Raw genomic sequence first — 56,225 nt, forward strand, 5'->3', positions numbered from 1 at the left:
TGACCGAGCCGGACGCGGGCACCGACCTTCAGGGCATCCGCACCACGGCCCGCCGCGTGGGCGACAAATACGTCGTCAACGGCGCCAAGACCTGGATCACCAACGTCGTCAACGGCCACTGTCTGGCCCTGCTGGTGAAGACCGATCCCGACGCCAACCCCCGCTACAAGGGGATGAGCATGTTGATCACGCCCAAGATCGACCCGGAAACCCGCGCACATCTGCCGGGCGTGCAGGCGGGCCGCAAACTGCCCAAGCTGGGCTACAAGGGCGTCGATACCGGCGAGATCGCCTTTGACGGCTATGAGTGCGACGCCGAACTGTGCCTGATCGGCGGCGAGGAGGGGCAGGGCTTCTTCATGGCCACCGGCGGACTGGAGATCGGCCGCATCAACGTCGCCGCGCGCGGCGTCGGCGTAGCGCGTCGGGGCCTGAAGGAAGCCGTGCGCTACTCCCAGGAACGCAGGACGATGGGCAAGCCCATCTGCGAGCATCAGGCCATCCAGACCAAGCTGGGCGAGATGGCGACCAAGGTCCGCGCGTCCGAGCTTCTGGTCGAGGATGCGGCGCGTCTCTACGACCGTGGCGAGCGTGTGGACATGGAGGCCGGCATGGCCAAATTCTTCGCCTCCGAGACGGCGCTGGAAGTCGCCACCGAGGCCATGCGCATCCACGGCGCCTACGGCTATTCCAAGGAGTTCATGGTCGAGCGCCTGTATCGCGACGCCCCCCTGATGTGCATCGGCGAAGGCTCGAACGAGATCCAGCGCATCATCATCGCCAAGCAACTGATCGCCAGGAACAAGGTCTGATGAATCGTCCTCTGGAAGGCGTCCGCGTCGTCGCCGTCGAACAATATGGCGCAGGCCCCTACGGCACCCAACTGCTCAGCGAACTGGGCGCCGAGGTCATCAAGATCGAGGCGGTGTCGATGGGCGGCGACGTCAGTCGCGCCACGGGTCCCTTCTTCCTGGGCGAGAACGACAGCCACTTCTTCCAGACCTTCTCGCGCGGCAAGAAGTCGGTGACGATCGAGCTGAAGACGCCCGAGGGCCGGGCCGCCTTCGAGCGCCTAGTCGGCGCCGCCGACGCCGTAGTCAACAACCTGCGCGGCGATCAGCCCGCCAAGCTGAAGATCACCCATGACGACCTGAAGGCGATCAAGCCGTCGATCGTCTGCGGCCACCTGTCGGCCTACGGTCGCGACAACTCGCGCAAGACCTGGCCCGGCTACGACTATCTGATGCAGGCCGAGGCGGGGTTCATGAGCTTGACGGGCGAGCCAGACGGTCCTCCCATCCGGTTTGGCCTGTCGATGGTCGATTTCATGACCGGGTCGGTTTTTGCGCTGGGGGTCGTCTCGGCGATCCTGGGCGCGCGCCGGACGGGCGTGGGCTGCGACGTAGACGTGTCCCTGTTCGACGTGGCCCTGCACCAGACCTCCTATCCGGCGACCTGGGCCATGAACGAGGGTTATGAGATCGAGCGGATGCCGCGCGCGGCTCATCCTTCCATCGCTCCGTCGCAACTGGTTCGGACGGCCGACGGTTGGGCCATGCTGATGTGCCAGACGCCCAAATTCTGGGACGCCTTCTGCACCGTGGTCGAGCGTCCGGACCTGAAAGCCGACCAGCGCTTTATCGACATTCCGACGCGCCGACAGAACATCGAGGCCCTGACCGAGGCGCTGGACGCGGTGATGCAGACGAAGCCGACCGACGACTGGCTGACCCTTCTGGGCGGCCAGGTCCCCTTCGCACCCGTGCGCGGGCTGAAGGAGGCGCTGGACAACCCTTACGTCGCCGAGGTCGGTATGCGCGATGTGGTCGACCATCCGGAACGGCCGGAGGGGCTGCACCTGCTGGCCTGTCCGATCAAGATCGACGGTAGGCGAGCGTCGGGCGTGCGCGCCCCGTTGATGGGCGAGCACAACGCCGAACTGCTGGATGAAGGCGCGGCCTGATGAAGCTGGAAGGCGTCAAGGTTCTGGACCTGTCCCTGTTCCTGCCGGGACCGATGCTGACGCTGATGATGGCGGACCACGGCGCCGACGTGATCAAGATAGAACCGCCGGGCGAGGGCGAGCCGACGCGTCACATCGGCTACGTCAAGAACGGCGCTTCGGTCTGGTTCCGCAACACCCACAGGGGCAAGCGTAGCGTCGGTCTGAACCTGAAGACGCCCGAGGGTTTGGCCGCCTTCCACGCCCTGGCGGCCGAGGCGGACGTGATCGTCGAAGCTTTCCGTCCCGGCGTGGCTGATCGGCTGGGCGTCGGCTACGACGCCGTGCGCGCCTATAATTCCGGCGTCGTCTATTGCGCCATCAGCGCCTTTGGTCAGGACGGCGCCTATCGCGATCTGCCTGCGCATGATGTCGCGGTGCAGGCCCTGGCCGGCGTCGTCTCGCTCAACGAAGGACAGGACGGCAAGCCCGCCATGCCGCATATGCCGGTGGCCGACGCCTTCTCTTCGCTGGCCGCCCTGTCGGGCGTGCTGATGGCCCTGCTGCGGCGGACCACGACGGGACAGGGGGACTATCTCGACGTCTCCATGTACGACAGCACCCTGGCCTGGACGCCCAACGTCACGGGCCGCATTTTCGCGACGGGTCAGGCGCACAATCCCAAGGACGAGCGGTCCTGGGGCGGCGCAGCCTTCTACAACCTCTATGAATGCGCCGATGGCCAGTGGATCGTTCTGGGCGGCTCAGAGCTGAAGTTCGCCACGAACCTGCTGACGGCGCTGGACCGGCCTGATCTGATCGCGGTCGCGGCCCTGCCGCCCGGCCCGGAACAGGAGCCCTTGCGGGCCTTTCTGCGCGAGACCTTCATCGCCCGGACGCGGACGGATTGGGAGAACTGGTTCAAGGGGCGCGACGTCTGCTTCGCGCCGGTTCGTACCCTGAAAGAAGCCTTCGTTGATCCCGCGACGGCCCAGCGCGGCATGTTCGGCGTGGATGCTGACGGCGATGAGGTGGTGGGTACGCCGCTGCGATTCCGGAACGAGCCGGCACGCATCGACGCGCGCCTGCCTGGCGAGCCTGCGAAGCCTGATGCGGTTTTCTGGCGATGAAGGGCGGTGTCGGCCTTAGTGGATCAGGCGTCGCGTCTGTAGCTCATGGCGTAGACGAAGCGGGCGCCGGGGTGGGTCGTATCCGACGCCAGCATCAGGGCGTCGTCGCGGTCATAGTAGCGACGAAGGGTCTGCAGGGCGGCCCCGCCGCGCTCGGCCTTCAGGATGCGTCCCTGTTCGGCGTCCAGCGGCAGGGCCACGATCTCCTGTTCGATCCGATGGACTGTGACGCCGAAATCCTGTGCGATCAGTTCGTGCAGGGCGCCGTCCCAATCACGCAGTCGGGTGGCGATGTCTGCATAGGCGGGGGCGACGTAGATCTGGGACAGGGCGACCGGCTTGCCTTCGTTGCGCCGCAGCCCGGAAACGATGAGCCAGGCGTCGTCGGACTTCACGTCCAGCCGCTTCTGTTCGTCGGCGTCCAGACGGCGCAGTCCCGCGCTGCGGATTTCCAGGCGGGCTTCGCGTGCGTACTGCATAAGCTCCGTCACGCCTCCCAGAGGCTGGACAAAGGCTGGGGAGCCGCGCGTACGAAGAACGGTGGTGCCGACGCCCCGGCGGCGCTCGACCAGTCCTTCTTCCAGCAACAGGCGCAAGGCGTCGCGGGCGGTATGGCGGGATACGTCGTGCAGCTCGCACAGCTCATATTCGGGCGGCAGCTGGCTGCCGACGGGATAACGGCCCGCAACAATGTCCGCTTTCAAGGAATCGGCCAGTTGGCGGTAGCGAGGTTGGCTCATGTCTGACCTTCGTGCGACGGAATCATCTTTTGGCATTATGTCCGGGCAAAGGGAAAGCTTATCCCTGCGTCTGGCCGAACGTCTGGCGCACCCGCCAATGGCCGCCGATCGCGCCAGAGCCAGGCTGCATCTGCTGGACTGGCTGGCCTGCGCCATCGCAGGCTCGGCTGAGCCCGGCGCGGCTGAGCCGCGTCGTCTGGCCATGCTGGAAGGCGAGGGGCCGTGCCATGTGATCCGGGGGCGGCGCTGCGGTCCTCAGGCGGCGGCCCTGGCCAATGGTCCGGCGGGCGCTCTGCTGGAAATGGACGACGTGGACAAGCGTGGTCTGCTGCATCCGGGGCCAGTGATCTTTCCCGCCATTCTGGCGGCCGCGGACGCGGCGGGCGTGGACGATGGGGCGGCGGTTCTGGACGCCGCAGTGCGCGGCTATGAAGCCATGATCCGCGTCGGTCGCTCCGTCGGACCGCACCACGCCAGCCGGTTCCATGTCACGGCCAGTTGCGGAGGCTTCGGCGCGGCGGCCGGGGTGGCGTCTGTGCTGGGACTTGATCCGTTGCGGACGGCCTGGGCTCTCGGCAATGCGGGACAGCAGGCCTTCGGTCTGTGGCAGGTGCGGCATGAGCCGGTCTTCACCAAGGCCCTGCACGATGGACGCGCGGCCGCCAACGGACTGGCGTCGGCCTTTCTGGCGCGTGACGGCTATGCCGGACCGCTAGAGATTTTCGAGGGGCCGCACGGCTTTTTTCAAGGGCTGTGCCCGGATGGCTCGCCCGACGACATTACGGACGGCGCTGAGACGTGGGCGATCCATGAGGTCAGCTTCAAGCCCCATGCCGCCTGTCGTCACGCACATGCGGCCATAGATGCGGTTCTGGCCCTGCGCGAGCAGGCCGCAGGGCGATCCCTGCGAGTCTTGCGGATCGGCGCCTATGGCGACGCCCTGACCTTTTGCGATCGACTGACCCCGCGCACCTCAGGCGAGGCCAAGTTCTCGTTGCAGCACGCGGCGGCCGTCGCCTGGCTGTATGGCGACGCCGCCCTGACGCGTTTCACCATGGACGTCATCTCCGATCCCGTTGTGGCGGCGCTCCGCGCCCAGATCGAACTGGGCCGGGACGCAGGGTGCGACTCCCGCTATCCGGCCCGCTTCGGGGCCGTCGCGCAGGCTGTTCTGGCCGACGACGGCGTCGTCAGCGCCGAGGCGCCCGATGCGCTGGGCGATCCCGAGAAGCCGCTGGATGAACCGGCCCTGATCGCCAAGGCGCACGCCTTGTTCGCCTGGGGCGGCCTGGCTGAAGCGGAAGCCGATGAGTTGATCGCGGCGGCCCTAGCCCTGGGCGACGGCGCGACCCTGACAGACCTTTGGGCGATTGCAGCGATGGGCGGGGGCGCGCGATGACCAATCCCGGAGAGCGTTTGATCGACCACGCCCTGTCCCTGCGGTGGACCGATGTCGATGTTGCGGCTCAGGCCGCCGCCAAGACATTCCTGCACGACAGCCTGTGCGTCGGGGTCGCGGGGCGCAACGCTCCGTTCGCTGACGCCGTGCTGTCCGCCGCCCGAGCCTGGGGCGAAGGAGGCCGGTGTTCCGTTCTCGGGCGGGCAGACCAGCGGTTGCCGGCGCCCCAGGCCGCTTTCGTCAACGCCTTTCAGATTCACAGTCAGGAGTTCGACTGCGTCCACGAACCGGCGGTCGTGCATCCGTTGGCGACCATTGTCGCGACCTTGTTCGCCGAGGTCGAGCGATCCGGTCCCTATACCGGCGAGGCTGTGCTGACGGCCCTGGTCGCGGGGGTGGATGTTTCAGCGGCGTTAGGCGTCGCCGCGTCTGATCCGTTGCGCTTTTTCCGCCCGGCGACGGCGGGAATTTTCGGCTGCGTCGCGGCCTTGATCAGCTTGACCCAGCCTCCGCGCCATGTCGCGCTGGACGCGTTCGGCTACGCCCTTTCGTTCGCTTCTGGTTCGATGCAGGCCCATGTGGAGGGCAAGGCGACCCTGCCCGTGCAGATGGGACAGGCGGCGCGCAACGCCGTTTCAGCGATGGACTTGGCGCGCGCGGGGTTGCCGGGACCGGCGCAGTCAATCGACGGCAAGTTCGGCTATCTGCCCCTTTTCGAGGGACGTTTCGATCTCGACGCCGGGTTGGCTGATCTGGGGCGCCGCTTCCGCATCGCTGAGGTGAGTTGGAAGCCCTATCCCACTGGCCGCGCGGCTCAGGGCTGTATCGTCGCGACCGAGATATTGATGCGCGATCACGGTCTGACGCCTGCGACGCTGGAACGTCTGACCTACAGCGCGCCGCCGATTATCCACTATCTGGTCGGCCGCCCGGCGATGGAAGGCATGAGCGTCGCCTATGCCCGCCTGTGCGCCGCCTGGTTGTCGGCCGTGACCCTGATGCGCGGGCGGCCGGTCGGGTTGGATGATTTCACAGAGGATTCCTTGGCCGATCCGGCCGTGCTGGATCTGGCGCGCAGGATCGAAGTGGCCGTGAACGACAATCCCGACCCGGCCGCCTTTGCGCCTGCCGAGGCTGTCGCCCGCTTCACTGACGGGCGGGAGGCGCGCCTGCTGCTTCAGGCCCAGTTCGGGGCGCCCGACTGGCCGTTGAGCCGTGATCAGCACATGGCCAAGGCGGCCGCCTGCCTGAGGTTCGGCGGCCTGCCGCATGTTCACGCCCCGTTGGCGGCGCTGATCGACGATTTCGAGTTGTTAGAGGACGCCGCCAGAGCTTTCCGCCTGGCTGCGGGGAGAGAAGACGCATGACCGACCTGCATCGCCACTACTGGCAGGACATGACCCCCGAGGGCCTGACCGCCGACCACCCCATCGGCGACGCCTTCACCCGCTATGCGACGACGGTCAGTCGTGACGAATTGACGGCCCATCAGAACCGGCTTTTCATGCGCTGCGTCGACCGGGCCTGGCAGACGAACTTCTATCGCCGCCTGTGGGGCGACAAGGGCATCGAGCGGGGCGATATCCGCTCGCTGGAAGACCTGCCGCGCCTGCCGATCTTCGACAAGTCGGATATCATGGCCAGCTTGGACCGGGAGCCGCCGTTCGGCGATTTTGCAGGGTTCGAGGGTTATGAGCAGCGACCGCCGGTTATCCTGCACACCACGTCAGGCACGACGGGCAAGCCGCAGGTCCTGCTGTTCGGGCCCAAGAGCCGGGAGGTGCAGAACATCCTCCTGGCGCGCCTCTATCGCTTTCAGGGCCTGCGCCCCGATGACATCGTGCACTCGGTCTACGGCCACGGCATGATCAATGGCGGCCACTATGTGCGCGAGGCCGTGACCCACTGGACCAGCGCCGTCTTCCTGTCGGCGGGCACGGGCGTCGAGACCCGCTCGGTGCAGCAGGTCGAGATCATGAAGAACTTCGGCGTCACGGTGATCGTGGGCTTCGCCGACTACATCAAGAAGCTGGCGACTGTGGCCCGCGAGATGGGGCTGGAACCCGGACGCGACATTCCGGTGCGGATGATCTCGGGCCACATGGGCCGTGAAGACAAGGCGGCCATCGGCGAGGCCTGGGGCGGCGCCCAGTGCTTCGACTGGTACGGCGTCGGCGACACTGGCCTGATCGCCGCCGAGGGACCGGACCGCGACGGCCTCTATGTCCAGGAAGACGCCCAGTATTTGGAGGTCTGCGACATCGACACCGGCAGGGTGATCGAGGACGGCGGGGTCGGCGACATGGTCACTACCTGCCTGTTCAAGGACGACCTCTATCCGATCATCCGCTTCAACACCCACGACGTGACGCAGTGGAAGCCGGGCAAATCCTCCATCGGCGTTGAATACCGCCGGGTCGAGGGCTTCATGGGCCGGTCGGACAACATGGTGAAGATCCGCGGCATCAACATCTTCCCGCAAGGGGTGGGGCCGATGCTGGATGAACACCCCGCCTTCGCCAAGGAGTTCATCTGCCGCGCGACTCGTGACTCTCAGGATCGCGACAGTTTCATCGTCGTGGCCGAGGCGACCGACCTGTCGCCCGCGACGGCCAAGGCGTTCGCCGATATCCTGAAGCGCAAGATCGGCATCGAGCCGGAGATCGAACTGGTCGCGCCCGGCGCCACCGCCGCCCTGACCCAGATCGACGTGCGACAGAAGCCGATCCGCCTGATCGACGAACGGTTCAAGAAGTAAGGGAGCGCCGGCCGTGGCCTTTTCCAATCCGGTGGTCGAGGCGGGCGTCGCCGGCGTGACGGCGCTGTTCCGAGAGCGCGCCGTCACGCCGTCGGAAGCGGTCGAGGTCTATCTGAGCCGGATCGAACGGCTGAACCCGCGTCTCAACGCCTTTCTGGCTGTGGATGAAGCAGGCGCGCGGGCGGCGGCCCTGGCCAGCGGCGCGCGCTGGGCGTCCGGGCGGCCCCTGTCGCCCCTCGACGGCGTCCCGATCGCGATCAAGGCCAATATCGCGGCTGTCGGCCTGCCGCTGCACGCCGGCATAGGGGCCTATCGCGATCAGATTGCAGATCATGACGCCGCCTGCGTGGCGCGGCTGAAGGCGGCGGGCGCTGTGATCCTGGGCGTGTTGAACATGCATGAGGGGGCGCTGGGCGCCACGACCGACAATCCGGCTTTCGGCCGTTGTCATAATCCGCATCGGTTCGATTTCACGCCCGGGGGCTCGTCAGGCGGTTCGGGCGCGGCGGCGGCGGCGGGTCTGTGTGCGGCGGCGCTGGGCACAGACACTATGGGCAGCGTCCGCATTCCCTCTGGCTACTGCGGAATTTTCGGATTGAAGCCGGGACGGGGGCGGGTCTCGACCGAGGGGCTCATGGCGCTGTCGTGGACGCTGGACAATGTCGGTCCCCATGCTCGCTCTGCGCTGGACTGCCGCCTTGTTTTCGAGGCGATGATGCAGGGGCAGGCTGGGGCGGCGCCGAGCGACGCGTCCTGGGCCGTTCTGGATTTCGCGGGCCAGGTCGAGGTGGAGCCGCAGGTGATTTCCGCCTTTGCGGATCGTGTCCAGCTGGCCCGCGACCTGGGACTGGCGATCGAGACGATCCGTCTGGATGACTATGACTTCGGCGCCGTGCGTCGGCTGGGGCTGTTGATCTCCGAAGTCGAGGGCCACGTCGTCCACGAGCAGGCTCTGGTTGAACGTCCTGAAGGGTTTTCAAAGGAGTTCGCGGGCGGTCTGGCCTGGGGCGCGCGTCAGTCGGCGCCGCGCCTGGCCAAGGCCTATCGTGAGCTGGAGGCGACGGCTCATCGCCTGAGGGGGCGGCTGTCCGACTATGCGGGCCTGCTGTCGCCCACAGCGCCTCAGTCGGCGTTTCCCTTTGATGCGGCGGTTCCGGTCAGCCAGGCGGACTTCACTGCCCTGGCCAATGTCGCGGGCCTGCCAGCGGCGGCGTTTCCGGCGGGGATGGCGGATGGCCTGCCGCTGTCCGTTCAGGTCATGGCCTGGAGCGAGGCTGACGCGATCGACCTGGCGGACATACTGGCGGCGCCGGTCGTGACGCCGCCGGATTTCGCTGGTTGACGCTTTACCGATAGGGGAAGGTCGGCGTCCGCTTCTGCAGGAAGGCGTCGCGGCCCTCGAGGAAGTCTTCGCCCTCCAGCGAGTCCAGAAACCAGGCGCGGGTCGTATCGTCGTCCTGAGTCTGACCATCGAGAATCCGCCGAACAACGGCCTTGGTGCGTCGCGCGGACCATTGCGACGCCGAGGCGATGGCTTGCGCCTTGGCGGCGACGGCGCCGTCAAGATCCTCCGGCGAGCAGACGGCGTCGATCAGTCGAAGGCTAAGGGCCTCCTGAGCGGACAGTATACGGCCGGTGTAAAGGATGTCCTTCGCGGTCGATGGTCCAACGGCCTCAACCAGTCGGCGGGTGTCGCCCAGGCTGTACATCAGACCCAGCTTGCCGGGCGTGATTCCCAGCTTCGCCTTTTCCGACGCCATGCGGATGTCGCAGCACAGGGCCAGGCCCAGACCTCCGCCGACGCAGGGCCCGGAAATGGCGGCGATCGTCGGCTTGGACAGATCAGCCAGCGCCTCCATCGCCTCGGCGATTTCGGCGGCGTATGCGGCGGCGCTGTCGCGCGTGGCGTAGACGGTCTCGAACTCGCCGATGTCGGCGCCTGCAGCAAAGGCGCCGCCCGCGCCTGTGACGGCCAGCACCTTGGCCGCAGGATCATTCGCGACCGTCTCGATCGCGCGGGGCAGGGCGCGCCACATCGCCTGGGTCAGCGCGTTGCGCTTGTCCGGCCGGTTGAGCGTCAGCAGCGCCACGTCATCGGCGATGCTCAGCAGCAGGGCGCCGTCGGCAAAAGAATGGGACAAGGGATCACCTTCCTGGCTTGTCGTAAAAGTCTTATTGGGTATATCTTTATATCATTCGCTGAGCGTTCGACAGCGTCAATGAGATACCGAGGGAAACACCATGGCCGACCTCCGCAAGGAAATGCCCCTTCTGGCGCGCCACGAAGGCGTCTGGGAAGGCGTCTATATTCACGTTGATACCGATAATAACGTGATCGATCGTCACAAATCGCGCCTTCAGTGCCAGTTTCCGAGCGCCACCGAATATTATCAGATCAACACCTACACCTGGGATGACGGACGAACGGAGGAAATCCATTTCCCGTCGACTTATCGCGACGGCAAGATCTGGTGGGACAACGAACGGATCATCGGCAACTGCTGGGAAGCCGACTCTCAGACCATCATGCTGCGCTGGGAGCGCAAGGATATGCCGAATGCGTATCTCTACGAGATGATCCAGCTTTCCGCCGACGGCAATGATCGCGCCCGCACCTGGCACTGGTTCGAGAACGACGAACTGATCAAGCGCACCTGCATCAAGGAAAAGCGCGTCGGCTGATTTCTCGGTCTGATGATGCTCAAAGCCCTCGAAGATCGCTCTTCGAGGGCTTTTTCATGATCAGTGACCGGCCTGGCGCGCAGGGGGCGGCGAGGCGCGGCGCTCTGCGTCGATGCCTTCGCGGGCCACGGTCCAGCTTGTGGCGTTGGGCCGGGCGTCATCCAGCGGCGGCGGAGCGGCATAGGCCGGATAGTCGGCGGCGATAGCGTTGCGAAGCACGGGCGGCAGGGCCTCAATGCCATCGACGGGCTGCGACATGGCGTTGAACACCATCAGGCCCGGACGGCTGCCCATCTTCATGAAGGGCATCCACGGGGCGATACGCACCCACGACAGGATGGCGTTCGCCGTGTCCGTGCGGCTGCTGATCAAGGTGCGGCGGTCTGCGGCGAAGTCGAAAATCTCCATCGCGTGATACTGATTGCCGACATAATCCTGATAGTCGCCCGCCAGGGGGTTGGGGTAGAAGAGCGGGATTTCCGCCGCCATGAAGACGCGCTCGCCCTGGATGCGGAACGGGGAGGCTAGGGGGCCGCCTTCAGCGTCGCGCTCGAAAAACGGCCTCTGGTTCACGGGGTCGTTGGCGACGTGGGCCACGGCGACCTCAGCCCCCGTCCACGGGTTCTTCCAGCGATCGATCTTTTCGCCGGTGACCGGGTCGAGGAACAGCATCAATTCGCGAGAGACGAGACGAAAGCCCTGACCTCGAACCGGATCCTGAACCGTGGCGCAATGGCGAACATTCATCCCCTCGACCTTGAAGATCAGCCGGTCAGGCTCGCCCTCGACCCGCGACCACACGTTCCCGCTCCAGTGATAGACAAGGGGCTTGGCGTCGATCGTCGAGCAGTTGATCTTGCGCATCGCCGCCAGGACATCGCGCGGTTGGCTCAGGTCAAGATCGGCCGCAGCAGCGGATTGAGCGCCAAAACACGTCGAGGCGGCGATCAGGGCGGCGGCGGTCGTCTTCAGATAGGATTTCAAGGTCGACTCCAACAACAGAGAGGTTCGCCGGCGGTGTCGGCGGCGCAGGGGCTTCAGCCCCGAGGCCTGTAGGCCTCGGGGCTGAAGCGTCTTAGAACTGATAACCCAGGCTGACGCCCATCATGCGTCGGTCGGCGCCGGTGACCAGGGGCGACGCCACCGAAAAATTGGTGGAATCATAGAAGCGTACGGCCGCCGTCGGCGTGTCGTCGTCCAGCAGGTTGTTGATGAAGAACTGATAGCTCAGAGCATCGGACCTGAGGGCCAGGCGCAGATCGACCGTCGTCTTGGCGCCGAAATACTGCATGTTGTCGGCGCGGACATAGGTCTTGCTTTGGTGCTGGACATCCAGCCGCCCTTCGAAGCGATAGTCGCCCCAGGCCGCCATTTCAAAACGCGGCGACAGGGTGATCTTGTGATCCGGCACATAGGGCAGGTGGCGCCCGTCGAAATCCCAGGCTGGAAGGCCCAGCGCCGCCAGGGTTCCGTCCAGCGAGGCGTCGGCGAACTTCTCATAGCGCGCGCGGGTCCAGGCATAGCTGCCCACGATCGAGAGATAGTCGTTCAGGTAGAAGGACCCGTCCATCTCCAGCCCCGTCACCTTCGCCTCGGCGACGTTGCAGGTGTAGGTCCGCTGCGTCGAGGTTGTGCCGTTAGGGAAGGCGGACGCCGGGTTCTGGCAGGCCGCCTGCTGGTCCGACCAGTCGGTGTGGAACACGGCGACATTGGTACGCAGACGACGGTCCATCCAGTCGAACTTGCCGCCCACCTCATAGTTCCAGCTGGTTTCAGGCTCGAAGGTGCGCTGGTCCGGGAAGATGTTGAGGTTCGGGTTGAACCCGCCCGTCTTCACGCCGCGCGCCACACTGGCGTAGATCATCTTGCCGGGCTGAATCTTGTAGTCGACGATCAGGCGCGGCGTGGTGAACTCGAAGTCTTTTTCCAGGTCCGTGCGGAACTGGGACGCAGCGTCGCTCCCGGCCCTGGTCGGCGCCTGATGATAGGTCTGTTCTTCCTTCTGATAGCGCGCCTCCAGCGTCGCCGTCAGCTTGTCGGTAAAGGCGTAGGAGGCCGAGCCGAACACCGACCAGCTCTTGGTGGTGTTGACGATGTTCGGGAAGCCGAAAGCGCCAGCCGTCGCCGCGGTCAGACTGCGCTGGATTACATTGCTGTCGCCGTCATAATAATAGGCTCCCACCAGCCAGCTCAGCGGGCCGTCGCCGTTGGATGACAGGCGCAACTCCTGGCTGAAGTCGGTATAGGTCTCTTCAGCTGAAGAGGTGGCGAAGCCGGACGTGCCCACCGGAATCAGGCTGCCCGGCGCGAAGGGATAGCCGAAGTTCGTACAACCGCCCGCGCGGTCGCAGATGGTGTTGTCGCCATCATAGGTGAACTCGGCGTTGCGCTTGGCGTAGGCGGTGATCGACTTCAGCGAGACGCCGTCGAAATCGTAGTTCAGATCCAGGCTGGCGCGGAAAGTGTCCTGGCGGGTGCCATAGTCGCCGACCTCGAAAGTGGTCCGCTTGGTATTGACGTTGATGCGCCGGCCCAGCGGCTGAATCTCGCCTTCATACAACTGGTTGCGGATGGTGCCGGCCGGACCCCCGGCCACCGCGCCGGGATAGGCGTTTGTGCGCTGGACTTCGGATGCAGGTTGACCGGAGTCCTCATCGCTGGCCGTCAGGCGCAGGATGGCTGAGAAACGATCCGTCGGCGCGTAATCCAGGGTCAGCATTCCGCCATAGGTCTGGCTGTAATCCACCTTGCCGCCATCGATGGCGCTGACGTACCAGCCGTCGAATTCACGGCCGTAGGCGCCGGCGCTGAACCGCAGGGTGTCGGTGATGGGGCCGCTGACGCCCGCGGTCAGCTTGCGCAGTCCGTTGTCGCCGACCGTGCCTTCGACATGACCCTTGAGCTCGGCCGACGGCCGGGCGCTGATGTAGTTGATGGCGCCGGCGAAGGTATTCTGGCCATAGAGGGCCGATTGGGGACCGCGCACGACCTCGATGCGTTCCAGGTCGGCCATCTCGATATCGACGCCGGCCTTGCCGCTCAGATAGACCCCGTCCAGGAACACGCCCACGTTCAACTGACCATAGGTCTGGGCAGCGCCGCGAATGATGGGAAGCTGGTTCTGGGCGCCGAACAGGGGAGTGAAGCTGAGACCAGGGGCGATCTTGGCCAGATCCGCCAGACGTTCGACCCGAGCCGATTTCAGTTCTTCCGACGTCACCGCCGCGATGGCCAGAGGGGTGTCTTGCAGAGATTCCTCTCGCCGCCGGGCCGTGACCAGGATGTCGCTCACTGCCGTGACGCCGCTTTGGGTCGGACGGGATGGTTCGGACTCCTGAGCCGCAGCAGGCATGCCGAACGTCAGGACGCCTGCGGCCGCCGAAAGCATCAGAAAGCACTTATTCCGGTAATGAAGCATCGATCTCCCCTTAATTTTCGGCCATTTTAATTGATATACCAATAGGCCTTATGCTGACACGTTCGATCATTTTTGACGCATAGCCAAGTGGAAACTTGCGTTGCGGCGATCCCAAAATTGAAATGAGGAAAATGACGAGGCTCGTTGGAGAAGGAGGCGGCGCAACCGGGGTGTCGCAAGTTGCGCCGCCATTTCTCAGAAACGCATGGATGTGCGGATGCCGAGTTCACGCCCTCTGGGGTGGGAGACCGTGATGCGCGGCGGGAAGACCACCGAAGCGCCATCGACGTAGTTATTCAGGAACACATCGCGGAAGGCGAAGGTAGGCCGCCGGTCATCAAAGAGGTTTTCAACGAAGGCCTCGAAGCGGAAGCGATCGTTTTCCATGCCGAACCGGCCGTTGACCAGAGAGCGGCTGGGAATGACTGTCAGATTGGTGGCGTCCATAAAGGACTCGGCCCGATAAGATGCGTCGATGTGGAAAAAGCCCGTGTAGTCATTCAGCACAGGCCTGCGGTAACCCAGCGACCCAGTGAGTTGCCACTTGGGAGCGGCCTGCAGTCGTTGACCGCTGACATCGCCGTCGGGCCCGAACGACGGGAAATTGGCGTAGCCGGCGTTCATGGCGTGGCTGTAGGTGGCGTCGGTATAGGAGACGCCCAGGCTGGCGCTGAGTTCTTGCGTCGGGCGCAGATTGATCTGGGCTTCAAAGCCCTTGGACTCTGCGTCGCCGAGGTTGCGGGTCACGGCGATCGGCGGCGCCTGGGTCTGATCCAGAACCGGAATCTGAATCTGCGTCCAGTCGATGAAGAAGGCGTTGAGGTCCAGAACAACGCGCGCGTTCAGCAGGCTGGCCTTGGCGCCGACCTCATAGGTCCAATTGTATTCAGGGTCATACTGCTCGGTTGGCGCGTTCAGGTCGAAGCCGCCGGGCTTCGCGCCACGTGCGGCCGAAGTGTAGAGAAGCAGGTCGCGGTTGGGCTTGTATTGAAGGCTGACGCGTGGCGTCCAGGTACGGAAACTCAGCGTTTTGTCTATGGCCGCGCTGGGCTGGCCGATGTTCGATGCGGGCCGGGTCGTGTGTTGCCGTTCGTATCCGTACCGCAGTTCGCCTCGCAGCGTCAGCTTGTCTGTGACATCGCCTTCCAGATAGCCGAAAGCCGACAGGTTTTTGACCTCACGCTCGACGGTCTTATCGAAGTGGACGCCGTCGAAGAAGGTGCCCCAGGGACCTGGAACCGGGAAGGTGGCGGCAAAGTCCGCAGGCAGGGGTTCGGTGATTACGCCATCAAAGTTCGGACGGACCTGCGTGCCGGAAAAATAGTAGGCGCCGATGCTGCCGCGCACGGCGGCGTGCTGGGGCGAGGTCAGACGAATTTCCTGGCTGAATTCGCGGAAGGTAGGCGTGCCTTCCTCGCGCAGTATGTCAGTCTCAAAGGTGCGGATCGCGCCTGTCGCGGTGCGATACATGTACACGGGCTGGATGCCGCGGCCCGCATCTGTCAGGGCGCTAAGCTCGACATCGTTGTATCCCGTAATCCAGCCAAGTTGCCAATCGCCCAGATCGACGCGCGCATCCAGGAATGCACGGAGAGTCTCGCGCGTTTGACCATAGGCGTCGGGATGCGAACTCAACTCGTTCTTGTCCAGGGTCGGCAGCACGCCGCACCAGGCCTGATTCACGCCCCTTGAGGGTTCGCAGTTCGGCTTAAGTCCGGACACTGCCGGGGGGCTGATTTTGTCATCGGAGTAGTAGAGGCCGGCGATGATCTCGGTTGCGGCGTTCGGCGTGAAGCGCGTGGTCCCCTGAAAAGTGCGATAGGTGTAACCGCCCAGCGTGGGGCCGCCGGTCACGTTGCGGTGGCTGCCTTCGTATTCGCTATGAGACGCGGTCAGTTTGACCGCCAGGACATCCTTGATCAGCGGCGCCGATACAGAACCGACGACCGCCAGGCGGCCGTGCGTGCCGTATGTCAGCTCGGCCCGGCCTGAATAGCTGTCCGACGGTCGTTTGGAGATGATGTTGATGGCGCCTGAGAAGGCGTTGCGACCATACAGGGCGCTTTGCGGTCCCTTGACCACTTCAATACGCTCGATGTCCGCCTGAGCGAAGTTCAGCGCCTCACGAGCGCCTGTATAGACGCCGTCAATGAATATGGCGACGTTCGGGTCGGAACCGAACAGGTCCGTCTGAGCCACGCCTCGCACGATGGGCGTAGGCACGAACTCGCCGATCACCGACGTGAAATTCAGGCCGGGCGTAAGACGAGCGACATCGTTGAGGTCTTGAATGCCTTCATTCTGAATCCGGTTCGCATCGAATGCGGCGATCGCCAGTGGAATGTCCGACAGTCGTTCAGCCTGCTTGCGCGCGGTGACGACAACCTCGTCGACTTCGAATTGAGTGTTGATGTCCTGCGACGCCGTCTGGCTCGTCTGAGCCGCGGCGGTCATAGGAAGAAGTGCGAATGCAGCGGCGGATATGCTCAGCGCGGCCTTGTACTTCATGGGTTCCTCCTCCTTTGTATTTTTGTTTTCTTTCGACAGCGCCAAGAGCCTCCCAACTCATTGGCGTTTACAGTTGGGCGAGTACTGTCTCTGCGGCGCGGGCGCCGGACTCCAGCGCCCCTTCCATGCCGGTGGCCGAACGGGCCATGTGCTCACCGGCGAAATGCAGACGCTGACCTTCAGCGACGACCGCACGCGCCAGCATGTCGGCCTGACCGGCGCCGATATGGTGATAGACGCCGCGCGCCAGGGGGTCTTTTCTCCAGCTGAAAAGACGTTCCAGCTTCAGCTTGCCTTGCGCCGAAGGGCGAACAGCTTCCAATCGGGCGATGATGGCCGCCCCGGCGTCCGCAGGCGCCATGCGGTCCACCGCAAGAGCGTCCGCGCCGCTTAGCCATACCTTGAGCATGGCGGGAGAATCGCCAAGGACGAATACGCGACCGATCATCGGATCGTCGCTCCAGATCATCCGGGGCAGACCGTCGTGGTTCCAGAACGGCTCGCTGGCCGACAGATAGGCGAAGCTGGCCTGGCTGTAGGGGAGGGTGGCGATGACGTCTCGCATCGCCGGAAACGAGGGGCCTTCCACGCTGATTTCGCGAAGCGCGGCGAAGGGGATGGTGCAGATGGCCTGCCTGGCGATGAGCGAGGCGCCTCCGTCGATGTGGATTTTGACGCCGCGTGCAGTCTCTTCGATGCCGGTCACGCGCTGGCCCAGTCGTGGTTCAGCAGTCATGGCGGCCGCCATGGCCTCAGGCAGGCGCTGAGAGCCGCCGCTGACCACGCTGAGCGAGACCTGGGGGCCTGCTGACGCATAGAAGGTCGCTGAGCGGGCTCCATTCAGAGCTGAGTAGGCGCCCATGCCGTGTCGATCGAGATTGGCTGCGATTAAGCGCACAGCTTCCTCGCTGGCGCCCGCCGCTCTCAAAGCTGCATCATAGGCGACATCGAGTTTTCTGCCTTCTTCACCTCGCCAGGAGTCCACACTGGACAGGCCGGGAAGGCGCCGGGCGTACAGGCCGCTGAGCGCGATCGGGGGAAGGTTGCGTTCAGCGCCTTCCAGAAGATTGGCTGGCGAATTCGGCCAATGCTCCGCCGTCACCGTTTCGCCCCGCACGTGATAGAGCGCAGCTCGATCGAACTCTCCGCCAGGGACCAGTTCCACGCCCAGTTCGCGGGCGAAACCGATCAGGCGATGATAGTTGCTGCCGATCTGGATGCCGCCGGCATCCGGCCGACCGGGCAAATCATCAAGGGTGAACAGGCGGCCGCCGACCCGGGAGGCGCCTTCCAGAACCACGACGCGGGCCCCTGCGGATTCCAAGGTTCTGGCGGCCGCCAAGCCGCTCAAACCCGCTCCGATAACGACAGCGTCCAGCACCGGCTCGCTTCGCGCCTTTGCTGGCCTTATCGAAGCTGCGCCGACGCTGGCGCTGCCTGCTGCAAGAAAGAGGCGACGCGACAGCGTCATTGCGCCGCCTCCGGGACGAACGAGCGCCCTCCAGGAAGGTCGTTCGCTTGGCGCCATCCGATGCCGCCATTTCGTTGGGCGCGATCAGCGAAAACCCACTCACGGCTGAAGACACTCATGAGGCGTTTTCCCCCAAATGACTCATTGATGTGTCATTTGGTCATCTCGAATAAACTTTGTCCAGACAAATTGCATAAAGGAAGTTGACAAAAATCAAAATCGAATATCAGTGTAGTCTACGTCCGATGGACGTAAGATAATTTTCTCGTTTGTCTGCAAAATACAACATTTATACTGTTATTAAGTATTGGTCATTGAAAATGCTCATGGAGCCTAAAATCTAAGCATCCTGAAAATAATAGTCTTGCAGGTTTTTCTCGTTTTCTGGCGGTGAATGGAGGGTGGTTTGTTCGGGGGTGTCTGTATGTTGACGCGAGTCGGGGTTTCGAGCGGCCTAGCGGCCTTGGCGATATTCTTGGCGACGAACAGTGTTCAAGCTGAGGTCGCGCCGCGCGCGCCGGAGGTGACGACGTCCAGCGGCGTTTTGCGAGGCGTCATGGCGGACGGCGTCACGATTTTTCGCGGAATTCCTTTCGCGGCCTCGACGGCAGGCGAGGGGCGCTGGCGTCCGCCTGCGCCGGCTTATCCCTGGGACGGCGTTCGCGATGCTTCGCGGCACGGCCCCGCGTGTCCGCAGTCGGTTGCGAGGGGAAATAGGGTCGCGGCGTTCGGCATGGACGAAGACTGCCTCAGTCTGGCGGTCTACAGCCCGCAACTGGATGCGCAGACCAAGGCGCCGGTGATGGTTTGGATCCACGGCGGTAATGCACGTTTCGGTTCAGGCGCTCTTTACGATGGCTCCGCGCTGGCGCGACGCGGCGTTGTGGTCGTGACCATCAACTACCGCCTGGATCGCCTGGGGCTCTTTGCTCATCCTTCGCTTACCGCGGCTCAATCCGATGAGCCTTTGGCTAACTATGGATTGATGGACATGATGGCGGCCCTGGATTGGGTTCAGGCCAACATCGCGACCTTCGGGGGTGATCCGGACAATGTCACCATATTCGGTCAGTCTTCCGGCTCGGTTGCAGTGACAGCCTTGATGGCGTCGCCGCTGTCTGCTGGAAAATTTCACAAGGCCATCGCTCAGAGCGGCAATGTCAGCATTGACTATCCCCGCTATCTCTCTCGCTCCGCACCGGCCGCTATGTCTCTCGAAGCGGATGGCGCAGCAATGGCGCTGGCCCTGGGCCTTCCGGCGGATAAAGAAGCGGATGGCCTGAGAGCGCTGCCCTGGCAGGATGTTCTCGCCTATACAGAGACTGAGATGGCGAACGCCATGATCCCGGTCATCGACGGTCGAGTTTTGCCGGATAATCCCGGCCGCATCTTTCGCGAAGGTCGCAATCAGCCGGCGGCCCTTATGATCGGCTCGACGAGCTGGGAGGAGGGCGTCGCGGCGCGCTTTCCGCTACCGCTCGATAGCGTCCTGCATGGGCAGGATCCGAGCGAGGCGCGTGCGGTCTATGGTTCGCTGGATGATCGGGAATTGGCGCAGAAGTGGTTCTCTGACACGGCTTTCCACGCGCCCGCTCAATTCCTGGCCGCCGAGACAGCCCGGCAGGGGCGGGCGGCCTATGTCTATCGCTACGCGTTTCTTTCCAGCGAACGTCGGGGTCGCCAGCCGGGCGCCAATCATGGCGATGAGGTTCCTCTTGTGTTCGGCAGCCAGTTCAGCGAGGGGCAGGGCGACGCTGACGATATCGCGATCTCCAACCTCCTTGGCGAGTACTGGACGAACTTTGCAAAGACTGGCGATCCAAACAGGAATGGTTCGACAGACTGGCCTGCTTACCAGCTAGACGATGAAAGCGTGTTGATCATTGATAAAACTCGATCCCTTCAATCTTATCGGTCCGATCCCCAGATTCGTTATCATCTGGAAAGATATGAGGCGATTGTCACGACGAACGATGATTAGCTTTGGCGCGGATTCAGCGTAAGCTTTGCCTGGACGAGGAGACGTGAGTCTTCTCGTTCCGGGCGCTTGAGAATGTAGCTGGCGGCCTAAAGCGAGGGCGGCTTCGGGCTTGTAGGCCTCATTCTTCGAAAGGCTGCACCGGCTCGGATGGCGGACAGGGTGGGATTCGAACCCACGGTAGGCTTCCACCTACGGCGGTTTTCAAGACCGCTGCCTTAAACCACTCGGCCACCTGTCCAGCGCGACTCGGCGCGCTCGCGTGCATAGCCGTAAAGCTGTCCGTGATCCAAGCAGAAAGCGCGGGTCAGGCCGAGGCCGCCGCCCGTGTGGAGCGGGTGACCAGCCAGATGCCGCCGCAGACCAGGATCAGGGCGATCAGATAGCTCCATTTGAACATCGACTCGCCCAGGAAGGCGGCGGACAGAGTCACGCCGAAGACGGGGATCAGGAAGTTGAAGGCCGCAATCAGGCCGACTGGATGGTGTTTCAGCAGTATGCTCCAGACAGCGAAGGCGATCGATGACAACAGAGCCAGATAGAGCAACAGCGCGCCTGAGGCGGCGTTCAGCGTCTCCAGATGGCCGCCCGCCGCCCACCCGGCGCCGGTCAGGGCGGCGCCGCCGATGAACAACTGCCAGCCCGTCATGACCATGGGGTCCAACTGCCGCGAGACGCGCTTGCCGTAAATGGAGGCCGCCGCCAGCACAAAGGCGGCGATGACGATGAAACCCTCGCCTAGCAGGCTGAAGTCGAACCCAAGGCCTGACCCGCCCAGATTGACGACGACGACGCCCAGAAAACCGATCAGGCAGCCGAGCGCCTTTCGTCCGTTGAGGCGGTCGTCGGCATACAGATAGTGAGCCAGGACCACGCTGAAGAAGACGCTGGTGGAGTTCATGATCGACGACTTCACGCCGGTCGCATGCGCCAGGCCGATATAGAAGAAGACGTATTGGATCGCAGTCTGCGTCAGGCCCAGCAGGGCGACCTGCGCCGTCTGGCGTCGCTCAAGCCTCAGCACCGGCTTCTTCAGCGCGGCGGCGACGAACAGCAGGATCAGTCCCGCCAGGGCGAACCTCCACCCGGCGAAAACCAGCTGACTGGCGATGTCGTCCTGGGCGATGTGCAGCAGGGCGTAGCCGCCCTTCACCGCAGGGAAGGCGCTGCCCCACAGGGCGCAGCACAGGGTGGCGAGAATGAAGACCCCGGAACGGGTCTGATACAGCGATGGGGTCAAATCTGCTTCGGGGAGGGGAGGGAAGAAGACGCGCGACGTTCAGCCGCGCTCATAGGCGCAAACGCGGCGTTAACCAAACCGGAAACCGTTCGGGCGCATAAGGAGGGCCTGTCAGTCGGTCGGAGTGCGTCGAAACCATGTGGGCCCGGATCCTGAGAGCGGCGGTGGTCGCCGCCGCCTTTTCGACCCTGGCGGCGTGCGCTAGCCTGGGCGGAGGGCGCGAGGCGCCGCTGAAGCCGCCGGTGGTGACCGACCCCGCGCCGATCGTTTCGGGGACCATGCGGCCCTACCAGGTCCGTGGCCGTTGGTATCACCCGAAGGAACAGCCCAACTATGACGAGGTCGGACAGGCCTCGTGGTACGGCTCCTATCACCACGGCCGCTCGACCTCGACGGGCGAGCGTTTCGACATGAATGGCCTGACGGCGGCTCACAAGACCCTGCCGCTGCCCAGTCTGGTCGAGGTCACCAACCGGGCGAACGGCCGCCGGGTGATCCTGCGCGTCAACGATCGCGGGCCCTTCGTCGATGGGCGGATTATCGACCTGTCGCGCGGGGCTGCTGAGGAACTGGGCCTGCTGAATCAGGGCGTGGGCGAAGTGCGGGTCCGCTATGTCGGCCGGGCCCCGCGCCAGGGCGGCGGGACGCCGATGCAGCGCGCAGAAGCGGCGCCTGCCCGCATCGACGCCGCGCCGAGCCGAGTGGCGGGACCGCGTCCTTATTATGAAGCCGCAAGCGCGCCGACGCCCGCGCCGGCTCAGGCCCCTGCGCCCCAGCCTGTTCCGTCTTACGCTGCTCCTGCCGCCGCCTATTGGGTGCAGGCCGGGGCCTATTCGGATCGGCGCGGCGCGGATCGGGTGGCCCGCCGCCTCGGCGACCGCGCCTCTATCCAGAACCTCGACCGCGACGGCCGGACCCTGTTTCGCGTCGTTGTCGGTCCCTGGCCCGATGCGACGGCGGCAGAGCGCGCGCGTCAGGCCGTGATTGCGCGCGGTTTCAGCGACGCCCTGTTGATAGGCGGCTGACGGGTCTTGCGTCCGTCGCGCGGGTCGCCATTGTGCGCGGGTGCAGCGAGGCAGATTCATCACGTTCGAAGGCGGCGAAGGCGCCGGCAAGACCACACAGGCGCGCCTGTTGGTCGAGCGGCTGCGCGCCGCTGGGCTGGACGTCGTCCAGACGCGGGAGCCGGGAGGCTCGCCGGGGGCTGAGGAAATCCGCAATATCGCCGTCTCGGGCGAGGCTGACCGCTGGTCCGCGCGCACTGAGACCCTGCTGATGTACGCCGCCCGGTCCGACCATCTGGAGCGCACGATCCGCCCCGCGCTGGAAGCCGGGCGCTGGGTTGTCTGCGATCGCTTCGCCGATTCGAGCCGCGTCTATCAGGGCGCAGGCGGCGGCGCGCCCGAAAGCCTGATCGAGGCGCTGGACGCTGCGGTGGTCGATGGCGACCAACCGGACCTGACCCTGGTGTTCGATCTGCCGGTGGATGTGGGGCTGGAACGCGCCTTCGGTCGCGGGCTGTTCGAGACGCGCTTTGAATCCAAGGGCATGACGTTCCATCAGAAGCTCCGCGAAGGCTTTCTGGAAGTGGCTGAGCGCCACCCCGACCGCTGTGTCGTCATCGACGCGACGGGCGAGGTCGATGAGGTGTCCGAACGCCTCTGGACGGTGGTGGAGGCGCGGCTGCTTTGAGCGAGCATCCGCGCGACCGGTTCGATCTGATCGCCGACCTCAAGGCCGAAGAGGCTTTTCTGGACGCGCTGGACCGTGGCCGCCTGCACCACGCCTGGCTTCTGTGCGGGGTCGAGGGATCGGGCAAGGCCAGCTTCGCCTACCGCGCTGCGCGGCGTCTGCTGGGCGCGGCGCCGGATCCTTCGCGCGGGCCGCTTGGCGCGGCGCCGCACGACCCCGTCAGTCGTCTGGTCTCGGCTCAGTCGCACCCTGATCTGCTGGTGCTTGAGCGTCTGATCGAGGGCGGCAAGCAGAAGAAGTCGATCTCGGTCGAACAGGCGCGCGACCTGCCGGAGTTCTTCGCCAAGAGCCCGTCCCAGGCGCGGCATCGGGTGGCGATCATTGATGCTGCCGACGACCTGAACGTCAATGCCGCCAATGCCTTGCTGAAGATTCTTGAGGAACCGCCTGAAAGCGGGGTTCTGTTCCTGGTGACGCACGCGCCGGGCCGTTTGCTGGCGACCATCCGTTCGCGGTGTCGCCGTCTCAGTTTTCCGGTCTGGCCTGAACATCGTCTGGCGGAGCTGGTCCAGCGCCGCACCGGCGTATCGCCGTCCGAGGCGGATGAGGCGGCGCGTATGGCCGGCGGCTCGCCGGGCGCCGCGCTGGATCTGGCGTCCGGCGCCATGTCCGAGACGGATCGTCTGGCGCGCAGCTGGGTCGAAGGCGGCGCCGTGGACCGCGCTGAGCAACTGGCCGTGGCTGACGGCTTTCGCGGCGCCGAAGGGCAGGCGCGGTTCGACGCCCTGATGGATCGGCTGATCGCGGCGGTGAAGCGGCGTGCGGTCGAGACCGGCGGCCGCGAGGGCGCGTTGTGGGCTGAGCTGTGGGGGCGGCTGTCGGAACTGCCGGACCGCGCGGCGGGCCTGAATATGGACAAGGGGGATGTGCTGGCCGGGGCCCTGGCCGACATCGCCCGCGTCAAGGCATCGGTATGAGGGCGTTCACCTGAAATGATCATCGACAGTCACGTCAATCTTCACGCGCCCCAGTTCGATGAAGACCGCGACGCCGTGATTGCGCGCGCGAGAGAGGCGGGCGTGCGGCTGATGGTCGAGATTTCGGACAAGCTATCGACCTTTGACGCGACCCATGCGCTGGCGATGAACAACGCCGACATCTGGTGCACGGTCGGGGTGCATCCGCATGAAGCCAAGGACTACGCCGACCTGACGGCGGATCGCCTGGTCGAACTTGCGCAGCGTCCGCGCGTCATCGGCATCGGCGAGTGCGGGCTGGATTTCCACTACGACCTCAGCCCCCGCGACGTTCAGGCGGCGGTGTTCCGTCAGCATATCGAGGCGGCGCGCCGCACGGGGCTGCCGCTGGTCATCCACACCCGTGAAGCGGATGAGGTCATGGCCGACATTCTGCGCGAAGAACATGGACGGGCGTCGTTCAAATTCCTTATGCACTGCTACACCAGCGGCATGGAACTGGCTGAACTGGCGATGGAATTGGGCGGCTGGTTCTCTGTTTCCGGCATCGCCACCTTCAAGGCGGCCGAAGAGGTGAGGGCGGTGATCCGGCGGATGCCCGAAGACCGCATCATCGTCGAGACGGACTGCCCCTATCTGGCGCCGATCCCGCACCGTGGGCGCCGCAACGAGCCGGCCTATGTCGGCCTGGTGCTGGCCAAGCTGGCCGAGATTAGAGGATGGACGCCGGAACAGGCGGATCGCCTGACGACCGACGCCTTCTTCAACCTGTTCGACCGTATCCCCCGGCCCGCCGAATGAGAGAGCTGGAGATCGTCATCCTGGGGTGTGGTTCGTCGGGCGGGGTGCCGCGCGGCGATGGCGACTGGGGCGACTGCAATCCGGTCGAGCCGCGCAACCGGCGCACCCGCTGTTCCATGCTGGCCCGTCTTCATGGTCCCGATGGCGTGACCAGCGTGGTCGTCGACACCTCGCCTGACTTCCGCCAGCAGATGCTGATGGCGGATGTCCGGGGCATCGACGGGGTCCTCTATACCCACGACCATGCGGACCAGACCCACGGCATTGACGATCTGCGGGTCTTCGCCGCCCATGCGCGGGGACGCATTCCGGCCTGGATGGATGAGCCGACCCATGCGGCCCTGACACGACGATTCGACTACATCTTCGAGAGCCAGCACGGCTATCCGGCCATCGTCGAGGCGCGTCCGCTTCCGCCGCACGGCTGTCGCTGGAGCGTGCCGGGGCCGGGAGGGAATCTGCCTGTCGTCACCTTCGACCAAGCGCACGGCCCGATTCGATCGGTCGGCTACAGGATCGGCGGGGTTGTCTATTCCAGCGACGTGTCCGACCTTGATGACGAGGCGCTGGAAGCAGTGCGCGGGGCTGACCTGTGGATATTGGACGCCCTTCGTTACACGCCTCATCCGACCCACGCCCATGTCGACAAGGCGCTGGACTGGATCGCGCAGACGGGCGTGAAGCAGGCCGTGCTAACCAATCTGCATATCGATCTGGACTATCAGCGATTGAAGCGAGAGCTTCCGGCCAATGTCGATGTCGCTTATGACGGTTGGCGTGACCGACTTTTGCTGGACGAGGCTCAGGCTGCGGTGTGACGCAGGCCTGTCCATGCAAAAATATGTGATGTGCCATAGAGGTTTTATCGGCTATTCGCTGCGGCTGAGATGCGGGCGGTGGGGCCCTCCATTGGTGTAACGGCGGCGTTGGGGGTTTCTGCGCCGCGAACCTGGACGACTGTATGAAACGTATGTTCGCTTACCTCATCGTCGGGGCGATGGTCCTCGGCGTTGTGACAGGCTGGGGCCTGAATCATTTTCTGACGGCGGATCAGGCTTCGGCCGCGGCGTCGAACCTCAATCTCATCACCGACATCTTCCTGCGGCTGATCAAGATGATCATCGCGCCGCTGGTGTTCACGACCCTGGTGGCGGGCATCGCCCATATGGAGGACGCCGCCTCGGTGGGGCGGATCGGCGTGAAGACCATGACCTGGTTCATCGGCGCTTCGATCGTCTCGCTGGTGCTGGGTCTGGTGATGGTCCAACTGCTGCAGCCGGGCGCGAACATGCACCTGCCGGAAGCGGTGGCGGCGACGGCCCCGGCGGCCTCGACCGACGCCTTCTCGCTGCATGGCTTCATCGCCCACCTGGTGCCGACCTCGATCTTCGACGCCATGGCCAGGAACGAGATCCTGCAGATCGTGGTCTTCTCGGTCTTCGTCGGCACGGCGGTCGCGGCCCTGGACGACAAGGCGCCGGCGGTGCTGCACCTGGTCGAACAGGCCGCCAGCATCATGCTTAAGGTGACCGAGTTCGTGATGAAGCTGGCGCCCTTCGCCATCTTCGCCGCCCTGGCTTCGACCATCGCCACACAGGGGCTGGAGATGCTGGGCACCTACGCCAAGTTCGTGCTGGGCTTCTACGGGTCAATGGCGACGCTGTGGGGCCTGCTGTTCGTGGCGGGCGCCGTGGTGCTGGGCAAGCGGGTCGTCCCGCTGTTCCGGGCCATCCGCACCCCGACCCTGCTGGCCTTCTCGACGGCCAGTTCGGAAGCGGCCTATCCCCGCATCCTTGAGGCCCTGCCCAAGGTCGGCGTGCGCCGCCGCATCGTCAGCTTCGTCCTGCCGCTGGGTTATTCGTTCAATCTCGACGGGTCGATGCTCTACTGCACCTTCGGCACCATGTTCATCATGCAGGCCCACGGCGTGCATCTGAGCATGTCGCAGCAAATCTTCATGCTGCTGCTGCTGATGGTGACGTCAAAGGGCATTGCCGGCATTCCGCGCGCTTCGCTGGTGGTGATCATGGCCACCCTGACCTACTTCGGCTTGCCTGAAGCGTGGATCGCCATCGTGCTGGGCGTCGATCACCTGCTCGATATGGGCCGCTCGGCCACCAACGTCGTCGGCAACTCGGTCGCGGCCGCCGTGGTCGCCAAGTGGGAGGGCGAACTGGACGACATGCCCGAGCCGGACAGCCCGGACGGACAGGCGCAAACCGCCGCCGTCTGACGTCGGTTCAGTTCAACAAGGATCAGGGGCGTGGAGAGATCATCTCCGCGCGCCTTTTTCCTGGGCGCCGCCTCTTCGCTCTGCTTTGCCGCAATGGCGGCCAGGTTGACCTCAGCGGCAAGCGGCCTTACTGCGGCGACCGCGTCAGGTCCCTCCGAACGGGGGGGTAAAAGGGAATGGAGTGTGAAACTCCGGCTGTTCCCGCAACTGTAAGCGGCTAGCCCGCGCGTCAAACGCCACTGGCGGCTCGAAGGGTTTCGTCCTGATCGACCACTGGGAAGGCGACGCGCACCGGCCTTGATCCGCGAGCCAGGAGACCTGCCTGTCGCCGTCGTTCTCCGCGCGGTCGGGATGTGCCGGGCGGTCGAGGCAACTCGTGTGACGACAGTCTTGAAACCAGCCGCGTCAGCGGCCGCCTTCGCTCGTCAGGGCGCGGTCGGTCGGGCGCGGCGTCGTCATATGGAGAACCGGATTGAACCGGACCGCATTCGCCGCCCTGGCCGCCGCCAGCCTTCTGGCCGCCGCCCCTTCCTATGCAGCGGAAGGCGCTGATCAACAGGCGGCCGCCCCTGACGTGGCGGGCCGCGCCGGCGCGACCGCCGTCAAGGACGTGGTCGTCACCGCCAACCGTTCAGCTCAGCCGATCGAGCGGGTCGGAGCTTCCGTCACCGTCCTGACGCAGGCTGTCATCGAAGCGCGCCAGACGACGGCCGTGGCCGAGCTTCTGGCGCAGACGCCCAGCGTCAATTACAGCCGCAACGGCGGGCCGGGCACCGTGACCAGCCTGCGTATTCGCGGCGCCGAAGGCCATCACACCGTCGTGCTGATCGACGGGGTCAAGCTGAACGATCCGTCCTCGACCCAGGGCGGCTTCGACTTCGGCAACCTGCTGGTTGGCGACGCTGCGCGTATCGAGGTCCTGCGCGGCGCCCAGTCGACCCTGTGGGGCAGCCAGGCCATCGGCGGCGTGGTGAACATCGTCACGACCGAGCCGACGGAAGCCTTCCAGGGCAGCCTGGACGCCGAGGCCGGCGCGCGCGGAACGACCTATTTCCGTGGCGGCGTCGGCGGCGCCAATGAGCGCCTGAGCTGGCGCCTGGCGGCCAGCCGTTATTCGACCGACGGCTATTCGGCCTACGCCACGGGAACCGAGGACGACGGCTATGACAACACCGGCCTGTCGGGCCGGTTGAACCTGAAGATCACCGACGCCGTCTCTGTGGACCTGCGCTCGGTGTGGTCCAGCGGACGCGTGGATCTGGACGCCTGGAACGGCGACAGCCGCGATTACGGCAAGACCCAGGAACTGGTCGCCTACGCCGGTCTGAACTTCGACCTGTTGGATGGCCGTTTCCGCAACCGCATCGGCTATGCCCACACCGATACGGATCGCCGCAACTTCAACCCGGACAACAAAATCCAGACCCTGACCTTCGACGCCGAAGGTCAGAACCGGCGCTGGGAATATCAGGGCGCCTTCGCCGTCACCGAGACGCTGAACGCGACCTTCGGCGTCGAGCACGAAAAGTCGGAAATGAAGTCCCGCTCGCTGGGCGACTGGAATCCCAACGCCGAATATGGTCGCGGCGAGGCTGAGTTGAACAGCGTTTACGGCCAGGTTCAGTGGACCGTGCTGGACGGCCTGACTCTGACCGGCGGGCTGCGTTATGACGATCACGCCCACTATGGCGATAACCTGCTGGGGCAGGTTGCGGCGGCCTGGTCGCTGAACGACGGCGCGACTGTGCTGCGCGCCAGCTGGGGTCAGGGCTTCCGCGCGCCGGGCCTGTACGAGCTGTACAGCGAATACGGCAATCTGGACCTGCAGCCGGAAGAGGTCGACAGCTGGGAGATCGGCGTCGAACAGCGACTGTTCGACCGCGCCGTTGTTTCGGCGACCTATTTCCAGCGCGAGAGCGACAATGAGATCGACTACAACGGCTGTGCTGAAGTTGAAGGCCGGCCGAATGATCCGCTATGCGTCATCGGCAAATATATCGACGACGAGGGCAAGGAACGCGATCTGCTGCGCTATGGCTATTATCGCAACGTTCTGAAGACCGAGGCGCAAGGGGTCGAACTGATCGGCCGTGTTGATGTGACAGATCGTCTGAACGTCAGCGCCAACTACACCTGGACCGACGCTAAGAACGCTTCTGGAAACTATGACGGAAAACGCCTCATGCGCCGCCCCGAGCATATGGCCAACCTGGCGGCTGACTACGACTGGGCGTTTGGTCTGAAAACCGGCCTGTCCGTTCGCTACGTCGGCGAGTCGTTCAATGACCTGGAGAACGCGGTGAAGGTCGACGCCTTCACCCTGGTCGACCTGCGGGCTTCCTATCCGATCGACGACAATCTGGAAGTTTATGGCCGGATCGAGAACGCCTTCGACGAGGAATACCAGACCGTGCTGGGCTACGGCACGGCCGGTCGCGGCGTCTTCGGCGGCGTGCGCGTCCGCTTCTGATGCGAAGGCCGGGCCGCCCTGACATCAGGGCGGCCCGGCACAAGCTTTATTCTCGCTCGGCCCAGCGCAGCAGGGGAATAAGCGGCAAGCCCCAGCCGATACCCGCTACGGTGAAAAAGATCAGATCGATCCACCAGGCCTTCGGCAGCAGGTCGTGCACCGTCACTGCGCCCCAGATCCAGAAGATCAGGAAGAACACCACCGCCACGGTGGCGACGAACCGGCGAGCGCGCGGCGGCATCAGCGCTTGTTCCTGAACAGGAAGAAGGCCGCCAGGCCGATCACGGTGGCCACCAGCGACCAAATCAGCCACTCCCAGTCCGTCAGGGCAGCGACGGCAAAGACGCGGATTGCCAGAAATGCGCCGCACGCGGCGCTGACGAGGGCCACCAGTATGACGGCCCCGATGCCTCGACGCCCCGTCAGAAGGTCGGCGACCCACGCCAGGGCCAAGGCGCCGGCAATGGCGATGGCGATCTCGATATATTGCACCAACCGGCGCTCCCTGAATGCTGTGCGACGCTTTGGCGAAGAAACCGACTCGATCTTGCCACGCGGGAGGGGCATATCCCTCGGTTCCGCCGCCTGTGAAGAGGCGGCAAGCATATCGGGGCGAACGGCAGGCGTCGAATGAAGCGTATCGGGGATTTGGATCACAGCCGCGCTGTGGCGCTGTGGCTGTTTTTCTGTGCGACTCTTGTGTTCGCCATGATCGTAGTCGGGGGCGCGACGCGTCTGACCGGCTCAGGTCTGTCGATCACGGAATGGAAGCCGATCATGGGCGCCCTGCCGCCGATGAACCACGCCGACTGGGTCGAGGCGTTCGACAAGTATAAGGCCATTCCTCAATACACGGAAGTCAACGCCGGCATGAGCATGGCGCAGTTCCAGTACATTTTCTGGTGGGAGTGGGCGCACCGGCTGTTGGGCCGCCTGATCGGCGCCGTCTTCGCCTTGCCCTTCATCGCCTTCCTTGCGTTCCGGGTGATCCCGCGCCGCCTGATCGGCCGCTGCGCCGTGCTGCTGGCTCTGGGCGGCCTGCAGGGGCTGATCGGCTGGTGGATGGTGTCCAGCGGTCTGGCCGAGCGCGTCGATGTGGCGCCGGAGCGGCTGGCGACCCATCTGGGCCTGGCCTTCCTGATTTTCGCCGGTCTGATCTGGACGGGGCTGGAAGCATGGGCCGGCGTGGACGCCAACCGCCCGTCGCGCGCTTGGACCTGGGGCGCGGGACTGCTGCTGGGCGGTGTCTTCATCCAGTGCCTGCTGGGCGGTCTGGTGGCGGGCGCCAAGGCGGGCCTGATCTACACGGACTGGCCGCTGATGAACGGAGCCTTCTTCCCGCCGATCGCATGGGGGCAGGGAGCGCTGGCCTTCCTGCATGATCAGGGACTGGTGCAACTGAACCATCGGATGGGCGCCTATGTGCTGCTGTTCGCCGGCACCTTCTATGCGGTCCAGGCCCTGCGCGGGCGTCTGGACGGCGGGCTGGGCGTCGCCGCGGTCGTCTTTGCGGGCGCGCTGTGGTTCCAGGCGGGGCTGGGCGTCATGACCCTGATCCACGCCGTGCCGGTGACGCTGGGCGTCCTGCACCAGGCCGTGGCGGCGTTGGTGCTGGGGGCGGCGACCGTGAACCTGTGGCTGGTGCGGCGTTCGCGGCCGCGGATGTTTGCGTCCAGCTTGCGCTGAGCCGTCAGCACGGGGCTGAACAAAAAGGCCGCCTTTCCGGATCGGAGGGCGGCCTTTTCATTTAACGATGCGCGAGGGCGTCAGGCGATCTTCACCCGCGTTGCGGATTCCGGCAGGTCCTCGCCGAAGGCCCGCTGATAGAATTCGGCGATGGTCGGCCGTTCCAGTTCGTCGCACTTGTTCAGGAAGGTCAGGCGGAAGCTCAGGGCCAGGTCGCCGCCGAAGATGATGGCGTTCTGGGCCCAGGTGATGACCGTACGGGGCGACATCACGGTCGAGATGTCGCCGTTCATGAAGGCGTTGCGCGTCATGTCTGCGACGCGGACCATGGCGGCGATCTGACGGCGGCCGTCCGACGTGTCGTACTCGGGCGCCTTGGCGGCGACGATCTCGGCTTCCACGTCGTGGTCGAGATAGTTCAGCGTGGTGACGATGTTCCAGCGGTCCAGCTGGGCCTGATTGATCTGCTGGGCGCCGTGATACAGGCCCGTGGTGTCGCCCAGACCGACCGTGTTCGAGGTGGCGAACAGGCGGAACCATTTGTTCGGGCGGATGACCCGGTTCTGGTCCAGCAGGGTCAGGCGTCCTTGCGCCTCCAGTACGCGCTGGATGACGAACATCACGTCGGGGCGGCCCGCGTCATATTCGTCGAACACGAGGGCGACCGGGCGTTGCAGCGACCAGGGCAGGATGCCCTCGCGGAACTCGGTGATCTGCTTGCCGTCCTTCAGGACGATGGCGTCCTTGCCGATCAGGTCGATCCGGCTGACGTGGGCGTCCAGATTGACGCGCACCATCGGCCAGTTGAGGCGGGCCGCGACCTGCTCGATGTGGGTCGACTTGCCGGTGCCGTGATAACCTTGGACCATCACGCGGCGGTCGTAGGCGAAGCCCGCGCAGATGGCGAGCGTCGTCTGCGGATCGAAACGATAGGAGTCGTCGATCTCGGGCACATGGCTGTCGCGCGTTTCGAAAGCGGGCACGACCATGTCGGAGTCGATGCCGAATGCCTCCTTCAGCGTGACCTTGCGATGCGGTTCCAGCGTGACGAGCGGGTCGGGGGAGGCGTCGAGCGGAGAGGTCATGGCCATCCACCTAGCGCCCTCGCGCGCGCGGCTCAACACGCGCGAGGGGCCGGATTGATTATTCGCGCTGGGCCGGCCGGATTATTCCGCCGAAAGGGCGACCTCGACATTGCCGCGCGTGGCGTTGGAGTAGGGGCAGACCTGATGCGCCTTGTGGATAAGGTCGTTGATAATCGCCTCGTCCAGTCCGTGGTCCGTGACCTTCAGCGTCACATCCAGGTTGAAGCCTTCGCCGCGGGTGTTCTTGCCGAAACCTATGCCTGCCTCGACCTTGGTGTCCGGCCCGACAGGCGTTCCCGCCTTGCCTGACACCAGACGCAGGGCGCCCAGGTAGCAGGCGGCGTAGCCGGTGGCGAAAAGCTGCTCCGGGTTGGTTCCGTCGCCGCCCTGGCCGCCCATTTCGGTCGGTACGGACAGGCGGACGTCGATCTTGCCATCGTCGGTGGCCGAGCGGCCCTCGTCGCGTCCTCCGCCGGAAGCCGTGGCGTGGGCGCGGTACAGGATTTCCATGAGACAGACTCCGTGGGCTGAGAAGGGGCTGAAGCTGTCTCAACGCCTCTCAGAAACAACGGTTCTGTGATTCGGAATATCCACAGCTCGATGTTAACAATTGCCGCATCGCTCCCATCGGGGAGGGGCTGAGATGACCACGCTGCCGCAGTTCTTCTGCTATGTGTACGACGCGCCCGGCCGGACGCCTCAAATGCTTGCGCTTGAGGCCGACACCTTCCTTGAGGCGATCCGCGAGACCCGTCGGGTGATGCGCGGCGAAAGCGGCGCCGACGTCTTCGCGGAAATCTGGGACTCCTCACAACAGGGCGGGCAGGTCACGCGTGTCGACGCCGCTCCCGGCGGCGCGGGCCTGCTTCGGTCCATCAGGCGTAACCGGCCTTTTTCAAGGTCTTCCAGGCCTTGATGACGCTCTGAAGCTTCATCTCCGCTCCACGGTCGCCGCCGTTGGTGTCAGGATGGAAGCGTTTCAGCAGCTCATGATAGCGGGCCTTCACGGCGGCCTTGTCGGCGCCTGGCTCCAGATTCAGGTCGGCCAGGGCGGCGCGTTCCAGTTTGCCCATGCGATGCTCGGGGGCTTCGGCGACCGGCGCGTCCTGGGTGCGGCGTCCGAACAGGCCGAAGCTGTCGCGCCATGAACCGGCGCCCGAGTTGTTGTTCGTGCCGAACTTGGCGGCGAAGGCGGCCGCCTCGCGCGTCTGGGGGCCGGCCTTCATCTGCCAGGTCGGCCGTCCGCCGGTCATGGCTTCGTTTTCCTGCGCGGCGCGGATCTGGCCCTCGTTCATACCGGCGTAGAAGTTCCAGCCCTTGTTGTATTGGCCTGCGTGGCCCTGACAGAAGTCGTAGAACTCATTGATCTGCTCGCGCGACTTCGGCGCCTTGGCCGTCGCCGGGCGCGAGCAGTCAGGCCACTCGCAGCGTTTCTCGCCGGGCTTCAGGTGCAGGACATCGGCCTCGGCCTGTTCCTCCTCGGGCCGGGGCGGCTTCACTCGGATATCGGTGAAGCGAGGCTTGTATTGAAAAGACGCAGACATCCTCCGAAGTGTAGGGCTGATTTGGACGGCTTCAAGGAATGACCATGTCGAACGGCCCTGTAGCGACGATTATCCGTGAAAAACTGGCTGCGGCCTTCGCTCCGAGCCTGATTGAGCTGGAGGACGACAGCTGGAAACACTCCGGTCACCACCACGAAGGGGGAATCGACGCCCAGGACGGCGGGGAAAGTCATTTCCAGCTGCGGATCGTTTCGGCGGCTTTTGAAGGCATGAATCGCGTCGCGCGGCAGCGGGCGGTCAACACCGCGCTGAAAGCCGAGCTCAACGGCCCGGTCCACGCCCTGTCGATCCGCGCTCAGACGCCGGGCGAGGCCGGGACCTGATATTCACCGATTTGAGATTACGTAGTTCTCCTCATTCACATCCTCTTAGAACATTTGGCCATAGCGTCCGCTCCCGAAGAATATTTGCAGCGAGCGGGGGCGTCGCCATGGTGGGTTCAGAAGGCATAGGGAAGGGGCTTGAGAGCCAGGAGGCCGGCAGCGCCGCCCAGGCCCTGTCCGCCATCCTGCAGACCCACTATCTCCGCTATCTGATCATCACCAGCTGGGCCGTTGGGCTGATCGCGACCGTGGGCCTGCTGTATGGCCTGTTGTGGTTCGCCGGCACCCTCGCCGCAGGGGCTCTGCGCGGCGTCGTTGAAAAGCGGATCAGCCGCAGTCAGAATGCTGAAGCAGGCTGGGGCAAGGTGTTCCCCATTGTCGGCGCCGTGACCACGGCGGCTTGGGCGGCGGCGCCGCTTATGGCGTGGTTCTCGCCCTCGCTTTTCGGCCGCGAACTGGCCATCGCCCTGCTGATTTCGGGCTATGTGCTCGTGTTCGCCCAGCTGCGCAGCTCGCCTAAACAGGCCATCGTGATTTCATCGCCCTATGGCGTCGCGGCGGCCATCATTGCTGTGACCCTGATCGGCGATCCGGCCTTCTGGCCCTTCGTCATGTTGGCGCCGTTCACGGCGGCCTCCCTGTTCGTCCTCGTGACCATGACCATGCTACGCGAGGAACGCATCCGCGCCTTCCAGGAGCATCAGGCTCATCTGATCGAAGAACTGGAAGCGGCTCGGGACAAGGCGAACGCCGCCAACGAGGCTAAATCCAACTTTCTGGGCGTCATTTCTCACGAGCTGCGCACGCCGATGAACGGGGTGCTCGGCGCGGCCCAGTTGTTGAGCGCGACGCGGCTGGACGGCGCCCAGCGCGAATATCTGGCGATCATCCGCAACTCTGGCGACAATCTGCTGAGCCTGCTGAACGACATCCTCGACATGACCAAAATCGAGGCGGGGCGGATGAATTTCGAGTCCATCGACATCCAGCTGGACGACCTTCACCGCCGCATCGTCGGTCCCTTCGAGGCGCAGGCCGAGGCCAAGGGGCTGAGGTTCGTGTCCGAGTTTGAGGGCGATACGCCTGCCGTCGTGCGCGGCGATCCCCTGCGTGTCTGTCAGGTGGTGCAGAACCTGCTGTCCAACGCGGTGAAGTTCACTGAGAGCGGCGAAATCCGCTTTGTGACGCGAAGCCGCCGTATCTCCGAGCGCCGCGTGGCGTTCGAGTTCGCGGTGCATGACAGCGGCGCAGGGATTTCAGAAGGCGACATGGATCAGTTGTTCCAGCCCTTCACCCAGATCGACGCTTCGTCGACACGACGCTTCGGCGGCACGGGTCTGGGCCTGACGATTTCGCGGCGCCTGGCCAACATCATGGGCGGCGACATTACGGTGCAGTCTCAGGTCGGCTCGGGTTCGGTCTTCACCTTCGCTGTCGAGGGCGAGGTCGTCTGCTGGGAAGATGAGGCCGCTCAGGCCGACGCGGATGCCGATAGCATCGAACCGGACGGCATGAAGGTGCTGGTCGTGGAGGATCACCCGGTCAACCGCATGATCCTTGAGGCGTGGATGGGCTCGACCGGACGCCGCACCACGACGGCGGAGAACGGCCAGGAGGCGGTCGATATCGCCCGTCATCAGGCCTTTGATCTGATCATCATGGACGTGAACATGCCGATCATGGACGGCCTGACGGCGACCCGTCTGATCCGCGAAGGCGGCGTCAACGCTGAGACGCCGATCGTCGTCCTGTCGGCTTCGGCCCGGAACGAGGATCACGAGGCGGGCATGGCGGCGGGCGCCGACGCCTATCTGAACAAGCCGATTGATTTCCGCAGCCTGGCCAGCCTGATGGCCCAGGCCAAGGGCGGGCGGCCCGCGCTGCAAGTGCTTATCGAGAACGAGGCCGCCTGACGGTTACGGAAACGCTTGCGAGGTTCGGCGTTGCATAAGGCTACGCCCGAGTCTCAGGAGCCGAGTTGCGCCGTTTCGCCGAACTGCTTGATCGACTGTCGCTGACCGCGTCGCGCAAGGCGAAGCTGGTTCTCCTGCGCGACTACCTCCGCGCCACCCCGGATCCGGATCGCGGCTGGGCGCTGGCGGCGCTGACCGGCGACCTGGCGTTCTCTGCAGCCAAACCGGCGATGATCCGCAAGGCGGCGGAGGCGCGGGTCGACCCTGTTCTGTTCGGCTGGTCCTACGACTATGTGGGCGACCTGGCCGAGACGGTCGCCCTGATCTGGCCGTCCGATCCCGACCATCGTCCCAACCGCGAGCCGTCGCTAGGCGAGGTCGTGGACGCGCTTCAGGGCGCAGGACGACAGGAAGCGCCCCGTCTGATCGAGCGCTGGCTGAACGCGCTGGAGCCCAAGGGACGCTGGGCGTTGTTGAAACTGGTCACAGGCGGTCTGCGCGTCGGCGTATCGGCGCGCCTGGCGCGCACCGCCGCCGCCATGATGCGGCCTGACGCCGTCAGCCAGCCGCCGACGCCGGAAGGCGGCGAACAGGCCGCCGTTCTGCCGCCAGTCGACGTGGCCGAAATCGAAGAAGTCTGGCACGGTCTTACTGCGCCCTATGGCGACCTGTTCGCCTGGCTGGAAGGGCGGGGCGAGCGCCCCAGCGCCGAGGCTCCCGGTCGCTTCCGTCCCGTCATGTTGGCGACCGCTCTGGATGAAGTGATTGATATGGCCCGTCTGGATCCGACAGACTTCCTGGCCGAGTGGAAATGGGACGGCGTGCGGGTTCAGGCGGTGCGCGAAGGCGGGGTGACGCGGCTTTACTCCCGCACCGGCGACGACATTTCTGCGGCGTTTCCCGATGTGGTTCAGGCCCTGGCCTTTGAGGGCGCTGTAGATGGCGAGTTGCTGGTCGTGCGCGATGACGCTGTCGCTCCGTTCGGCGACTTGCAGCAGCGGCTGAACCGCAAGACGGCCAGCGCGCGATTGGTGCAGGACTATCCGGCGGCCATCCTGGCCTACGACCTGCTTGCCGACGGCGCGCAGGATGTGCGCGCACTGCCGTTGACCCAGCGTCGAGAGCGGCTCGAACGGCTGGTGGCTGGGCATACGGGCGACCGGTTGGCGCTGTCGCCGCTGCTGACCCACGCGACATGGGACGATCTGGCGGCTTTGCGGGCCGATCCGCCGGTCGGCGCCGCTGCAGAAGGTCTGATGCTGAAACGCCGCGACAGCCTCTATGTCGCCGGGCGCCCGAAAGGGCCCTGGTTCAAATGGAAGCGCGACCCCCACGTCATCGACGCAGTGCTGATGTACGCCCAGCGGGGCCACGGAAAGCGGTCTGGCTTCTACTCCGACTACACCTTCGGCGTCTGGACCGACGAGGGCGCGCTGACGCCAGTCGGCAAGGCCTATTTCGGCTTCACCGACGAGGAACTGAAACAGATCGACAAATTCGTACGCGACCATACCACCGATCGGTTCGGCCCCGTTCGCGCGGTCCGCGCCGAACGGGATTTCGGCCTGGTGCTGGAGATCGCCTTCGAGGGACTTCAGCGCTCGACGCGGCACAAATCGGGCGTCGCCATGCGCTTTCCCCGGGTCAGCCGCATCCGCTGGGACAAGCCCGCGCGTGAGGCGGATACGCTCGAGACGGTGCTCGACCTGCTGGACGCCATCGAGCGCGGCGGCGGTCGGGTCAGCGCAGGTGAAAAAGCTTGAGCATCGGGGTTCCAATCGGCTCCACGTGCGTTAGACCCGGTTCATGCTCATGAATTTCCTGTATAGTCCCGTCGTGCTGTCCGAGCCTCTGGCTCAGGCGATGGCCGCCGGCGAGCAGAGGCTGAGCATGGACGCCGCTATCCTGGCCAAGGCTATGGATCTGCTGGGCGATTTCGCTGTCAACCTGGCCATTGCGGCGATCATCTTCGTCCTGACCCTACTCGCCGCCCGCTGGGCTTCGGGCGCGGCGCGGAAAATTTTGGGCCGGACGCGGCTGGTGAGGCGCGATCCCACGGTGCTGGCCTTCATGGTGCAGATCGTGCGGGTGGTGGTCATCATCATCGGCATGATCGCCGTACTGCAGCGCCTGGGCGTGCAGACGACCTCCATCATCGCCGTTCTGGGCGCTGCCTCGCTGGCGGTCGGCCTGGCCTTGCAGGGGACGCTGTCGAATGTGGCGGCGGGGGTGATGCTGCTGATCCTGCGTCCTTACCGCGTGGGCGAGGCCATCGACGTGGGCGGCGCCTCCGGCACGGTGCAGAAGCTTGATCTGTTCACCACCCAGCTGACCAACGCCAACAACCACAAAATCGTCATTCCGAATTCCAAGGTGCTGAGCGACGTCATCGTCAATGTAACGGGGCAGCGGACGCGCCGCATCGAGATCAACTTCACCGTGGGCTATGGTGAAAACCTGAAAGACGCCTGCGCCGTTCTGGCGTCGGTCGCCAAGGTGAACGACAGGGTCCTGAAGGACCCGGCGCCGTGGACCGGCGTCACGGGTCTGTTGGACAGCGCGGTCCAGATCACCCTTCACGCCTGGGTCAACAACGCCGACTGGTGGCAGACCCAGTCCGACCTGATGCAGGCGGGCAAGGAGGCTCTGGACGAGGCCGGTATCGAGATTCCCTTCCCGCACCAGGTCGAGGTGCCGGCGAAGGACGCCAAGTTTGCGCGGGTTGTCATGGCCCCGCTACAGAATGATGCGGCTCAGGACGGACTGTCGGGCCAAGGGGGAGAGTGATCCGTGCGTTTTGATTTCGGCTCGGACAATACGGCGGGCATGGCGCCTTCGGCGCTGCAGAGCCTGATTGCGGCCAATACGGGGTTCACGCGGGCCTATGGGGCGGATGAGTCTTCGGCGCGGGCCGCTGATCTGATCCGTCAGACGCTGGACGCCGACGCCGAGGTGCGTTTCCTGTTCAGCGGCACGGCGGCCAACGCCATCGGCCTGTCGATGCTGGCGCGCCCGTATGAGGCGGTGCTGGCGCACCACGCAGCCCATATCTGCACCGATGAGACCGGCGCGCCCGGCTTCTTCGGCCAAGGCGTCGGCCTGATCGGTCTGCCCGGCTATTCGGGCAAGGTCGACGTAGCGGCGCTGCACGCCGCTCTGGAAGAGCCGGTCGTCGGTCACCGCCAGCCTGCCGCGGCGCTTAGCCTGACCCAGGCGACGGAGTACGGCGCCGTCTATTCCGGGGAAGAGCTTCGCCACCTGATCGAACCGTCCAAACGGGCGGGGCTAGGCGTCCATATGGACGGGGCGCGGTTGGCCAACGCCGTGGCGGCGGGCTTCGACCCCAAGGATATCGCGCGGCTCGGCGTGGATATTCTGTCGTTCGGCGGCGCCAAGGCGGGCGCCCACTGCGTCGAGGCGCTGGTGATCTTCGACAACAGCCTGACGCGGCGGATCGACAACCGGCTGAAACAGGCTGGGCAGACGGCGTCTAAGGGCCGGCTGCTGGCGGCGCCGCTGTTGGGTCTGCTGGAAAGCGGCGACTGGCTGTCGGGCGGCGCGCACGCCAATCTGATGGCCCAGCGCCTGGCCGACGGCATCGAGGCCAGGACGTCTTTCGTTCTCGCTCATCCGGTAGAGTCCAATGCGGTTTTCGTGCGGATGTCGGACGAGGCGCATCACGCGCTGAACGCCGCCGGTTGGGCCTGCTATCAGTTCGACGACGGTTCGGTGCGCTTTGTCTGTTCCTGGGCGACCGAAGAGGCGGCGGTGGACGCCCTCATCGACGCCGTGGCGAGCCTGAACTGAGGTGGCGGTCCGGTTCCGCCTCGATGGCATGACGACGGCGGAGCGCGGCGATGCGAGGTGAACGCTCGGGACGGCGCGGCGATGTCGCGACCAAGGCCATGAACGCTGGGGTCGATGTCTCTCAGCAGGAGGCGCCGCCGACACTGGAGGCGCTCAAGAGCCTGATCGGCGTTGTGGCGCGGTCCGGCGCGCCACAACTGCCGTGGCGCGTGACGGGCGCGATCCTGCTGACGCTGGCGGGCAAGGGGTTGGGCGTGCTCGCCCCGCTGGTGCTGGGCGCGGCGGTCAACCATCTGGCGGCGGATCAGGGACCGGCGGCGTCCGTGGGGCTCGGCTTCGCCGCCTTCGCCGTGGGCTGGGCCTTGGTGCGCTTCCTGTCAGCGGCGACGCCGCAGTTGTCGGACGTCGTGTTCGCGCCGGTGCGGGCGGCGGCCCAGCGCAAGACGGCGGCCGAGACCTTCGCACACGCCCTCAGCCTGTCGCTCGACTTCCACCAGACCAAGCGGTCCGGCGCCTTGTCGCGGGTGATGGACCGAGGATCGCGCGCCGTCGACTTCCTGCTGCGCATCCTGATGTTCAACCTGGGGCCGACGGTGCTGGAACTGGCGCTGGCGGCGGCAGTGCTGGGCGGCAAATACGACTGGCGCTTCGGCGCGGTCGCGGTGGCCGTGGTGCTGGTCTATGCGGTCACCACCTTCGCTATGGCCAACTGGCGGTTGGAGCACCGGCGCGCCATGAACGCCGCCGACAGCGAGGCGGCGGGCCTGTCGGTGGACGCCCTGCTGAACTATGAGACGGTCAAGTCGTTCGGCGCCGAAAGCCGCGCGGCCGAGGCCTATGACCGATCCCTGTCGACCTATGTTCAGGCCTCGCTGAAGGCGAACACCTCGCTGGCCGCGCTGAACCTGATCCAGGGCCTGATCATGAACGTCGGCCTGGGCGTCATGGCGGTCATGGCCGGGTTCGAGGCGGCGGCCGGACGTATGGGGCCGGGCGATGTGACGGCCGCCGTGCTGATCATGATCTCCCTCTATGCGCCGCTGAACATCCTGGGCTTCGCCTATCGAGAAATCCGACAGTCCTTCATAGACATGGAGGAGATGCTTAAGGTTACGCGACAAGCGCCGCAGGTTGCGGACGCCCCCGACGCCGTGGCCCTGACCCGGCCTGAGAGCGGTGGCGGCGCCGAGATCGTCTTTGATCATGTGGGCTTCCGGCACGACGCGCGGGCGGCGGGGCTGGATGACGTCAGCTTCGTCACGCCCGCTGGCACGACGACCGCCCTGGTGGGGCCGTCCGGCGCCGGTAAGTCGACGATCGTCAAACTGGCTTTGCGTCTGCTGGACCCGCAGGAAGGCGCCGTGCTGATCGACGGTCGGGATGCGCGCGGCCTGACCCAGGCGTCGCTACGTTCCGCCGTGGCCCTGGTGCCGCAGGACGTGGCCCTGTTCAACGACACCATCGCCGCCAACATCGCCTTCGCCCGTCCTGATGCGGACGAGGCGGCGATCTGGGCCGCAGCCGAGGGCGCCGAACTGGCTGACTTCATCCGCGGCTTGCCCGAAGGCATGGAGACCCGCGTCGGGGAGCGGGGTCTGAAGCTGTCAGGCGGCGAGCGCCAGCGTGTCGGCATCGCCCGCGCCCTGTTGGCCGATCCCTGTATCCTGATCCTGGACGAGGCGACCAGCGCCCTGGACAGCCGCACTGAAGCGGCCATTCAGAAGACGCTGCGCAAGGCGAGGGCAGGGCGCACGACCCTGGTGGTGGCGCACAGGCTGTCCACCGTGGTCGACGCCGATCAGATTCTGGTGCTGAAGGCGGGCCGCATCGTCGAGCGTGGCGCGCACCATGAGCTGGTGGCGCGTCAGGGCGGGGAATATGCGGCCCTGTGGCGCAAGCAGACGCGCGGCGCCAAGACGCAGGCGCCTCAGACCTGATCCGGCTTTAGCCCTTGGCGCCGCCGGGGACCTTGGCCTTCAGCACGTCCTTGAGACTCTCCAGCACCTGGGCGCGGGCGTCGTTGGCCTCGGCCGGCAGTGTCAGCAGCAGGCGCAGCGCCTGGGCGTGGACGGTGACGATGCGCCAGTCGAAGCTTTGATCTTCCGGCGCCGCGTCGATCAGGTCGCACAGATTGGCGGCGGCGGTGCAGATGTCCTTCATCTCGAACGGTCCGGCCGCGTCGATCACGGCGCTGGCGCGAGCATAAGCCTGATCCAGCGCGGCGGAGGCTTGCTCAGGGCTGGGGGGAGGCTTCATCCCCGCCAGAGCGGACACCTGTTCCTCGATAACCTCTCGGCTGCGGGCCTCATACTCGGCCAGATTGGCGTGCGCCTGCTTCAGCGCGGTTCCGACGCTGACGCCGCCGGGCTGGTCGATCAGGGTCGACAGGCGCGAGCGACGGCGATTGTGCGTGATGACGGTCATAATTCTATCGAGCCTCTGCGCTGGGCTTCGAATTGCGCTTTGCGGATCTCTTCGGAACGACGCTCGGGACCGGGCCAGGGTTCCTCTTTGAAGCGACGGTCCGGGCCGAAATAATCACCGACCTCTAGGAAGGGGCGCGTATCCTTCGCCACCCAGACGATGCGTTCCAGCAGCACCCCGGCGCTGAACGGCTTGGTGATCAGGAAGTTGGCGCCGCAGTCGCGCGCCTCAGACACCTTGGAGCGGCGGACGTGGGCGGCGGTCATGATGACGGGCGCATAGGCGTTCGGCTCCAGCCCCGAGCGACGCAGCCAGCGCACGAACTCATAGCCGCTCATGCCCGGCATTTCGCAGTCGACCAGGATCAGATCGACCGGATGCGTCTGCAGAATCTTGATGGCCTCGGCGGCTTCGGCGCAGGTGTGGCGCACCTTGATGCCGAAACCCAGCAGCGCCTGCGCCGTCAACTCCATCGCAAAGGGGGAGTCGTCGACGACCATCGTCATCGCCCCATCGAAGTTGAAGACCGCGCTTTCGCGCAGGGTTTCGCCGACCCCATTCATGCCGCGCATGGGAGCCTCGAATCACGCATCACTGACACCTTGGACGAATCGCATCGGCGCAGCTTCGACGCCGAGGAGCCGCCTTGCAACGGCTCGCTGCGTTCGATCAGCCCAGACGGCCGATGGCGTAGAAACGGTCGGCGCGCTGCTTCTTCAGCTGTTCAGCCGACAGGCCGGACATGGCCTTCAGTTCTTCTTCCAGCACCTGCCCGACGTTCTGAATGGCCTTTTCGCGGTCGGCGTGGGCGCCGCCCAGCGGTTCAGGGATCACGCGGTCGACGATCTTCAGCTCGATCAGGTCCGGCGCCGTGATCTTCATGGCATTGGCCGCATCCTTGGCCCGCGAGCCGTCGCGCCACAGGATGCCCGCTGCGCCTTCCGGCGAGATGACCGAATAGATCGAATGCTCCAGCATCAGCACCCGGCTGGCGGCGGCGATAGCGATGGCGCCGCCTGAACCGCCTTCGCCCGTCACCGTGGCGATGGAGGGCACGCCCAGCGTCAGGCCGCGCTCGGTTGAGCGGGCGATGGCCTCGGCCTGGCCGCGCTCCTCGGCGCCCAGACCCGGATAGGCCCCGGCGGTGTCGACAAACGTCAGGACCGGCAGGCCGAACTGCTCGGCCATGTCCATCAGGCGCACGGCCTTGCGATAGCCTTCGGGGCGGGCCATGCCGAAGTTGTGGGTGATGCGGGTCTGGGTGTCGTGGCCCTTTTCATGGCCCATGATTACGACCGGCTGGCCGCGGAAACGCGCCAGACCGCCCAGGATCGCTTGGTCGTCGCCGAATTGACGGTCGCCGTGCAGTTCCACGAAGTCGGTGAACAGGCCGTCGACGTAGTCGATGAAGTGGGGACGCTGCGGGTGGCGTGCGACCTGGGTGCGCATCCACGGGTCAAGGTTGGCGTAGGCCTTCGTACGCATGGCGTCGGCCTTTTTGCGCAGGGCGGCGATCTCGGTCTCGAACGATCCGCTGGTCGGCGCCAGCAGCGACAACTCGGCGATCTTGGCGTCCAGTTCGGCGATCGGCTTTTCGAATTCGAGATAGTGCGTGGCCATTAGGCGTCCGTGAGGAGGAAGCGCGCATTGCGCTACGGAAGGCGGCGGAACCTAGAGCGCGGAACGCTTCGGAGCAAGCGCGGGTTCAGTCGTCCTTCGCCAGAGGATGGTTGGCGTGAACCACCTGGGACAGACGATCCGTGGCGACGTGGGTATAGATCTGGGTGGTCGAGATGTCGGCGTGGCCCAGCAGGGTCTGGACCACGCGCAGGTCGGCGCCGCCTTCCAGCAGGTGGGTGGCGAAGGCGTGGCGCAGGACGTGGGGGCTGACGCGGGCCGGATCGATCCCAGCGGTGATGGCCGCCTGATCCAGCAGTTGGGCGAACCGGCGCGGGGTCAGATGGCCGCTTTTGCCGTGGGAGGGAAAAAGCCAGGCGCTGTCGGGCGTGTTCGGCTTGCGCGCGGCGTCGCGGGCGTCGAGCCAGGCCTTGATCGCCTCACGCGCGGCGGTGTTGAGGGGCGCCAGCCGTTCCTTGCCGCCCTTGCCGCGCACGATCAGATAGGCCGGATCGCGCCGCACGGCCTCGACCTTGAGCGCCAGCAGTTCGGAGACGCGCAGGCCCGAGGCGTAGGCCATCTCGACCAGGGCGATCAGGCGCAGGCCTGCCGCGCTGTCTGCGGCGCCGGCGGCGGCCAGCAGGGCTTCGATCTCGTCGCGGCTCAGTGTCTTGGGCAGGCTGCGGCCCTGTTTTGGCGCATCGAGGCGGCGCGAGGGATCGTCGGTCCGCCAGCCCTCGCCCAGGGCGAAGCGATAGAACTGCCTCACCGAGGCGCGGCGGCGTGCGGCGGTGGCGGCCGACAGCCCGCGCCTCGACAGATCGGCGAACCACGCCTCCAGCGCCTCCTGCGGCGCAGCCATCAGGCCCCCGGCGTCGCCCAGCCAGGTCTCCGCGTCCGCCAGGTCCCGGCCATAGGCGGCCAGCGTATGGTGCGAGGCGTCGCGCTCGACCGCCATCATCTCTAGGAACGCTTCGATCTGCGGTGTCATGCCGTGTCAGGTCGTTTCTTCTGAGGTGTGGAGCCGGGCGGCGTCTCGTGTAGAGGGTATACGGACCATGCCTTCCGACGCCTCGCCTGATTCCTTCCCGCTGTCTTCGGTCCGCACCATAGCCTTGGTGGGGCTGATGGGCGTCGGGAAATCGACGGTGGGGCGGCGGCTGGCCGCGCGGCTGGGCTTGCCGTTCGCCGACGGCGATCAGGTGATCGAGGAAGCGGCGGGCATGACCGTCAGTGAAATCTTCGCCTCACGCGGCGAGGCCGAGTTCCGGGCGGGCGAGGCGCGGGTGATGCGCCGCCTGCTGGAAGGGCCGCCGATCGTGCTGGCGACCGGCGGCGGCGCGGTGCTCAACCCCGATACGCGCGCCTTGATGAAGCAACACGCCGTCAGCGTCTGGATGCGGGCCGATCTGAAGGTGATCGCCGAACGTGTAGGCCGGCGCGACACGCGCCCCCTGTTGCGCGGACGCGATCCGCTGGTTGCGCTGAACGAGTTGGCCAGGGCGCGCTACCCCATCTACGGACAGGCCGATGTGACGGTCGATGTGGGCGGCGGCTCGCACGGTCAGGCCGTGGACGCCATTCTGAAACAGTTGCGCCGGTTCGGGCGGCAGGAGACCAAGCGATGACGACGACGATCCCGGTCGCAGGCGGCGCTTTCGCCCCCTATGAGGTCGTTGTCGGGCGGGGCCTGCTGAAGGCGGCGGGCGCCGAGGTCGCGGCGCTGAAGCCCACGCGCGCCTTCATCGTCAGCGACGAGACGGTGGCGGCCATCCACGGCGAAACGGTGCGCGCGTCTCTGGCGGCGGCGGGGCTGGTGACAGGGCTGGTGACCGTTCCGGCGGGCGAGGCGTCAAAGTCGTTTGAACAGCTTGAGGCCGTTCTGGACCGCCTGCTGGCCGAAGGTCTAGACCGCAAGAGCATGGTCGTCGCCCTGGGCGGCGGCGTGGTGGGCGATCTGGCCGGTCTGGCGGCAGCCCTGTTCATGCGCGGAGTCGATTTCGTGCAGATTCCGACCACGCTGCTGGCTCAGGTGGATTCCTCGGTCGGCGGCAAGACGGCGATCGACACCCCTCGCGGCAAGAACCTGATCGGCGCCTTCCACCAGCCGCGTCGGGTGCTGGCCGACATCGAGGCGCTGGCCACCCTGCCGGTGCGTCAGGTGCGCTCGGGCTGGGCCGAGGTGCTGAAGCACGGCCTGATCTGTGACGCGGCCTTCTTCGACTGGCTGGGCGACACGTCGCCTTCTGGGGGCGCAGCGGGCGCGAAGGGCGATCCTGACGCTCTGGAACGGGCGGTGATCCGCTCGGTCGAGATCAAGGCCCAGATCGTCGGCGAGGACGAGAAGGAGGCGGGCCGTCGCGCCCTGCTGAACCTAGGCCACACCTTCGGTCACGCCCTGGAGGCCGAACTGGCTTTCGGCGAGACCCTGACACATGGCGAGGCGGTGGCGCTGGGCTGCGCCATGGCATTCCGTTACTCAGCGCAGCAGGGTTTGTGCCCGGCGTCCGAGGCTGATCGCGCTGAGGCGGGCATCCGCGCGGCGGGCCTGCCGACGCGGCTGTCGGACATCGACCATCGCTTCGCCGCCGACGCCCTGATCGGGCGCATGGCGGGGGACAAGAAGGCCGAGGGCGGGCGCCTGACCCTGATCCTGGCGCGGGCCGTGGGCGACGTCTTTACCGACAAGAATGTGGACGCCGAGGCGGTACGCGCCTTCCTGATAAGAGAGGGCGCGGCGTGAACCTGCCGCCCGTCGCCCTTGAAGACGCTTTCGTCCGGCTGGAGCCGTTCACCGAGGCTCTGAAGGATGATGTGAGGGCGGCGCTGGATTGCGATCGCGACGCCTGGAACGGCATGGTTGGGGCGGCCTATGGGCCGCATTTCGACGGCTGGTGGGAGGCGGCGAGGAAGGCGATGGCGACGGGATCGCGCATCGCCTACGCCGTGCGGCGGCGCAGCGACGGCGCTGTCGTCGGCACAACAAGCCTCTATGAGATCAGGCCCGAACACCGGCGCTGTGAGATCGGCTCGACCTTCTACCGGCCGGAGGCGCGCGGCGGCGCGATCAATCCGGCCTGCAAGCGACTGCTGCTGGATCACGCCTTCTCGAACGGCGCGATCCGGGTCGAGATCATCACCGACGCCCTGAACGCCGCCAGTCAGGCGGCCATACGCAAGCTGGGCGCGACTCACGAGGGCGTGCTGCGCAAGCACAAGACGACCTGGACCGGCCGGGCGCGGGATACGGCCCAGTTCGCCATCCTGGACGACGACTGGCCCGAGGTGCGGCGGCGGCTGGACGAGCGGCTGGCGGCCTTGGCCTAATCCACCGCCCGGCACTCGGTCGGTTCGCGGTCGGCGGCGCTCCATGTCGCCATGACGCCCTTGCCGCGCAGTTCATAACCCGAGGCGCGATACCAGATGCCGTCGGCGGCGCGCTCCTGATACAGATCGACCGCTTCGCCGTTGGAGTTGCGCACGGTCGCCATCTGGCGCGGATTGTCGAAATCGACCGAAAGCCGCTCAGAGTTGTTGCACAGGTAGACTGCATGGACGACGCGGTTCAGGGCGCGGTCCTGAAGTTCGGCACCGGTGCGGCGACGGGCGGTTTGGGCCTCGACGGCCCGCTGGCGCACCGCATCGCTGTCGGTCGGCGCCTCGCGCGGCTCCTGCCCGCAGGCCGACAACAGAACGAGGGCGGAAACGGCGATGGTCGGCCATAGGATGCGGGTCGGCAATGGAGGCCCTCTCAAGGTCAAGCTTGGAGCTTCAACGCCCGGTATCGCCTGGCGTTCCTGTCCGGGGTTTCCTCCGTGAACGGAAGAAGCCGCGCAGCATCTCGGCCGCAGGATCGGCCATGACGCCGCCCTCAGTCTGCGGCCGCCAGTGGCAGGTCGGCTGGTCGAAGAAACGCCCGCCGTGGAGCACGGCGCCGCCCTTGGGATCGTCGGCCCCCCAGACCACCCGGCCGATGCGGGCGTGGCTGATGGCGCCCGCGCACATGGCGCACGGCTCCAGCGTGACATAGAGAGTCAGGTCCGTAAGGCGATAATTCTGCAACGTCGCCGCCGCATCGCGCAGGGCGATGATCTCAGCATGGGCGGTCGGATCATGGGCTGTGATGGGCCCGTTTTGCCCGCGCCCAAGCACTTCGCCGGTGTTTTCGTCCACGATAACGGCCCCGACCGGCACCTCGCCGGCCTCAGCCGCCGCTTGCGCCAGATCGAGCGCCATGCTCATGAACCGCTCATCATGGATCGCCATCCCAAAGACAACGACAAGAAGCCCCGCTCCCGTCAAGACGACGGCGCGCGCGGTCCCCGTAATTTCGCCGACAAGGGCCCGCGAAAGCCCTTCGACAAGGACGGCAAGCCGGGCGGCAAGCCTCGCGACCGCGCCGAGGGCCGATCGGTAGGCAAGCCTGCACCCGAAGCCAAGGCGCCCGAGCGTACCGAACGAATCGCCAAGGTCATGGCCCGCGCGGGCATCGCCTCGCGCCGCGAGGTCGAACGGCTGATCGGTCTGGGCAAGGTGGCGGTGAACGGCCGCATCCTGGCCACGCCCGCCGTGCTGGTGAAGCGCGACGACAAGATCACCGTTGACGGCAAGCCGATCGGCGCCGCCCAGGCCACGCGCGTCTGGCGCTATCACAAGCCTGCGGGCCTGATCACCAGCCACAACGACCCGGCGGGCCGCCCCAATGTGTTCGACGCTTTGCCCAGCGGTATGCCGCGTGTGATTTCCGTCGGCCGTCTCGATCTGGCGACCGAAGGACTGCTGCTGCTTACCAACGACGGCGAGCTGAGCCGGGCGCTGGAACTTCCTGACACCGCCCTGGTGCGTCAGTACCGCGCCCGTGCGCGCGGCCGCATCACCCAGGAGCAACTGGACAAGCTGAAGGCCGGCGTGGTTGTCGACGGGATCCGCTATGGTCCGGTCGAAGCCACCATCGATAAGGCCAAGGAAAAGGCCGACGGCGAGAAGTCATCGGCCAATCTGTGGCTCAGCGTCCAGATCACCGAGGGCAAGAACCGGGAGGTCCGCAAGGTGCTGGAAAGCGTCGGCCTGACGGTCAACCGGCTGATCCGCCTGGCCTACGGTCCCTTCCAACTCGGCACCCTGCCGGTCGGCGCGGTCGAAGAAGTCGGGCCCCGCGTGATCCGCGAGATGCTGGCCGAGCATATCCGCCCCGAGAACCTGCCGACTGGCAACACAGTCGAGACGCCCGCGCCGACGCCTGGCCGCCGCACCGGCACGCCGATCGTGCGCGGCAAGTCCGGCTCGGCCATGTCCGACCCGTCGCGCAAGCCCAGCCGCGTGCGCGCCGCTGAAACGGCGGCCGAAGAGGGCGCCGAGTTCGGCAAACCCGCCAAGAAGGACGGCTGGGCCAAGGCCAAGCCGAAGTTCGAGCATTCCAAGAGCTTCAAGCCGCGCGCCCGTCCGGGCGAGGGGGAAGGCGCCGGGAACGACGACCGCCCGCGCCGCCCGTTCAAGCCGCGCGAACCGCGCGCCGACCAGTTCATCGACGACCGTCGCGGTCCGCCTAAGGGCGGCCGCCCGGGCGGCAAGCCCGGCGATAAGCCTTTCGGCCGTCCGAGCAGCGCCGGCGGGCGTTCCGATGCACGTCCCAATGATCGCTTTGGCGAGCGGTCGGGCGACCGGCCCGGCGGGCCTCGCGGCGAGGGCAGGCCGTTCGGGAGTAAGCCGTTCGGAGCCAAGCCCTCTGGCGGCAGACCCTTCGGCGGCAAGCCTTCGGGCGGCGGCGGTCGCGGCGGCCCGCGCGGGCGCGGCTGATCCATGCGCATCGTAGCCGGCAGCCTGAAGGGGCGCGCCATCGTCACGCCCGAGGGGCAGACCACCCGGCCGACATCGGATCGGGCGCGTCAGGCGATCTTCAACATGCTGGAGCACGCCCCGTGGGCCGAGGGGCTGCATGAGGCGCGGGTCATCGACCTGTACGCCGGCTCGGGCGCCCTGGGGTTCGAGGCTCTGTCGCGCGGGGCTGCCTTCTGCCTGTTCGTCGACACGGACGACGGCGCGCGCGGCGCGATCCGCGAGAACATGGACGCCTATGGGCTGTTCGGGCGGTGCCGGGTGCATCGGCGTAGCGCGACCGACCTGGGAGCGCGCCCCGGTTCGGCGGGCGAGGCCTTCAACCTGGCCTTTCTGGACCCGCCCTATGCCAAGGGGCTGGGGGAACAGACGCTGGCCCGTCTGCTGGAGGGCGGCTGGCTGGCGCCGGGCGCGATCGTGGTGTTCGAGCGCGGCTCGGACGAGCCCGACATCGATACGCCTGGCTATGAGCGGTTGGACGCGCGCGACTACGGCGCCGCGCGCGTCCTGTTCCTCAGGGCGTCAGAAGGTTCGGCCTGAAGTCCGGTTGTCGGCCCGGCTGCGCAGGCGGCTGAGGCCCTCGCGGTTGACGACATAGGGGCCGCCGTTGCGGGACTTGATGACGCCCTTGCGCTTCAGGCTGCGCCATTGATCCAGGTTGCAGCCGTCCAGCGCCCAGCCTTCGCGGGTGAAGCAGCACGCGGCCAGGATGCGGCCCTGTTCGTCGCGTTCCAACAGGATGCGACCGCCCTGGGCCAGGGCGTGGAGCGTGCGTTGCTCCGCACGTGACAGGTTCATGGGATTGAGATTTCCAAGGCACGAGAAAACACGCGCCCGGCGCAACGAGGCGCGGGGCGGGCTCAGGAGGCCTCTGGACGATCAGCGTCCGGGCCTATGCCGTGGCTACAATCTCAAACATGGTGCGATCCCATTGGGGGACGGGTCGGACTTCTAGCGCGCGGAGGCGGCGACGGCTAGGCTTGGCCGCATGACCATGCACCGCCGCACCTTCCTCGCCGCAAGCGCCGCCGTCGCCGTTGCGCCCGCCGTAGCCTGTGCCGAAACCGGCTGGACGCCCCGCGCCTCGATGTCGTGGCCGACGCAGGAGATCTATTGCGCAGCGCTGGACGGCGAGATCACGGTCGCCGGCGGCCTGGTGCGCTCGGCCACAGGCGGACTTCACATCAATGATCGAACCGCCGTCTATGACGCGAGGGCCGACCGCTGGAGCGAGGGGCCGCGCCTGCCGCAACCGCGCCATCACCCGATGCTGGCGGGGGCGGCCGGGCGCGTCTGGGCCTTCGGCGGCTACGACCGGCGCGACGGCGGCGAGTGGACCGCCATGACGGATATCTGGGCCATCGACCGAGGCGTCTGGGCTCAGGTCGGTGAGATGCCCGAGCGTCTGTGCGAGACCGTGGGCCTGTCGCTGGACGGCCAGGTGCACCTGATCACCGGCCGCTCGCCCAAGGGCGAAGCGAACGGCCAGTGGAACGTTCAGGGCGACGTGGCGACGCATCTGGTCTTCGACGCCGCCGCCAACCGCTGGGACAAGGCGCGGCCGGCGCCCATGGCCCGCAACAGCGCGGCGGGCGCGGTGCTGGGCGGCAAGCTCTATGTCGCGGGCGGCCGCACGGTGGATGGCGGCGGAACGGGGCGGCTGGACCGCTATGATCCCGCCGAAGACCGCTGGGACACGCTGGCCCCGATTCCGGCCTCGCCCGCGACCGGAAAGCAGGTCGGCGGCGGCCTGGCCATGGCCGAGGCGGGCGGCAGGCTGGTCGCCTTCGGCGGAGAATGGTTCGACCGGCCGGGCGGCGGGGTGTTCGCCGAGACCTGGATTTATGAGCCGACCCGCGACGCCTGGGCGGCCGGTCCGGCGATGCGGACGCCCCGCCACGGCCTGGCGGCGGCCAGCGTGGACGGCATGGTTTACGCCATCGGCGGCGGCGAGGTGGTGTCGGGCGGCAAGGCCAGCGGGTTGGTCGAGGCGCTCAGCCTCTGAGGCGTCGAAGCTCGGCGGCCAGAGCACGGGCGCCGGCCGTGACGTCGGCCCAGGTCAGGTCGAAGCCGTCGTCCTCGCCGAAATAGGGATCGGCCACGGCCTGGCCCTCGCGGCCCTCGACGTGGTCCAGCAGCAGGGAAAGCTCGGCCGTGGCGTCGGCCGGCGCCAGACGGCGCAGGTTCGCCAGATTGTCGTGATCCATCGCCACGACGTGGGTGAAGCGGCGGAAATCGGCCGGCTTCACCTGGCGGCCGCGCAGGGCGGAGATGTCGACGCTGTGCTTGCGCGCGACCGCCTGGGCGCGGCCATCGGGCGGGAAGTCGATGTGCCAGCCGCCGGTGCCGGCGGAATCGGCGATCACATCCAGCTTCAGCCGCCGCGCCTCCTCGCGGAAGGCGGCCTCGGCCAGCGGCGAACGACAGATGTTGCCGAGGCAGACGAAGAGGACGGAAGGGGTCATGGCATTCCTATTCGCTCATCCCGGCGAAGGCCGGGATCCAGAGGCGAACGCCGCGTCAGGCTTTCTAGATCTGCGTCTTACGATCTGGATCCCGGCCTGCGCCGGGATGGGCGGGGTGGTTGGATCATCGACGCCCGAACAGCTTCTCGAGGTCATTGAGCTTCAGTTCGACGTAGGTCGGGCGGCCGTGGTTGCACTGGCCGGAGTGGGGCGTGGCCTCCATCTGGCGCAGCAGGGCGTTCATCTCGGGGGCGCTGAGAACCCGGCCGGCGCGGACGCTGCCGTGGCAGGCCATGGTGCCGCAGACCTCGGCCATGCGCTCCTTCAGCGACAGGGCGGCGCCGTGTTCCGACAGGTCGTCGGCGATGTCGCGGATCAGGCCCTGAACGTCGGTGTCGCCCAGCAGGGCCGGGGTTTCCCGAACCAGCACCGCGCCCGCGCCGAACGCCTCGACCATCAGGCCCATTTCGGCCAGTTCCTCAGCCTTGGCGGCGACGCGCTCGGCCTCGGCGGGATCCAGTTCGACGACCTCGGGCGTCAGCAGGGCCTGGCGGGTGACGACGCCCTCGGCCATCTGGACCTTCATCCGTTCATAGACGAGGCGTTCGTGAGCGGCGTGCTGGTCCACGACGACCAGGCCGTCGCGGGTCTGGGCGACGATGTAGGTGCCGTGCAACTGGGCTCGCGCGGCGCCCAGCGGATAGTCGATCAGATCGACCGGGACAGGCGCGCCGGGCGCGATCTGGCCTGCATGTTCGGCTTGGATTTCGGCCAGGGTGCGGAAGCTGGGGGCGGAGGCTTCCCCGCTCCACGTATGTTCGACGCGTGCGGAGCGTTCATTGAGGCCGGGCAGATTCTGGGCCGCGGCGGCCGGTTGCGACCAGCCCTGCCAGCCGCTCCAGCCCGGCGCGGCGTTGCTGAACGACTGCGGCGCGGCCGGGCTGTAGAGGGCCTCGCCCGTATGCGGCCGGAACCCTGACAAGACGTCGGCGGCGACCGTGGTCGAGGCGCGGTGCCCCGCCGCGTGCAGGGCGTGGCGCAGGGCGCCGACGATCAGGCCGCGTACCAGGCTCGGATCGCGGAAGCGCACCTCGGCCTTGGCCGGGTGAACGTTCACGTCGACATAGAGCGGGTCGATGTCGATGAAGAGGGCCGCCGCCGGGTGCCGGTCGCGCGCCAGGAAGTCGGCGTAGGCGCCGCGCAGGGCGCCTTGCAGCAGGCGGTCGCGCACCGGCCGCCCGTTGACGAACAGGAACTGGTGCGTCGCATTGCCGCGCGAATAGGTCGGCAGGCCCGCATAGCCGGACAGGCGCACGCCGTCGCGCTCCTGATCGATCAGCAGGGCGTTGGCCTCGAAGTCGCGGCCCAGCAGGGCGCCGAGGCGTTTCAGCCGCCCCTCGTCGCCCGGATGTTCGGCGGGCAGGCGCAGGGTCGTCTTGCCGTCCAACGACAGGGTGAAGGCCACCGCCTCGTGCGCCATCGCCTGACGCTTAATCTCTTCGGAGATGGCCATGGCCTCGGCCCGCTCGGACTTCATGAACTTCAGCCGGGCGGGGGTGGCGTAAAACAGGTCGCGCACCTCGACCCGGGCGCCATGCGGGCCAGGGAAGGCGGCGGGCGATAGGGGGCGCTGGGCGCCGCCCTCGACGGAGACGGCCCAGGCCTCGTTCTGGGGTTGACCCGCCTCGGCTTTGGCGCGGGTCGTGATGTTCAGCCGGGCAACCGAGCCGATGGAGGGCAGGGCCTCGCCCCGGAAGCCCAGGGTGAAGATGCGCAGCAGGTCCACGTCGCCTGCGTCGTCCGGCTCAAGCTTCGAGGTGGCGTGGCGCTCGATGGCGACGGGCAGTTCGTCCCGCGGGATGCCCTTGCCGTCGTCGGCGATCAGGATGCGGGTCAGGCCGCCGCCGTCCGCCTGAATCTCAATGCTGCGGGCGCCCGCGTCGATGGCGTTCTCGACCAGTTCCTTGATGGCGCTGGCCGGGCGTTCGACCACTTCGCCGGCGGCGATGCGGTTGACGGTTTCGGGGGGGAGGCGGCGGATGGTCATGTGAGTCGCGAGGATAGGCGCCGTCGCCGCCGGGCGCACCTCAATCCTGCTTTCGTGAGCTGAATGACGATTTTCGTGATGCAGGGACTTGAAGCGCGTTAATGGCAACTTATACTGTTGCAGTCACGACGGCGAGGCCGAGCTGACACACGACCTGTTTGCGGACCTTCTGTCCAGTTATCGTTTCAACCGCCTGATTGAGGTTTTCTCCCCCCATGAAGATCAAAGCCGCCCTGATCGCCGTTTCGGCCGCCGCCCTGCTGGCCGCCTGCAGCCAGCCCGCCGACACTGCCGGCGCCCCGACGACCGACGCCGCCTCGACCGCTCCGGTCGCGCTGAAGGCGACCTCGGGCGTCTATGTGATGGACCCGACCCACGCCTCGCTGCAGTGGTCGCTGCCGCACAACTCGATCTCAAACTACACGGCGCGCTTCAACAAGTTCGACGCCAAGATCACGCTGGACACCGCCAACCTGGCCAACAGCACGGTCGAGGCGACCATCGACCCGACCTCGGTCGACGCCAACTATCAGGGCGACTACGTCGGCACCCACGCCGCCACCGGCTTTAAGAGCTGGAGCGAGGACATCGCCAAGAACAAGAACTTCCTGAACGCCACGGCCTTCCCGCAGATCACCTTCAAATCGACCAAGGTCGAGCTGACCGGCGCGCGCACGGCCAAGGTGACGGGCGACCTGACCTTCCTGGGCGTCACCAAGCCGGTGACCCTGGACGCCGCCTTCATCGGCGACCTGGAAAAGCACCCCTTCGTGCCGGCGCCGGCCATCGGCTTCGCGGCTGAGGGCAAGTTCAAGCGCACCGATTTCGGCATGCCGCTGGGCCCGGTCGGCGACGAGGTGACCATTCGCTTCGACGCCGAGTTCGTTCAGGAAGCCGCTCCGGCCGCACCGGCCGCCTGATAGGCGAACCACGACGAAGGGGCGGGGCCGTTTGGTCCCGCCCTCTTCATGTTCAGACTGACGCGAGAGTTTTCATGACCCGCCGCCCCAGCCGATACAGCGCCGTCGCCATCGCCCTGCACTGGCTGATTGCGGTCGCCATCCTGTCGATGATCCCGATGGGCTGGTGGATGAGCGACGCCATTGCTCAGCCGGACACTCAGGCGCTGGCCTATCGCGTTTTCCAGATTCACAAGTCGATCGGCTTTTTGATTCTGGCGCTGACGGTGCTGCGGATCGTGTGGCGGCTGACGCACCCGGTCCCGGCTCTGCCCGGCGCCATGAAGGGGTGGGAGCAGTTCGCCGCGCGGGCGACGCACGCCGCCTTCTACGCCCTGATGCTGGCCCTGCCGCTGACGGGGTGGATCTATGTCTCGACCGGCTGGGCCGTGGTCACGGACACGCCGCTGGCCGTGGCCACCAGCTGGTTCGGCCTGTTCACCATTCCGCACCTGCCCTTCATCGAGCACGCTTCTGAAACCGCCCGCCGCGCTACGGCGTGGATGGCCATGGGCGCGCACAGCAAGCTGGCCTGGGGCGCCATCGTTCTGGTCGTCCTGCACGTCGGAGCGGCGCTGAAGCACCAGTTCTTCGACCGCGACGGCGTGTTGTCGCACATGATCCCCGTTTTGCCGCATGGCGATGACGCGCACGGCGTCGCGTCTGAGCCGACGCTGGCGGTCCGCTGGGCCGAGCGACTGGCGGGCGTGGCCTTTGTGGTGGTGATCGGCGCCGCCTTCGGTCTGGCGGCCAGGCCTGCGCCGAGGGCGGAAGGGCAGGCGGTCGCCTCCGCGCCCGTCGCGGCGCCTACAGTCGACGCCGCCGTGACGCCGGGCACGACCCCTGCCTGGACCGTGGACAAGGCCTCCTCGACAATCCAGTTCACCGGAACCCACACCGGCAAGGCCTTCACCGGCCGGTTCGAGCAGTGGGACGCGCAAGTCTGGTTCGACCCGGCCGATCTGGCGGGTTCGAAAGCCGTAGTGACGGTCCAGACCGGTTCGGCGAAGACGGGCGACGCGACCCAGGAAGGCAGCCTGCCGGGCGCCGAATGGTTCGA

General features: G+C 66.1%; 53 protein-coding genes, 1 tRNA gene and 1 riboswitch (2 of these 55 only partly in view). Of the genes, 32 read left to right on the forward strand and 22 right to left on the reverse strand.

The window, feature by feature from the left end; all coding sequences use genetic code 11:
* The 3 genes in view from H556_RS0100745 to H556_RS0100755 are tightly spaced (each overlapping or abutting the next) and all read left to right on the forward strand, a layout consistent with a single transcriptional unit that may run on beyond the window.
* Positions 1-812, forward strand: the 3' portion of a protein-coding gene (locus H556_RS0100745; RefSeq protein ID WP_024352618.1) for an acyl-CoA dehydrogenase family protein. It extends 376 nt beyond the left edge of the window; the window shows 812 of its 1,188 coding nt (coding positions 377-1,188); the start codon falls outside the window, past its left edge; the stop codon is at positions 810-812.
* On the forward strand, positions 812-1,963 hold the full coding sequence (locus tag H556_RS0100750; RefSeq protein WP_024352619.1) for a CaiB/BaiF CoA transferase family protein: 1,152 nt from the start codon (positions 812-814) through the stop codon (positions 1,961-1,963). The genes H556_RS0100745 and H556_RS0100750 overlap by 1 nt, the downstream gene beginning before the upstream one ends.
* Positions 1,963-3,072: a CaiB/BaiF CoA transferase family protein gene (locus H556_RS0100755; protein WP_024352620.1), complete on the forward strand. Its 1,110-nt coding sequence runs from the start codon at positions 1,963-1,965 to the stop codon at positions 3,070-3,072. Before H556_RS0100750 ends, H556_RS0100755 begins: the two co-directional genes overlap by 1 nt.
* 23 nt (positions 3,073-3,095) lie before the next feature.
* Here the strand turns inward: H556_RS0100755 and H556_RS0100760 are convergent, their stop codons facing one another.
* Entirely contained in the window at positions 3,096-3,812 is a 717-nt protein-coding gene (locus tag H556_RS0100760) for a GntR family transcriptional regulator (protein ID WP_024352621.1), read from the reverse strand.
* A 97-nt stretch (positions 3,813-3,909) separates the two neighbouring features.
* Here H556_RS0100760 and H556_RS0100765 point away from each other — a divergent pair, with 97 nt between their 5' ends.
* From H556_RS0100765 to H556_RS0100780, 4 genes are read left to right on the forward strand one after another with little or no spacing between them, the layout of a single operon-like run.
* The gene (locus H556_RS0100765; RefSeq protein ID WP_051130194.1) at positions 3,910-5,211 is read left to right on the forward strand and encodes an MmgE/PrpD family protein; all 1,302 of its coding nucleotides are present in this window, start codon (positions 3,910-3,912) and stop codon (positions 5,209-5,211) included.
* Entirely contained in the window at positions 5,208-6,578 is a 1,371-nt protein-coding gene (locus H556_RS0100770) for an MmgE/PrpD family protein (RefSeq protein ID WP_024352623.1), read from the forward strand. Before H556_RS0100765 ends, H556_RS0100770 begins: the two co-directional genes overlap by 4 nt.
* Complete coding sequence (locus H556_RS0100775) at positions 6,575-7,969, forward strand: phenylacetate--CoA ligase family protein (protein ID WP_024352624.1); 1,395 nt, start codon at positions 6,575-6,577, stop codon at positions 7,967-7,969. The genes H556_RS0100770 and H556_RS0100775 overlap by 4 nt, the downstream gene beginning before the upstream one ends.
* A 13-nt stretch (positions 7,970-7,982) precedes the next feature.
* On the forward strand, positions 7,983-9,311 hold the full coding sequence (locus H556_RS0100780; protein WP_024352625.1) for an amidase: 1,329 nt from the start codon (positions 7,983-7,985) through the stop codon (positions 9,309-9,311).
* Between the two features lie 4 nt (positions 9,312-9,315).
* Here H556_RS0100780 and H556_RS0100785 read toward each other — a convergent pair whose 3' ends face one another.
* Complete coding sequence (locus tag H556_RS0100785; protein WP_024352626.1) at positions 9,316-10,110, reverse strand: enoyl-CoA hydratase/isomerase family protein; 795 nt, start codon at positions 10,108-10,110, stop codon at positions 9,316-9,318.
* Positions 10,111-10,210: 100 nt separating this feature from the next.
* On the opposite strand from H556_RS0100785, the gene H556_RS0100790 reads away from it, so the two are divergent.
* Positions 10,211-10,651 (forward strand): hypothetical protein, encoded by a 441-nt coding sequence (locus tag H556_RS0100790; protein ID WP_024352627.1) that lies wholly within the window; start codon positions 10,211-10,213, stop codon positions 10,649-10,651.
* Between the two features lie 60 nt (positions 10,652-10,711).
* Here the strand turns inward: H556_RS0100790 and H556_RS0100795 are convergent, their stop codons facing one another.
* The 4 genes from H556_RS0100795 to H556_RS0100810 all read right to left on the reverse strand — a co-directional run bounded on the left by H556_RS0100795 (position 10,712) and on the right by H556_RS0100810 (position 18,105).
* Positions 10,712-11,635 (reverse strand): DUF1838 family protein, encoded by a 924-nt coding sequence (locus tag H556_RS0100795; protein ID WP_155802381.1) that lies wholly within the window; start codon positions 11,633-11,635, stop codon positions 10,712-10,714.
* Positions 11,636-11,726: 91 nt separating this feature from the next.
* Positions 11,727-14,039 carry a TonB-dependent receptor gene (locus H556_RS0100800; RefSeq protein WP_162140889.1) on the reverse strand — a complete coding sequence of 771 codons (2,313 nt, stop codon included), beginning with the start codon at positions 14,037-14,039 and terminating at the stop codon, positions 11,727-11,729.
* A gap of 225 nt (positions 14,040-14,264) precedes the next feature.
* A complete protein-coding gene (locus tag H556_RS0100805; protein WP_081650849.1) occupies positions 14,265-16,577 on the reverse strand; it encodes a TonB-dependent receptor in 2,313 nt (770 codons plus the stop codon).
* Between the two features lie 67 nt (positions 16,578-16,644).
* Positions 16,645-18,105 carry an FAD-dependent oxidoreductase gene (locus H556_RS0100810; protein ID WP_081650850.1) on the reverse strand — a complete coding sequence of 487 codons (1,461 nt, stop codon included), beginning with the start codon at positions 18,103-18,105 and terminating at the stop codon, positions 16,645-16,647.
* A 418-nt stretch (positions 18,106-18,523) separates the two neighbouring features.
* On the opposite strand from H556_RS0100810, the gene H556_RS0100815 reads away from it, so the two are divergent.
* On the forward strand, positions 18,524-20,029 hold the full coding sequence (locus H556_RS0100815) for a carboxylesterase/lipase family protein (protein WP_162140890.1): 1,506 nt from the start codon (positions 18,524-18,526) through the stop codon (positions 20,027-20,029).
* 148 nt (positions 20,030-20,177) lie between these two features.
* Here H556_RS0100815 and H556_RS0100820 read toward each other — a convergent pair.
* Positions 20,178-20,267 (reverse strand) — tRNA-Ser (locus H556_RS0100820).
* Positions 20,268-20,333: 66 nt separating this feature from the next.
* Positions 20,334-21,266: a DMT family transporter gene (locus tag H556_RS0100825; RefSeq protein WP_024352633.1), complete on the reverse strand. Its 933-nt coding sequence runs from the start codon at positions 21,264-21,266 to the stop codon at positions 20,334-20,336.
* Between the two features lie 137 nt (positions 21,267-21,403).
* Between H556_RS0100825 and H556_RS0100830 the strand changes: the two genes are divergently transcribed.
* The 7 genes from H556_RS0100830 (at position 21,404) to H556_RS0100860 (ending at position 29,439) form a co-directional block, all read left to right on the forward strand.
* The gene (locus H556_RS0100830; protein ID WP_024352634.1) at positions 21,404-22,291 is read left to right on the forward strand and encodes a septal ring lytic transglycosylase RlpA family protein; all 888 of its coding nucleotides are present in this window, start codon (positions 21,404-21,406) and stop codon (positions 22,289-22,291) included.
* 40 nt (positions 22,292-22,331) lie between these two features.
* On the forward strand, positions 22,332-22,958 hold the full coding sequence (gene tmk, locus H556_RS0100835) for a dTMP kinase (RefSeq protein ID WP_024352635.1): 627 nt from the start codon (positions 22,332-22,334) through the stop codon (positions 22,956-22,958).
* A complete protein-coding gene (locus tag H556_RS0100840) occupies positions 22,955-23,935 on the forward strand; it encodes a DNA polymerase III subunit delta' (protein WP_024352636.1) in 981 nt (326 codons plus the stop codon). The genes tmk and H556_RS0100840 overlap by 4 nt, the downstream gene beginning before the upstream one ends.
* Before the next feature lie 15 nt (positions 23,936-23,950).
* Complete coding sequence (locus tag H556_RS0100845) at positions 23,951-24,736, forward strand: TatD family hydrolase (RefSeq protein ID WP_024352637.1); 786 nt, start codon at positions 23,951-23,953, stop codon at positions 24,734-24,736.
* Entirely contained in the window at positions 24,733-25,554 is an 822-nt protein-coding gene (locus tag H556_RS0100850) for an MBL fold metallo-hydrolase (RefSeq protein WP_024352638.1), read from the forward strand. Before H556_RS0100845 ends, H556_RS0100850 begins: the two co-directional genes overlap by 4 nt.
* A 143-nt stretch (positions 25,555-25,697) precedes the next feature.
* Positions 25,698-26,969, forward strand: a complete 1,272-nt coding sequence (locus H556_RS0100855; RefSeq protein WP_024352639.1) for a dicarboxylate/amino acid:cation symporter — start codon at positions 25,698-25,700, stop codon at positions 26,967-26,969.
* Between the two features lie 129 nt (positions 26,970-27,098).
* Positions 27,099-27,309, forward strand: a riboswitch (cobalamin riboswitch).
* A gap of 132 nt (positions 27,310-27,441) precedes the next feature.
* A complete protein-coding gene (locus H556_RS0100860; RefSeq protein WP_024352640.1) occupies positions 27,442-29,439 on the forward strand; it encodes a TonB-dependent receptor plug domain-containing protein in 1,998 nt (665 codons plus the stop codon).
* Between the two features lie 46 nt (positions 29,440-29,485).
* On the opposite strand, the gene H556_RS0100865 is transcribed toward H556_RS0100860, so the two are convergent.
* The gene (locus H556_RS0100865) at positions 29,486-29,680 is read right to left on the reverse strand and encodes a DUF2842 domain-containing protein (protein ID WP_024352641.1); all 195 of its coding nucleotides are present in this window, start codon (positions 29,678-29,680) and stop codon (positions 29,486-29,488) included.
* Positions 29,680-29,931 carry a hypothetical protein gene (locus tag H556_RS0100870; protein ID WP_024352642.1) on the reverse strand — a complete coding sequence of 84 codons (252 nt, stop codon included), beginning with the start codon at positions 29,929-29,931 and terminating at the stop codon, positions 29,680-29,682. The genes H556_RS0100865 and H556_RS0100870 overlap by 1 nt, the downstream gene beginning before the upstream one ends.
* 138 nt (positions 29,932-30,069) lie before the next feature.
* On the opposite strand from H556_RS0100870, the gene H556_RS0100875 reads away from it, so the two are divergent.
* A complete protein-coding gene (locus H556_RS0100875; protein ID WP_024352643.1) occupies positions 30,070-31,125 on the forward strand; it encodes a COX15/CtaA family protein in 1,056 nt (351 codons plus the stop codon).
* An 80-nt stretch (positions 31,126-31,205) separates the two neighbouring features.
* Here H556_RS0100875 and cobS read toward each other — a convergent pair whose 3' ends face one another.
* Both cobS and H556_RS0100885 read right to left on the reverse strand, forming a co-directional pair.
* Entirely contained in the window at positions 31,206-32,216 is a 1,011-nt protein-coding gene (gene cobS, locus H556_RS0100880; RefSeq protein ID WP_035302731.1) for a cobaltochelatase subunit CobS, read from the reverse strand.
* 75 nt (positions 32,217-32,291) lie between these two features.
* Positions 32,292-32,720, reverse strand: coding sequence for an organic hydroperoxide resistance protein (locus tag H556_RS0100885; RefSeq protein ID WP_024352645.1), 429 nt, complete (start codon positions 32,718-32,720; stop codon positions 32,292-32,294).
* A gap of 133 nt (positions 32,721-32,853) precedes the next feature.
* Between H556_RS0100885 and H556_RS0100890 the strand changes: the two genes are divergently transcribed.
* The gene (locus tag H556_RS0100890; RefSeq protein WP_024352646.1) at positions 32,854-33,126 is read left to right on the forward strand and encodes a hypothetical protein; all 273 of its coding nucleotides are present in this window, start codon (positions 32,854-32,856) and stop codon (positions 33,124-33,126) included.
* On the opposite strand, the gene H556_RS0100895 is transcribed toward H556_RS0100890, so the two are convergent.
* Positions 33,086-33,754 (reverse strand): J domain-containing protein, encoded by a 669-nt coding sequence (locus H556_RS0100895; RefSeq protein WP_024352647.1) that lies wholly within the window; start codon positions 33,752-33,754, stop codon positions 33,086-33,088. The two genes, H556_RS0100890 and H556_RS0100895, sit on opposite strands and share 41 nt — an antisense overlap.
* Before the next feature lie 44 nt (positions 33,755-33,798).
* On the opposite strand from H556_RS0100895, the gene H556_RS0100900 reads away from it, so the two are divergent.
* From H556_RS0100900 to H556_RS0100925, 6 genes are all read left to right on the forward strand, one after another.
* Positions 33,799-34,098, forward strand: coding sequence for a BolA family protein (locus H556_RS0100900; RefSeq protein ID WP_024352648.1), 300 nt, complete (start codon positions 33,799-33,801; stop codon positions 34,096-34,098).
* Between the two features lie 107 nt (positions 34,099-34,205).
* Positions 34,206-36,011 (forward strand): response regulator, encoded by a 1,806-nt coding sequence (locus tag H556_RS0100905; RefSeq protein WP_024352649.1) that lies wholly within the window; start codon positions 34,206-34,208, stop codon positions 36,009-36,011.
* Between the two features lie 65 nt (positions 36,012-36,076).
* The gene (locus H556_RS0100910; RefSeq protein ID WP_024352650.1) at positions 36,077-37,774 is read left to right on the forward strand and encodes a cisplatin damage response ATP-dependent DNA ligase; all 1,698 of its coding nucleotides are present in this window, start codon (positions 36,077-36,079) and stop codon (positions 37,772-37,774) included.
* Positions 37,775-37,817: 43 nt separating this feature from the next.
* The gene (locus tag H556_RS0100915) at positions 37,818-38,798 is read left to right on the forward strand and encodes a mechanosensitive ion channel family protein (RefSeq protein ID WP_024352651.1); all 981 of its coding nucleotides are present in this window, start codon (positions 37,818-37,820) and stop codon (positions 38,796-38,798) included.
* 3 nt (positions 38,799-38,801) lie between these two features.
* Positions 38,802-39,818 (forward strand): threonine aldolase family protein, encoded by a 1,017-nt coding sequence (locus H556_RS0100920; protein ID WP_024352652.1) that lies wholly within the window; start codon positions 38,802-38,804, stop codon positions 39,816-39,818.
* A 50-nt stretch (positions 39,819-39,868) separates the two neighbouring features.
* The gene (locus H556_RS0100925) at positions 39,869-41,755 is read left to right on the forward strand and encodes an ABCB family ABC transporter ATP-binding protein/permease (protein ID WP_024352653.1); all 1,887 of its coding nucleotides are present in this window, start codon (positions 39,869-39,871) and stop codon (positions 41,753-41,755) included.
* 7 nt (positions 41,756-41,762) lie between these two features.
* Here H556_RS0100925 and H556_RS0100930 read toward each other — a convergent pair whose 3' ends face one another.
* The 4 genes from H556_RS0100930 to H556_RS0100945 all read right to left on the reverse strand — a co-directional run bounded on the left by H556_RS0100930 (position 41,763) and on the right by H556_RS0100945 (position 44,850).
* On the reverse strand, positions 41,763-42,242 hold the full coding sequence (locus H556_RS0100930; protein ID WP_024352654.1) for a hypothetical protein: 480 nt from the start codon (positions 42,240-42,242) through the stop codon (positions 41,763-41,765).
* Positions 42,239-42,814: a response regulator gene (locus tag H556_RS0100935; protein ID WP_024352655.1), complete on the reverse strand. Its 576-nt coding sequence runs from the start codon at positions 42,812-42,814 to the stop codon at positions 42,239-42,241. Before H556_RS0100935 ends, H556_RS0100930 begins: the two co-directional genes overlap by 4 nt.
* A 97-nt stretch (positions 42,815-42,911) precedes the next feature.
* The gene (locus tag H556_RS0100940; RefSeq protein ID WP_003166956.1) at positions 42,912-43,862 is read right to left on the reverse strand and encodes an acetyl-CoA carboxylase carboxyltransferase subunit alpha; all 951 of its coding nucleotides are present in this window, start codon (positions 43,860-43,862) and stop codon (positions 42,912-42,914) included.
* 85 nt (positions 43,863-43,947) lie between these two features.
* A complete protein-coding gene (locus H556_RS0100945) occupies positions 43,948-44,850 on the reverse strand; it encodes a tyrosine recombinase (RefSeq protein ID WP_024352656.1) in 903 nt (300 codons plus the stop codon).
* 67 nt (positions 44,851-44,917) lie between these two features.
* Between H556_RS0100945 and H556_RS0100950 the strand changes: the two genes are divergently transcribed.
* From H556_RS0100950 to H556_RS0100960, 3 genes are read left to right on the forward strand one after another with little or no spacing between them, the layout of a single operon-like run.
* Positions 44,918-45,487 (forward strand): shikimate kinase, encoded by a 570-nt coding sequence (locus H556_RS0100950; protein ID WP_024352657.1) that lies wholly within the window; start codon positions 44,918-44,920, stop codon positions 45,485-45,487.
* A complete protein-coding gene (aroB, locus tag H556_RS0100955; RefSeq protein WP_024352658.1) occupies positions 45,484-46,602 on the forward strand; it encodes a 3-dehydroquinate synthase in 1,119 nt (372 codons plus the stop codon). Before H556_RS0100950 ends, aroB begins: the two co-directional genes overlap by 4 nt.
* On the forward strand, positions 46,599-47,186 hold the full coding sequence (locus H556_RS0100960; RefSeq protein ID WP_024352659.1) for a GNAT family N-acetyltransferase: 588 nt from the start codon (positions 46,599-46,601) through the stop codon (positions 47,184-47,186). Before aroB ends, H556_RS0100960 begins: the two co-directional genes overlap by 4 nt.
* Here H556_RS0100960 and H556_RS0100965 read toward each other — a convergent pair.
* Both H556_RS0100965 and tadA read right to left on the reverse strand, forming a co-directional pair.
* Entirely contained in the window at positions 47,183-47,599 is a 417-nt protein-coding gene (locus H556_RS0100965; RefSeq protein ID WP_024352660.1) for an MliC family protein, read from the reverse strand. The genes H556_RS0100960 and H556_RS0100965 overlap by 4 nt on opposite strands.
* Before the next feature lie 31 nt (positions 47,600-47,630).
* Positions 47,631-48,101 carry a tRNA adenosine(34) deaminase TadA gene (gene tadA, locus H556_RS0100970; RefSeq protein WP_024352661.1) on the reverse strand — a complete coding sequence of 157 codons (471 nt, stop codon included), beginning with the start codon at positions 48,099-48,101 and terminating at the stop codon, positions 47,631-47,633.
* Positions 48,102-48,113: 12 nt separating this feature from the next.
* Between tadA and H556_RS0100975 the strand changes: the two genes are divergently transcribed.
* Positions 48,114-49,655, forward strand: a complete 1,542-nt coding sequence (locus H556_RS0100975) for a pseudouridine synthase (protein ID WP_024352662.1) — start codon at positions 48,114-48,116, stop codon at positions 49,653-49,655.
* A gap of 3 nt (positions 49,656-49,658) precedes the next feature.
* The gene (gene rsmD, locus H556_RS0100980) at positions 49,659-50,234 is read left to right on the forward strand and encodes a 16S rRNA (guanine(966)-N(2))-methyltransferase RsmD (RefSeq protein WP_024352663.1); all 576 of its coding nucleotides are present in this window, start codon (positions 49,659-49,661) and stop codon (positions 50,232-50,234) included.
* Here rsmD and H556_RS0100985 read toward each other — a convergent pair.
* Complete coding sequence (locus H556_RS0100985) at positions 50,217-50,492, reverse strand: YjhX family toxin (protein WP_024352664.1); 276 nt, start codon at positions 50,490-50,492, stop codon at positions 50,217-50,219. The two genes, rsmD and H556_RS0100985, sit on opposite strands and share 18 nt — an antisense overlap.
* A gap of 190 nt (positions 50,493-50,682) precedes the next feature.
* Here H556_RS0100985 and H556_RS0100990 point away from each other — a divergent pair, with 190 nt between their 5' ends.
* Entirely contained in the window at positions 50,683-51,699 is a 1,017-nt protein-coding gene (locus H556_RS0100990; protein ID WP_051130196.1) for a Kelch repeat-containing protein, read from the forward strand.
* Here the strand turns inward: H556_RS0100990 and H556_RS0100995 are convergent.
* Together H556_RS0100995 and mutL are read right to left on the reverse strand one after the other, a co-directional pair.
* On the reverse strand, positions 51,689-52,159 hold the full coding sequence (locus H556_RS0100995; protein WP_024352666.1) for a low molecular weight protein-tyrosine-phosphatase: 471 nt from the start codon (positions 52,157-52,159) through the stop codon (positions 51,689-51,691). The two genes, H556_RS0100990 and H556_RS0100995, sit on opposite strands and share 11 nt — an antisense overlap.
* 124 nt (positions 52,160-52,283) lie before the next feature.
* Positions 52,284-54,206, reverse strand: a complete 1,923-nt coding sequence (gene mutL / locus H556_RS0101000) for a DNA mismatch repair endonuclease MutL (protein WP_024352667.1) — start codon at positions 54,204-54,206, stop codon at positions 52,284-52,286.
* Between the two features lie 215 nt (positions 54,207-54,421).
* Between mutL and H556_RS0101005 the strand changes: the two genes are divergently transcribed.
* A complete protein-coding gene (locus H556_RS0101005) occupies positions 54,422-55,126 on the forward strand; it encodes a YceI family protein (RefSeq protein WP_024352668.1) in 705 nt (234 codons plus the stop codon).
* 74 nt (positions 55,127-55,200) lie between these two features.
* On the forward strand, positions 55,201-56,225 hold the 5' portion of the coding sequence (locus H556_RS0101010) for a YceI family protein (protein ID WP_024352669.1). The gene runs 280 nt beyond the window's last position; 1,025 of the gene's 1,305 nt are visible here — the first part of the coding sequence; the start codon lies at positions 55,201-55,203; the stop codon falls past the right edge of the window.

Source organism: Brevundimonas naejangsanensis DSM 23858 (genome assembly GCF_000421705.1).
Classification (GTDB): domain Bacteria; phylum Pseudomonadota; class Alphaproteobacteria; order Caulobacterales; family Caulobacteraceae; genus Brevundimonas; species Brevundimonas naejangsanensis.

Bases quoted from the DNA above. Each gene is read 5' to 3' on its own strand.
- H556_RS0101005 (WP_024352668.1), top strand. From the start codon at position 54,422: ATGAAGATCAAAGCCGCCCTGATCGCCGTTTCGGCCGCCGCCCTGCTG.
- H556_RS0100995 (WP_024352666.1), bottom strand. From the start codon at position 52,159: ATGACCCCTTCCGTCCTCTTCGTCTGCCTCGGCAACATCTGTCGTTCG.
- H556_RS0100865 (WP_024352641.1), bottom strand. From the start codon at position 29,680: ATGCCGCCGCGCGCTCGCCGGTTCGTCGCCACCGTGGCGGTGGTGTTC.
- cobS (WP_035302731.1), bottom strand. From the start codon at position 32,216: ATGGCCATGACCTCTCCGCTCGACGCCTCCCCCGACCCGCTCGTCACG.
- H556_RS0100855 (WP_024352639.1), top strand. From the start codon at position 25,698: ATGAAACGTATGTTCGCTTACCTCATCGTCGGGGCGATGGTCCTCGGC.
- H556_RS0100810 (WP_081650850.1), bottom strand. From the start codon at position 18,105: ATGGCGCCAAGCGAACGACCTTCCTGGAGGGCGCTCGTTCGTCCCGGA.
- H556_RS0100800 (WP_162140889.1), bottom strand. From the start codon at position 14,039: ATGCTTTCGGCGGCCGCAGGCGTCCTGACGTTCGGCATGCCTGCTGCG.
- H556_RS0100805 (WP_081650849.1), bottom strand. From the start codon at position 16,577: ATGAAGTACAAGGCCGCGCTGAGCATATCCGCCGCTGCATTCGCACTT.
- H556_RS0100775 (WP_024352624.1), top strand. From the start codon at position 6,575: ATGACCGACCTGCATCGCCACTACTGGCAGGACATGACCCCCGAGGGC.
- H556_RS0100905 (WP_024352649.1), top strand. From the start codon at position 34,206: ATGGTGGGTTCAGAAGGCATAGGGAAGGGGCTTGAGAGCCAGGAGGCC.
- H556_RS0100755 (WP_024352620.1), top strand. From the start codon at position 1,963: ATGAAGCTGGAAGGCGTCAAGGTTCTGGACCTGTCCCTGTTCCTGCCG.
- H556_RS0100875 (WP_024352643.1), top strand. From the start codon at position 30,070: ATGAAGCGTATCGGGGATTTGGATCACAGCCGCGCTGTGGCGCTGTGG.
- rsmD (WP_024352663.1), top strand. From the start codon at position 49,659: ATGCGCATCGTAGCCGGCAGCCTGAAGGGGCGCGCCATCGTCACGCCC.
- H556_RS0100940 (WP_003166956.1), bottom strand. From the start codon at position 43,862: ATGGCCACGCACTATCTCGAATTCGAAAAGCCGATCGCCGAACTGGAC.
- H556_RS0100950 (WP_024352657.1), top strand. From the start codon at position 44,918: ATGCCTTCCGACGCCTCGCCTGATTCCTTCCCGCTGTCTTCGGTCCGC.
- H556_RS0100750 (WP_024352619.1), top strand. From the start codon at position 812: ATGAATCGTCCTCTGGAAGGCGTCCGCGTCGTCGCCGTCGAACAATAT.
- H556_RS0100770 (WP_024352623.1), top strand. From the start codon at position 5,208: ATGACCAATCCCGGAGAGCGTTTGATCGACCACGCCCTGTCCCTGCGG.
- H556_RS0100900 (WP_024352648.1), top strand. From the start codon at position 33,799: ATGTCGAACGGCCCTGTAGCGACGATTATCCGTGAAAAACTGGCTGCG.
- mutL (WP_024352667.1), bottom strand. From the start codon at position 54,206: ATGACCATCCGCCGCCTCCCCCCCGAAACCGTCAACCGCATCGCCGCC.
- H556_RS0100975 (WP_024352662.1), top strand. From the start codon at position 48,114: ATGGATCGCCATCCCAAAGACAACGACAAGAAGCCCCGCTCCCGTCAA.
- H556_RS0100790 (WP_024352627.1), top strand. From the start codon at position 10,211: ATGGCCGACCTCCGCAAGGAAATGCCCCTTCTGGCGCGCCACGAAGGC.
- H556_RS0100850 (WP_024352638.1), top strand. From the start codon at position 24,733: ATGAGAGAGCTGGAGATCGTCATCCTGGGGTGTGGTTCGTCGGGCGGG.
- H556_RS0100915 (WP_024352651.1), top strand. From the start codon at position 37,818: ATGCTCATGAATTTCCTGTATAGTCCCGTCGTGCTGTCCGAGCCTCTG.
- tadA (WP_024352661.1), bottom strand. From the start codon at position 48,101: ATGAGCATGGCGCTCGATCTGGCGCAAGCGGCGGCTGAGGCCGGCGAG.
- H556_RS0100935 (WP_024352655.1), bottom strand. From the start codon at position 42,814: ATGCGCGGCATGAATGGGGTCGGCGAAACCCTGCGCGAAAGCGCGGTC.
- H556_RS0100845 (WP_024352637.1), top strand. From the start codon at position 23,951: ATGATCATCGACAGTCACGTCAATCTTCACGCGCCCCAGTTCGATGAA.
- H556_RS0100885 (WP_024352645.1), bottom strand. From the start codon at position 32,720: ATGGAAATCCTGTACCGCGCCCACGCCACGGCTTCCGGCGGAGGACGC.
- H556_RS0100990 (WP_051130196.1), top strand. From the start codon at position 50,683: ATGACCATGCACCGCCGCACCTTCCTCGCCGCAAGCGCCGCCGTCGCC.
- H556_RS0100925 (WP_024352653.1), top strand. From the start codon at position 39,869: ATGCGAGGTGAACGCTCGGGACGGCGCGGCGATGTCGCGACCAAGGCC.
- H556_RS0100930 (WP_024352654.1), bottom strand. From the start codon at position 42,242: ATGACCGTCATCACGCACAATCGCCGTCGCTCGCGCCTGTCGACCCTG.
- H556_RS0100985 (WP_024352664.1), bottom strand. From the start codon at position 50,492: ATGAACCTGTCACGTGCGGAGCAACGCACGCTCCACGCCCTGGCCCAG.
- H556_RS0100760 (WP_024352621.1), bottom strand. From the start codon at position 3,812: ATGAGCCAACCTCGCTACCGCCAACTGGCCGATTCCTTGAAAGCGGAC.
- H556_RS0100830 (WP_024352634.1), top strand. From the start codon at position 21,404: ATGTGGGCCCGGATCCTGAGAGCGGCGGTGGTCGCCGCCGCCTTTTCG.
- aroB (WP_024352658.1), top strand. From the start codon at position 45,484: ATGACGACGACGATCCCGGTCGCAGGCGGCGCTTTCGCCCCCTATGAG.
- H556_RS0100895 (WP_024352647.1), bottom strand. From the start codon at position 33,754: ATGTCTGCGTCTTTTCAATACAAGCCTCGCTTCACCGATATCCGAGTG.
- H556_RS0100945 (WP_024352656.1), bottom strand. From the start codon at position 44,850: ATGACACCGCAGATCGAAGCGTTCCTAGAGATGATGGCGGTCGAGCGC.
- H556_RS0100890 (WP_024352646.1), top strand. From the start codon at position 32,854: ATGACCACGCTGCCGCAGTTCTTCTGCTATGTGTACGACGCGCCCGGC.
- H556_RS0100765 (WP_051130194.1), top strand. From the start codon at position 3,910: ATGGCCGCCGATCGCGCCAGAGCCAGGCTGCATCTGCTGGACTGGCTG.